This window comes from Flavobacterium sinopsychrotolerans (assembly GCF_900110375.1).
GTDB lineage: Bacteria > Bacteroidota > Bacteroidia > Flavobacteriales > Flavobacteriaceae > Flavobacterium > Flavobacterium sinopsychrotolerans.
Window position 1 is genome coordinate 230,686 of record NZ_FODN01000003.1, and the last position, 57,671, is coordinate 288,356.

The following is a 57,671-nucleotide window of genomic DNA, read 5'->3' on the forward strand; positions in this document are numbered from 1 at the left end:
TAATGTATTATCATTTTTCGTGTCTTTTTGTTTTAAATAGATACTTCATAAATAAGATTTTGAAGATTAAAAGTAAATTATAAAGTTATAATATTGCAATGTATTTAAATGAACTATAATTTATATTATGTAAAATAGATTTTATATTTAAATGAAAGTGATTACATATTCAATAAAATAAGAACAGCATCTACTATTGCAGATGCTGTTTATGAAATTATAAAAATCTATCTACTTACTTTACTGAAAATGGTATTGTCCAATTATCCCAATTCAACGAAACAGTATTTTTTTCGATAACATAAACTAATTTTTCTGTTTTCGCTTTAGCAACTTTTTGCTTAACCGTAACTCTTAATTGATCTTCTTTTTCTTTGTATTTATAAGCGCCCCATTGTTTCGCTTCTTTATTGAAAATGATTACACATTCTTTGTCATTTGGTATTATGAAGAAAGAATATTTCCCTGCAGGCAATTTTGATCCTTCAACAGTAAGTTCTTTGTCTGTTTCAAAAGTTGTTGCATCATTTGCACCAGCACGCCAAACTTGATTGAACGGAACTAATGCGCCCCAAATTTCTCTTCCGTTGACTGATGGACTACCATAATTGATTGTAATTGTAGCTCCATTAATTTTTCCGGTTGCTACTTCTTTACTGCTGGAAGGCTTTCCTTGTGCAGCCATAAAATTTACAATCAATAATGTAAAAAGCGAAAAATGTATTTTTCTAAGTAATTTCATGATTTAAAATGTTTTAATTTTTCAAATAAATGTAAAACAAGTTGATTTAGTTTATTAAAATCGATACTTATTTTATGAAAAAATTAAGTATTGTATAATTTAATTGTTTTGCTGCATTAATGGCTGTGTTATAATTTTTAAATTTGTTATTTTTACAACCATATAGATTATTTATTTACAAACTATGAATACAATTGCTGAGCACATTGCTGATTTTTTAAAAGAATACTCTCCATTTAATCATTTATCATTTGAAGAGTTATCTGAAATTGCCACAAATATTCGTGTTGTAAATTTGGAGAAAAACAAAATATTGTTTCAAGTAAATGATCTTTTGCACGATAGTTTTTATGTCGTGGCTTCAGGAACTATTAATCTGTCTGTTATTGCCGATGCCGAGGAAACCTTACTTAATAAGTGTTTTGCAGGAGACATCTTTGGATTACGTCCGTTTTTTGCCAAAAATAATTATATGATGACTGCCAAAGCAAGAGAAGAAAGTATCATTTATGCTATTCCAATAAGCACTTTTCGCCCTTTTGTAGCCAATAATTCTGAGGTTTTAAATTTTTTATTGGAAAGTTTTGCTGTAAACACTCGCAATCCAAAAGATAAAGAAAACTTAATCGGAAAATTAATATCTGACAATGTATTCTATTCGGATCAGCAATCGGAAATGCAATATTTTCAATCTTTAGCCTACAATACTGCTCCTTTAAAAACAACAGGGACAGCTATTGTAAAAGATGTCGCTCAATTAATGACCGAATCGTTAAAAAATAACATCGTAGTATGTGATAATAATATTCCTTTGGGCATTATTACCGATACAGATATGCGTTCGAAAATCGCCACTGGCAGGTATCCGGTAACCGTTTCAGTAGATAAAATTATGTCCTCTCCGGTTATTACTGTCGTGGAGAATGTTTCTCTTGCAGAAGCTCAATTACTAATGTTAAAACACAATGTGACGCATTTATGTGTAACTCAGGACGGAACTGATAAATCTGATGTAAAAGGAATCATATCCGAACACGATTTGATTGTGGCTCAAGCCAATAATCCAGGAGTCTTAATAAAAGAAATCAAACGTTGCCAATCTCCAAAAGAATTAAAACAAATACGAGAACGTTTAACAGATCTGATTCAGACTTCAATTTCCAAAAATATTCCGCTATCACACGTTTTTAATATTGCAAGCGAAATTAACTTGGCTATCATTAAACGCTCCGTAGAATTATCTATTTTAGATTTAGGTTCCCCTCCTGCCCGTTTTGCGTGGTTAAGCATTGGAAGTCAAGGAAGAAAAGAACAACTTTTATTAACTGATCAAGACAGTATTTTGATTTTTGAAGATGTGGCAGCAGATAAATATCGTGAGGTAAAAGACTATTTCCTTAAACTTGGAAAAAAAACTACTGCATCTCTTGAAAAAATCGGCTATGAATTGTGTCCAAATGGCCATATGGGCAGCAACATGCTTTGGTGTAAATCATTGACGGACTGGATCAAACAATACGACAGTTGGATGAATACTCCTGGTGAAAACAGTAATGATTTAAGTAGTATTTTCTTTGATTATGAAATCACTTTTGGGGAACAAAAAATTGAAGATGCTATTGGAAATGTAGTTTTTAAAAATGCCAAAAACAACACTTTATTCTTTGACTTCTTAGGAAATGATGCTTTGAGAAAAAACTCTCCATTGACTTTTTTCAAAAAATTTAATGTAGAAGAAGAAGGTCCGAATAAAGATAAATTTGATATCAAAACGCGTGCTTTAATGCCTTTGATTGATGGTGCTCGTTTATTTACTTTAAATTTTGACATAAGAGGAATTAATAACACGTTTCAACGATTCAAGCAGCTGTCTATTATTGACCCAAAACATGCTGAAATCTATCTTAATTGTGCCGAAGCTTTTTTGACTTTATCAAAATTCCGAACCTTAGAAGGTTTAAAAAATGATGATTCAGGCCAATTCATAAATTTAGAGGAATTGTCAAAAATTGACAGAGAAAAATTGAAAAATGCTTTGCTCCCTATGAAAGAATTGGAAGAATTAATAAAAAGTAAATTTCAACTTACTCAATTTTCATAATTATGTTAGACTGGTTAAAAAACATCAACAAAGAATATCCTGATTTTTGGAAAACGTATGTTTCTAAATTTGAGAAGAAATCATCTCGCTTTGTGGTTTTATCAACAGAAACTTCAGGCTTAAATCCAGATAAAGATGTTATTTTATCAATAGGCTCTTTTGCCGTAATCAACAATAGTATTGTTATTGGAGATAATTTTGAGGCTATTTTATTGCAGTATAAATTTTTCCATGATAATGGACTTTCTAACGAATTTTTAGTTGAAAGTAAAATGAAAAAATTAGGCGAACCAGAAGCTATAAAATTATTCATTGAATTCATTGGAAACTCAGTTTTAGTAGGACATCACATTGATTTTGACGTAGAAATGATCAACGCAGCTTTAGAACGACTAGATTGTGGAAGATTAAAAAATGAGGCGCTGGATATCGATGTAATGCATAGAAAACTACATGACATCAATGATAAACAATTCTCTCTGGAAGAACTTTGTGTTGCCTATAACATTCCTGTAAGTGACCGAAATTCAGCTGCTGAGGATGCCTATAAAACCGCTTTGTTATTTTTAAAATTAAAATCAAGACTGGGAATAAAATAATATTTACGCTCAAAAATTGCAATAATTTTTTAATCCAATACAGTTATTCCTTCCCAAAACCTTCCATGATGGCTTATAGAAACGGGTTTTTCGATCTTTGAATTGCAATCAATTGTAAAAGGGATTCTATTTTTTTTTAAAATTTCAACAGCAGGATTAATGCTTTTAATTTTTTTGAAATACTCTTTTTCGACAACAGCAATCGTGTAAATTGAATCGTTTTCGATTTTGCTTTGGGTAAAATATGTTTTTCCTTTAATGGAAACGGTTCCCAAAGTTGCATTTTCGTAAAAACATTCCAGTTGTAAAGGAAAAAAACCACGAATTCCTGTTTCCCTATTATAGATTTTATAAGCAGCTTCCTTTCTGCTCCATAAATTCCAAATCATGATTTCTGTATTTTCGGCATTGGCAATTAGTAATTGCTCTTTTACAGTAAAGATTTTATCTAAAAATCGGTCTCGTTTCCAATTGCTTTCTTTTCTGGCTAAAGCCAAATCTACTATGTCGTTTCCAATCATTTTTTAGTGACTTTTTACTGCTAATTCACGAATTTTTCTCTGACAATTTAGTCTCGATAATTTCCATTGCTGCTTTTACATTAACCATGCGTTCCATAGCCTCATTATCAATTACAATGTCATATTTCTCTTCGATATCTAAAATCACATCTACTAAATTAGCAGAATTGATTTTCAAATCATTTATAAAATCAGTATCTTCTGTAAGGCCATCAAAAGCTTCTTGATTTTGAATATACGGCTTTACTATGTTCTTTAATTCTTCAATTGTTTGTTCTTTATTCATAATTTTTTATTTTTTGTTAATGTTTTCAATTCGAGATTAGCTGTAATTTTTTGATTAAATGTATTTCTTAAAAATCACACATCCATTCACATCTCCAAAACCAAAACTGGCCTTTGCAATTATATTTAATTCCTTTTCAATCAGTTGTTGTGGTATTCTCGATTCATCAATAATTGCTGTAATTTCTGGATGTAAATCGGTACAATTGATATTCGGAAAAACAAATCCGTGATGCAATTGCAATACCGAAGCCACACTTTCTATACTTCCCGCACCGGACAAACAATGACCTACCATTGATTTCAAAGAGTTTATGTATGGGAAATCTTTTCCATTTCGTCCTAAAGCTTCACTCCAATTCTGAATTTCCAAACTATCTTTTGATGTGGCTGTCAAATGTCCGTTGATTGCGTCAATTTCATTGGCTGAAATTCCAGCATTTGCCAAAGCATTTTGAATACATTTCTGCACAGCAATAGGATTTGGAGCAGTCATCGTTCCTAAACCGCGTTGTCCGCCGGAATTTACGTTTCCACCTAAAACTTCAGCATAGATTGTAGCTCCTCGGGCAATCGCACTTTCTAAATCTTCCAAAACCAAAGCTCCTGCTCCACTTCCGGGAACAAATCCTGAAGCACTTGCTGACATTGGTCTTGAGCCTTGTTCCGGATTTTCATTATGTTTAAAAGTACAGACTTTCATCGCGTCAAAGCCACCCCAAATATATGGTCCGGAATCGCTTGTGCTTCCTGCTAAAATACGTTTGGCCTGACCGGATTTTATCCTTTCATACGCCATCAAAATACTTTCGGTTCCAGTTGTACAAGCCGACGAATTAGTGGAGACTTGGTTTCCCAATCCTAATTTTCCGCCCAGATAAGCACTCACGCCACTATTCATCGTTTGAGCTACGGCGGTACTTCCCAGTCTTCTCGTTTGAAAATCATCAATTTTGTAAATACTTTCGCGAAATTTATCAATTCCAGAAGTTCCTGTTCCAAAAATAGTTCCGCTATCCCAATCCGGTTCTTCATTATTTTCCAAATATAATCCTGCATCTTTCCAAGCGTCAATTCCGGCAATTACACCGTATAAAATCCCAGTAGAATTGAAGTTACGCAACTCTAGTTCCGAGAAATAGTGCAATGCCAGTTCAGTAGAAATACTGGGTTTTCCAGCTATTTGACAAGAAAACTGCAATCGTTCCAACTCAGCGTCGTGCTTTATTCCTGAAATTCCATTTTTGATGGCATGAGTAAAAGCATCAAGCCCTGCTCCATTTGGAGCAACAACACCAAGACCAGTAATTACGACACGTTTTTTCATTTATTTAGAAATTATCATTCCTGCAATTATTCCTGTACAAACCTCTTCTCCTTTTTCATTTTTCATAATGATTTTACATTTTAATTTTCCGAATCTAAAGTATATTTTTTTTGAAATTACGGTCACTTTTTCTTTAGGAAAAACAGGTTTTAAAAACTCTATTTCTGTTGATGTTAAGGCAATTGATGTATTTCTATTAAATGTATCATTTAGTAAAAAAATTCCTAAACAAACCAATCCAATTTGCGCCATAACTTCCGTTAAAATAACTCCTGGAGTTACTGGATAATCTTTAAAATGTCCTTTGTAAAAATCAAGACTTTCATCAAAAGTATAGTTTCCTTCTACTCCATTTTCATCAATTTGGACGATTTCATCCACAAACAAAAATGGCTTAGAATATGGTAATTTTGATATAATTTCTTGGTTAGTCATATTTTTGAACACTGATTTAAAACTGCAATAAAACGCGTTGGGCTGAAAAACCCGGACCAAAACTCAGCATTAATCCTTTTTCTCCTTTTTTAGGCTGATCATCCATTATTCGCTCTAAAACATATAAAACCGTTGCGCTTGACATATTTCCATACAAACGCAAAACTTCTTTAGTATCGACTATATTTTTACCTAAACTAGAAAACAAACTTTCAACAGTTTGGACAATTTTCTTTCCTCCTGGATGAAAAATCAAATGATCAATATCTTCTATTTTTAAATTGTTTTTTTCTAAAAATGGATGAATAATATCGGGAAAATGAGAAGCAATCGTTTCTGGAACTTCAATGTCCAATACCATTTGCAAACCAGAATTGGTGAGTTTAAAACCCATCATGTGGATATTATCATAGAAATGATACATCTCCTCTGATACAATTTCCGGTCCCTCATCATCTTCATGTGACGAAAGTAAAACGCAGGCTGCTCCATCTCCAAAAATCGCCGCACTTACGATATTTGCCATCGAAAAATCATCTAATTGAAAGGTTGCTGTTGGACTTTCAACTGCAATTACAGCAGCGCGTTTTCCCGGATTGGCCTGCAAAAAGTTTTTAGCATAAATAATCCCTGAAATACCGGCAGCACAACCCATTTCAGTAACGGGAAGCCTTACAATATCCTGACGCAATTTTAACTTGTTAATAAGATAAGCATCCAATGACGGAATCATAATTCCAGTGCAACTTACTGTGATGATATAATCTAAATCTTCAGGATTCCAACTGGCTTTTTCTAACGCTTTTTCCAATACTTTTTCGCCTAAATCAATCACTTCACGAACATAAATATCGTTTCTTTCCTCAAATGAAGTTTTGGTAAACACTTCAATTGGATCCATAATGGAATACCGTTTATCAACTGCTGCACCTTCAAAAATTTTCTTTACTTTTCTAATGAAACGCTCGTCTTGTCCAACGAGCCAAGCATCCAAAAAAGGAATAATTTCATCTGTATTTCTGGAATATTTAGGTAACTGTTTGGTTACGGTTTTGATTTTTACACTCATATTTTTGAAATTATCCATTGGTAACGAAAAGCCCATTTCCAATGAATTTTATAGTTTTTAAAATTTAATTTTTTAGAAAATTCGATTAACTCTTCTTTTTTAAAACCTCTTAAAATTGAAGTTAATCCGTCTTCTCGAGACATATCATTCAATTGAAATACGAAACATAAAGCTTGAAACAAACGATAAGCAACCGCACTTCGATGTAAATCATTGATTACAATTCCTATTGCTGCATTAGTATAAAAAACTTTTAATAATTGTACAATCTCATCATTTTTGAAATGATGTAATGTCAAAGTACATAAAACAATATCATACTTTAAATCATTAAATGATTCATTAAAAATATCTTCACAACGATAACTAATATTAGCGTATTTATCTGATAATTTTCGTGCATGCGAAATTGTAAAATTGTTGGCATCGATACCTATTAACTGAAATTTCAGATCGTTTTTAAGTCCAAAATCAGCTAAAGTCCTCAACATATCGCCATTGCCACAGCCAACGTCCACAATTACAATTTCCCTTTTTTTAGAATCCTGAATCAGTTCTTGTACTCCTTTTAAAGTTAACTGATTTCCTCCTAAAAGTTGGTTAATTTTGGCTATTTTATCCAAAGCATCACGCAAAATTTCGCCTTCCATGGCAAAATCATCCATGATTTCCGGTTTATCAGTTCTATATTTAGTGTTTAGTGTCATTTAGGAGTTTAGAATGATTGGTTTTCCGTGCGTTTTCTTAATAATAATTGGTAATAAAAATGGTAATATAATTAATATACGCATCAATATGGCTGAAAGTTTCGGTTTTTGCAAAATACTGGATAAAAAGCGGCCAGTTTTAAGTCTTTTTTTGAAATTTAAATTCCATTCGTAAATGTATTTTTCTTCCAGTTCATTTCTGGATTTGATTTCATTGGTATAATATTTCTGCACTAATTCTGAAACAATTTTGGCACTATGAATTGCCATTGCCATTCCATTACCGCACAAAGGATGAATTAATCCTGCGGTATCGCCAATCATTAAAATATGATTTTCAACTACTTGTTTTTTTTCGAAAGATATTTGGCTTATGGTTAAAGGTTTTTCAAAAAGCAAACTACTTTCTTCGAAAATTACTCTTAAATGAGGGTTTTCAGAAACGATACTGTTCTGATATTCTTCTATATTTTTGAACTGTTTAAAAGTTTTATAATCGGCTAAATAACAGATGTTAATCCTATTATTTTCTACTTTAGAAACACCACAATATCCTCCTTTGAAATTATGTAGTCCAACTACATCATTTGGAAAATCTCCAGAATAATGTGCTTTGACCGCTAACCAATATGATTTTTTATGAATAAAATCACGATTCATCTTTTGATCTACATTGGAACGTTTGCCAAAAGCGCCAATAACTATTTCTGATTTTAAAATGCTATTATTAGTAGTAACTATAAATTGATTGTCTTTAAATAGTATATTTTCAACATTGTCTTGAATAATTTTGCATCCGTTTTCAAGAGCTTTTTTATACAAATATTCGTCTAAAGCAAAACGACTGATGCCAAAACCTCCAAGTGGCAGGACACTTTTAATTGTTTTTCCGCTTGCTGTTGAAAATTCAAGTTTTGTAATGTGTGTAGGTTTTAAATCGCTTATTTTTAAATCCAACCAATTGAGATACGGTTCAACCTCATTAGATATATATTCGCCACAAACTTTATGTTTTGGATAACTATTTTTTTCGATAACTGTAACTTGAAGTCCTAATTTAGATAAATGTATAGCCGCAGTCAATCCTGCTAATCCACCACCAATAATTAAAACTTCATTGTTTTTCATATAGAAGTAAATTTATGGATTTGTTTGAGAAAGTAACTATATTATTTCATATAAAACTTACATAATTATTTGATATTGAATAAGTCCTAATTTCATATTTTATATTCAAAAAAAAAGCCGTTTTTAAAAATGGCTTTTAATTAATTTATAGTTTTCCTTCTTTTATTTCCTCTACAATTTCGGGATTTAGTAAGGTCGACGTATCTCCAAAATTAGAATAATCTCCTTCCGCAATCTTTCTTAGAATTCGTCTCATGATTTTTCCCGAACGGGTTTTTGGCAAACCAGAAACAAATTGGATTTTATCTAATTTTGCAATCGGTCCAATATGATCTGATATGTGTTGATTAATTTCTTTGGTAAGGTTTTCTTTATTTCTTGTTTCTCCAGTTTCTTTAAGAATAACAAAACCATATAAAGCATTTCCTTTAATATCGTGTGGGAAACCTACGATTGCTGATTCAGCAACGGCTGGATGCTCATTAATCGCGTCTTCTATTGGTGCTGTTCCCAGATTATGACCTGAAACAATTACCACATCATCTACACGACCCGTAATTCTATAATACCCTACTTCATCACGTAAAGCTCCGTCTCCTGTAAAATATTTACCTGGAAAAGCAGAGAAATACGTGTCTTTATAGCGCTGGTGATCACCCCAAATGGTTCTGGCAATTCCCGGCCAAGGAAATTTAATACACAAACTTCCAGTGACTTGGTTGCCTTCAATTTCGTTGCGCTTTTCGTCCATCAAAACGGGTTGGATTCCCGGTAACGGTAACGAAGCGTATGTTGGTTTTGTTGGGGTTACAAAAGCAATTGGCGAAATCATAATTCCTCCCGTTTCTGTTTGCCACCACGTATCTACAACAGGGCATCTTTTATCTCCCACGTGATCATTATACCAGTGCCAAGCTTCTTCATTGATTGGTTCACCTACTGATCCAATTACTTTAAGCGACTTCAATGGATATTTTTGTACAAATTTTATATTTTCTTTTGCCAAGGCACGAATAGCAGTTGGTGCCGTATAAAACTGTGTCACTTTATGTTTTTCGATTACTTCCCAAAAGCGACTAAAGTCAGGATACGAAGGAACTCCTTCAAAAATTACTGTAGTTGCACCGTTCAATAATGGTCCATAAAGAATATACGAATGTCCGGTAATCCAACCGATATCGGCAGTACACCAAAAAACATCATTTTCTTCATAATTGAAAACATTCTTAAAAGTATAAGCCGTGTACACCATATAACCAGCTGTAGTATGCACCATTCCCTTTGGTTTTCCAGTAGAACCGGAAGTGTACAGTATAAATAATGGATCCTCAGCATCCATGATTTCAGCAACATTATTATCTGAAGCTTGATCTAATAGCGGTTGTAACCATTGATCACGCCCTTCTATCATAATGATATCGGAATGAATTCTTTTGGCAACTAAAACTTTTTCTACACAAGGACATTTTTCTAATGCTTCATCAATTATTCCTTTTAAGTCAATCGTTTTGTTTCCACGAAAACCGCCATCTGAGGTGATAACCATTTTACACTCACTATCATTTATACGCGTAGCAACTGCCGATGCTGAAAATCCTGCAAAAACAACAGAATGTATGGCTCCAATTCTGGCACAAGCCAATACTGAAACGGCTAATTCAGGAATCATTGGTAAATAAATACAAACTCTATCTCCTTTTTTTATGCCTTGTTCACGCAATACATTTGCCATTTTGCAAACACGTTGATGCAATTCATTATAAGTTATATGCAATGCTGCTTCTGAAGGGTCATTTGGTTCGAAAATAATTGCTGTTTTTTCTCCTCTTTTAGCAAGATGTCTGTCAATACAATTTTTTACAATATTGACTTTTGCTTCCGTAAACCATTTGATATCGGCATCAGCCATATTAAACTCAACCACTTTGTCCCATTGTTGGTACCAAGTGAAATTTTCTTCTGCTATTTTACCCCAAAATTTTCTAGGTTCACGAACTGATTTATTGTAATGTTTAAAATATTGTTCTAGATTTTCAATTTTGTAGTAGCTCATGTTATAATTTTTTATAAAAGTATTAAATCTCTCGCTATTCTTAAAATTATTTAAATTATAAATAGTTATAAAAAAAAACAGATTTATAAATAAAAAAGTACTTTTAATACTAATTTGTTTGATTTTTATTGTTTTTAACGAAATTTATAAAATACAAAAAGGCGAGACAGATTTAAATCTATCCCACCTTTGTATCAACAAAATTTAACAACAATTATTTTAATACCATAAACGATGATTTTTTGAACAATAATCACCCAAAACAATTTCGTTTCAATCAAGGAATACTATTACTAATTTTTTAGCATATTTATTTAGAAAATAAACAGGTCTATTTCTACTACTTCCCAATGTGTTTCATAGGGATTACTTCACTTAACCTTAAACTTGTTTAAAGTTAAGCGAATGTAAAAGCATCCATATCTATTTATCTTTTTTAATATTTTTAACTAATCCAAGATATTATGAAATCTAATGATATAGTGCTAATCCCAACACACCCTCTTGTGTGGTAATTTCTGTATATTATCCTATTTTTTTCATAGCAGTCATTGATTCTCTCAACCATTCCCCTACTTCCTCAATTGGATGCTGACGAATGCTTTTATTTACGGCGATAAGAACCGCATTATCTACTCCATTTGATGTTGAAAAAGGTTTTCCTATTACATTAGTATCTACCGTTTTCATGAAATCAGTTAATAACGGTTTACAAGCATGGTCAAATAAATAACAACCATATTCTGCCGTGTCAGAAATGATTCGGTTCATTTCATATAATTTTTTTCTGGCTACTGTATTGGCAATCAAAGGCAATTCGTGTAAAGACTCATAATAGGCTGATTCTTCAATGATTCCTGTTTGCGTCATGGTTTCAAAAGCCAATTCTACACCTGCTTTTACCATTGCAATCATCAAAACTCCATTGTCAAAATACTCTTGTTCTGAAATATGTGCTGTTGTAGGAGCTGTTTTTTCGAAGTTAGTTTCTGCAGTTGCAGCTCTCCAAGTCAATAAGTTGATATCATCATTCGCCCAATCAATCATCATATTTCTTGAAAATTCACCAGAAATAATATCATCCATGTGTTTTTGAAACAACGGACGCATGATGTCTTTTAATTCATCTGCTAATTCATACGCTTCAATTTTTGCAGGATTTGATAAACGATCTATCATATTTGTAATTCCACCATGTTTCAAGGCTTCAGTTACTGTTTCCCAACCGTATTGAATTAGTTTTGAAGCATAAGCCGGCTCGATTCCTTTTTCAACCATTTTATCGAAACATAAAATAGAACCTGTTTGTAACATTCCACAAAGAATGGTTTGCTCTCCCATTAAATCCGATTTTACTTCGGCTACAAATGAAGAGTTCAATACTCCTGCTTTGTGACCACCAGTAGCAACTGCATACGCTTTTGCTTGTTCGAAACCTTCTCCGTTTGGATTATTTTCTGGGTGAACCGCTATTAAAGTTGGTACACCAAAACCTCTTTTATATTCTTCACGTACTTCAGATCCTGGACATTTTGGCGCACACATAATTACAGTGATGTCTTTACGAATTTGCATTCCTTCCTCAACAATATTAAAACCGTGAGAATAAGCCAAAGTTGATCCGTTTTTCATCAAAGGCATAATCGCTTTAACTACAGCGGTATGTTGCTTGTCTGGCGTAAGGTTACAAACCAAATCAGCTGTTGGGATTAATTCTTCATACGTTCCTACTTTGAATCCATTATCAGAAGCATTTTTGAAAGAAGCTCTTTGCTCTGAAATTGCATCTGCGCGCAATGCATAAGAAATATCCAATCCAGAATCTCTCATGTTCAATCCTTGGTTCAAACCTTGTGCTCCACATCCTACAATAACTACTTTTTTTCCTTCTAAAGCTTTTATTCCATTTACAAATTCAGATTGGTCCATGAATTCGCAAACGCCTAATTGTTCTAATTGTAATCTAAGTGGTAATGAATTGAAATAATTTGCCATTTTTTATTATTTAATGATTGTAAAATTTTATAATTGATAAGTTTAGCAATTTAAAACTAAACAGGTTCTTGTTTAAGCTCTTCTAATAATGTTGAAATTTCCATTTTTGCTTTGGAAACTGATATTCTACCGGAGCGCACAAATTGCATGATTCCAAAAGGTTTCAATTTTTCATATAACGATTCTATTTCAGCACGTTGACCAGATTTTGAAATCACAAAAAAGTCTCTGGCAACCGTAACTATTTGAGAATGACTTTCCTTAATTATATTCTGAATTTGTTTTTCATCAAAAAGCAAGCTCGACTCAATTTTGAATAATGCATTTTCCAAGAAAATAGTTTCTTCATCAATATGATAAAATGCTTTGATGACTTCAATTTGTTTTTCGATTTGTCCTACTATATTTTGCACCCATTTTTCGGTGGTGTTGACTACAATGATAAATCTGGAAACATTTTCAATTTCAGATTCGGATACATTTAAACTCAAAATATTGATATGGCGTTTCAAGAATATTCCAGATATTCTGTTTAATAAGCCAACGTTGTTTTCTGAATAAACAGAAATGGTGAATGTTTTATTTTCCATTTTTTTATGTTTAAAGTTTTATCGTTTAAATTTGCGCAACATTATTTTCGGGTTCCAACAACTTTAAACTTTAAACTATTTTAGGACAAACGAATGTCCGAAACCGATGCTCCAGTTGGAATCATTGGGAATACGTTATTTTCTTTTTCTACCATAACTTCGAGGAAATACGATTCTTTTGAGGCCATCATTTCAGCAACGGCAGCATCTAAATCTTCTCTTTTGGTTACTTTTTTCGCTTTGATATAATAGCCTTCAGCAATGGCTATAAAATTAGGATTGATCATTTCCGTAGAAGCGTATCTTTTGTCAAAAAACAATTGTTGCCACTGACGAACCATTCCTAAAAATTCGTTGTTTAATACCACAATTTTCACAGGAACTTTGGTCTGGAAAATAGTTCCTAATTCCTGAATAGTCATTTGAAAACCTCCATCACCAATTATAGCTACCACTTCACGATTTGGCATTCCCATTTTGGCCCCAATTGCAGCCGGTAAAGCAAATCCCATAGTTCCTAAACCACCTGATGTTACATTACTTTTTGTCGAATTGAATTTGGCATAACGACAAGCAAACATTTGGTGTTGTCCCACATCCGAAACCATAATGGCATCTCCTTTAGAATGTTTATTAATCATTTCAATCGTTTCTCCCATAGAAATTCCTTCTCTCTTTGGTTTTAACTCGTCATTGATTACCGCTTCTAATTCTATTTCATATTTCTCTTTGAATTCATTGTGCCAAGCTTCATGAGAGTTACTTTCAATTATAGGAAGTAAAGCTGTTAAAGACTCTTTTAAGTCAGCCAAAACAGCTACCGTAGTTTTTACATTTTTATCTATTTCTGCCGGATCAATTTCAAAATGAATTACTTTGGCTTGTTTTGCATAAGTGGCTAAATTTCCAGTAACACGATCGTCAAAACGCATTCCTAGTGCTATTAAAACATCACATTCATTCGTCAAAACATTAGGGCCATAATTTCCGTGCATTCCCACCATTCCAACATTTAATGGATGATCTGTTGGCATTGCCGAAAGTCCTAAAATAGTCCAAGCAGCCGGAATTCCTGATTTTTCAACCAAAGCTTTTAACTCGGCTTCCGCTTCACTAAGAATTACTCCTTGACCAAATATGATAAATGGCTTTTTAGCAGTATTAATTATTTCAGCTGCTTCCTTAACCTTATCAATATTTAAAACTGGTTTCGGATTGTAGCTTCTAATACTGGTGCATTTTTTATAGCTGAACTCAATTTCGTCAAACTGAGCATTTTTTGTAATATCAATTAATACTGGACCCGGACGACCCGATTTAGCGATGTAAAATGCTTTTGCCATTATTTCAGGAATTTCTGAAGCTTCGGTAATTTGATAATTCCATTTGGTTACCGGAGTCGAAATTCCAATGATATCTGTTTCTTGAAAAGCATCAGACCCTAGTAAATGCTTTCCTACTTGTCCTGTAATACAGACCATAGGAGTCGAATCGATTTGCGCATCAGCAATACCTGTGACTAAATTTGTTGCTCCCGGCCCCGAAGTTGCAATCGCCACTCCCACTTTTCCTGTTGCTCTTGCAAAACCTTGCGCAGCATGTGTAGCTCCTTGTTCATGACGCACTAAAACATGGTGTAATTGATCTTTAAATTTATATAACTCGTCGTAAACTGGCATTATAGCGCCACCTGGATAGCCATAAACCAAATCTACTCCTTCTTCTAATAAGCATCTAATAACGGCTTCGGCGCCGGATATTTTATTTGTTCCCATGGGTACGTTTATTATTTTTTAGAATTAGAAACATCTATTTAAAATATCTTATTTCTATCTCTTCTTTATTGAAAATTATTTATCAGTTACACATCCTTCAGAGGCACTTGTGACCGAACGAATATATTTAAGTAACACTCCTTGTTTAATTGGTGATTCTGGTTTTTTCCAATTGGCTTTACGTTTTGCGAATTCTTCGTCAGATATTTTCATATTGATAGTATTTTTCACAGCATCAATTGAAATCACATCTCCGTTTTCTATTAAAGCAATTCCTCCGCCTTCATAGGCTTCTGGTGTAACGTGTCCTACTACGAAACCGTGAGAACCTCCCGAAAAACGTCCATCAGTAATTAAAGCGACAGTACTTCCTAAGCCAGCTCCCATAATTGCGGATGTTGGTTTAAGCATTTCAGGCATTCCCGGACCTCCTTTTGGGCCACAATATCTAATAACAACCACATTTCCTGGTTTTACTTCGCCACCTCTAATTCCTTTAATCACATCATGCTCGTTTTCAAAAACTACTGCTGTACCTTCAAAAAACTCACCTTCTTTGCCGCTAATTTTAGCCACACAACCTTCCGAAGCAATGTTTCCGTATAAAATTTGAATATTTCCAGTAGCTTTTAATGCTTTTTGGATTTCATGAATCACTTGTTGTCCATCATTCAAATCAGGAACAGAAGCTAAGTTTTCAGCAATTGTTTTTCCGGTTACCGTTAAACAATCTCCATGTAAGAAACCTTCTTTCAATAAATATTTCATTACTCCTGGAACTCCACCTACATTATGTAAGTCTTCCATTAAGTATTTACCGCTTGGCTTCAAGTCAGCAAGTAATGGAGTTTTATCACTAATATCTTGGAAATCTTTTAAGGTAAGATCAACGCCTACTGAGTGTGCCATTGCAATTAAGTGCATAACCGCATTAGTAGAACCTCCTAAAACAGCCACAATTGTAATCGCATTTTCGAATGCTTTACGAGTCATAATGTCTCTAGGCTTAATATCTTTTTCCAATAATATTCTGATGGCTTTACCAGCATCAGCACATTCTTGTTTCTTTTCTGGACTCAAAGCAGGATTAGAAGAACTATAAGGCAAACTCATTCCTAAAGCTTCAATCGCAGATGACATGGTATTAGCAGTATACATTCCACCACAAGCACCTGCACCTGGACAAGCATTTTGAATCACACCTTTAAAATCTTCAGGTGTAATAGTGTTATTGAATTTTTTTCCTAATGCTTCAAAAGCAGAAACAATATTCAAATCTTCACCTTTCCATTTACCTGGGTGAATAGAACCTCCATAAACCATAATAGAAGGACGATTGACTCTACCCATAGCCATTAAGGCTCCTGGCATATTTTTATCACAACCCGGAACAGCTATCATTCCGTCATACCATTGTGCTCCCATAACTGTTTCAATAGAATCTGCAATTACATCACGAGAAACCAAAGAAAAACGCATTCCATCATTTCCATTTGAAATACCGTCACTGACACCAATAGTATTAAAAATCAAACCAACTAAATCTACTGCCCAGACGCCAGTCTTAATATCTTTAGCCAAATCATTTAAATGCATATTACAAGGGTTTCCATCATAACCCATACTCACAATTCCTATCTGCGCTTTTTTAAGATCTTCTTCAGTTAATCCAATTCCGTACAACATGGCCTGAGAGGCTGGTTGTGTTTCATCTTGAGTAATAGTCTTGCTGTATTTATTTAATTCCATTATGTGTTAGTTTGTAGGTAATATGTTTTTCTGAAAAATTATAGGTAACATCAATTATTTATTTTTAAACTATGGTCGATTGGCCTATATAGACATTGTCACTTTTAAAATATAAGTCGTCTTTACTTAAAATGTAATTTGAGATAAAGTCTCCCACTTCATTGGTACCAAATTTTGAATACGGATTCAAATCGGCTGTGACAACATTTAATTCGATTGCTTTATGTACCGCCTCGTATACTTTTTGAGATTCGATATGAAGACCGAAATGTTCCAAAAGCATCGCTGCACAAACTATCGAAGCAATAGGATTTGCAATATTCTTTCTTTTGGCTTCCGGATAAGAGCCGTGAATAGGCTCAAAAAGTGCGCTTGAGTTTCCTAGTGATGCGGATGGCAATAATCCAATTGAACCTGTAATAACACTCGCTTCATCCGATAGAATATCACCAAATAAATTTTCGGTCAAAATGACGTCAAATTGTTTTGGATTAATTATGATTTGCATTGCAGCATTATCGACCAAAAGATATTCTAGCGAAACATCAGGATATCCTTCCGCAATTTCTGTTACTACTTTTCTCCACAATCTTGACGTTTCAAGGATACTGGCTTTATCAACCAAAGTCACCTTTTTCTTTCTTTTTTGAGCTGTTCTGAAAGCCAAATGACTGATTCTAATTATTTCTTCTTCTGAATATTCACATAAATCAGAGGCTAAAGTTCCTTGTTCATTGGTCTTTTTTTCGCTGAAATAAGATCCTCCAGAAATTTCTCTAAAAATTATAAAATCAGCACCTTCGATTATTTTTCTTTTCAAAGGCGACAAATCTAATAAGTCGTTGTATGGTTTAATAGGTCTTATATTGGCATACAATCCCAACTCTTGTCTCAATTTTAATAATCCTTGTATAGGACGCAATTTCGAATCTGAAACAGCATCATATTTTGAGTCATCAACAGCTCCAAATAATATGGCATCTGTATTCAAACAAAGATTTAATGTTTGCTCTGGTAATGGTGTTCCGGTCTTTTCAACAGCAATGGCGCCAATTAAAGCATCTTCAAAAACAAACTCATGATCAAACACCACACCTACTGCATACAATGCTTTTTTTGCTTGTAAGATTACCTCTGGACCTATTCCGTCTCCTGAAAGTACTGCTATTTTTAAGTTCATAATAGTAGGATTTAGATTTTATTAGAAATCAAAATATTTTAGTTAAGGATTAATTCCTTATTCATTTTACAGGCTTCAATTATTTGATGAATATCGTCATCCAGCACTTCTTTTTTAATGTCGGCGAACTTTAAAAATTCAACATAAACAATATCTAATTGCACTTTTGTAAGTTCGTATCCAACTTTTTTGGATCTGTAAGCTAATGCTGCTCTACCACTTCTGGCGGTCAAAACAATTAAGGATTCATTGACACCTACATCTAAAGGATCCATGATTTCATAAGTAGCTCTGTTTTTTATCACACCATCTTGATGAATTCCGGAGCTGTGGGCAAAGGCATTCGCTCCAACAATGGCTTTATTGGGTTGTACCATCATTCCCATACTTTCAGAAACCAAACGACTCATTTCGTTTAACTGTTTTGTATCAATATCAGTATATAAATTCAAATAAGGATGTTGTTTGAAAATCATTACGACTTCTTCAAGAGCAGTATTTCCGGCTCTTTCGCCTATTCCATTTATCGTACATTCTATTTGTCTGGCTCCATTCACGGCTCCTGCAATTGAATTAGCTGTCGCCATTCCTAAATCATTATGACAATGACAAGACAAGATTACGTTTTCAATTCCTTTTACGTTTTCTTTTAAATACTTGATTTTTGCACCATATTCTTCTGGCAAACAATAACCCGTTGTATCTGGAATATTAAGTACAGTTGCACCTGATTTAATGACTTCTTCACAGACTATAGCCAAGAATTCATTGTCCGTTCTGCCTGCATCTTCGGCATAAAATTCAACATCTTCAACATATGATTTAGCATGTGAAACAGCAAATTTTGCTCGGGCAATAATATCTTCTCTGGTTGTATTTAATTTGTGTACAATATGTGATTCCGAAGTTCCTATTCCAGTATGTATACGAGGTCTTTTTGCATATTTTAATGCCTGAGCCGCAACATCAATATCATTTTTCACTGCTCTTGTTAATCCGCAAACAATAGCATTTTTAACAACCTTACTTATTTCTGAAACAGATAAAAAATCACCTGGACTTGACACAGGAAAACCAGCTTCGATGATGTCAACACCCATTTCATCCAGTCGATTTGCTATAACGAGTTTTTGATTGGTATCTAACTTACATCCTGGGACCTGTTCGCCATCTCTCAAAGTGGTATCAAAAATTTGAACTTTCTCTCTATTCATTTTCATTTATTTAATGTAATTTCACAACTTGATAACAAAAATATCTTTCATTACTTTATTATAAAACTCAATTTAATGAAATATACTGCTTATAAAGCAAACAATAACTTTACAACTATTTGATTAACAGTAAATTAAGTTACTATATTCTACAATGGCTAACCATCAAAAAGATTTCTTATTTGTATTAATAAAATCACTTTCAAAATCTGAAAAAAGACAATTCAAGATTTTTGCAAGCCGATTGGAAACCAGTTCCAATACAAAATTCATCGAATTATTCAATATTTTAGACAAATCTGAAATCTATGATGAGAAACTTATTCTGAAAAGCGGTATCATTAAAAAAGTACAATTATCGAATCTAAAATCGTACTTGTATAAACAAATTTTAGTGAGCATCCGACTGAATATTCCCAGCCAGAACATTCGGTATCAGCTGAGAGAACAAATTGATTTTGCTGCCATATTGTACAATAAAGGGTTATACAAGCAGAGTTTAAAAATTTTGGATAAAACAAAAATTTTAGCTTTAGAGAATGACGAAAAACTGATGGCTTATGAAATTGTAGAATTCGAAAAACTTATCGAATCACAATACATCACCCGAAGTATTCAAGGACGCGCAGATGAATTAGTCGTTCAAGCTAAAGAATTAAATTATCGCAATACCATTTCCAGTAAATTATCTAACTTATCCCTGCAATTGTATGGTATAATGCTTAAAACGGGTTATGTAAAAAGTGACGAAGAATATAAATATATAGACGATTATTTCCATAAGCATATTTCTAAATTTGATGAGAAAAAATTCGGATTTAGGGAAAAATACTGGTTTTATAACGCCAATCTTTGGAGAAGTTTTCTGGTGCAGGATTTTCTTTCCTGCTATAAATATTCTTTAAAATGGGTGACGCTGTTTTATGATAATCCAAGTATGATTCATTTAAATCCTGTGTTTTTCCTTAAAGGAAACCATTATTTATTAGAATCTTTATATATGTTAAAGTACAAATCTAAATTTAAAAAATATTTAGCGCTGCTGGAAAATACCATCAAAGATTCCCATTTTCCCGTGAATGATAACATTGCGTCTTTATCATTTTTATATGTCTATAATAATAAATTGAATTACCATATTCTGGAAGGTACTTTTGCCGAAAGCGAATACTTAATTCCTGAAGTATTAAATAAATTAAAAATTCACTCTGACCACCTTGATGAACATCACGAAATGTTGTTCTATTATAAATTTGCGTCAATTTATTTTGGGAACGAAAAATATGCGGAGTGTATCTTTTATTTAGAGAAAATCATAAACAACAAAAATCTTTCGATGCGAGAAGATTTGATGTGTTTCGCCAGAATACTTTGTTTGATTGCGCATTATGAATTAGGGAAAGATTATTATCTGGAAAATCAATTGAAGAACACCTATAAATTCCTAATCAAAATGAATGATTTACATGAAGTGCAAAAAGAAATCATTAAGTTTTTGAAGAATTTAAACTCCATTTATCCAACAGATATCAAAAAGGAATTTGTAAAAATGAGAGCGCGTTTTATTGAATTGGAAAAAAATACTTACGAAAAAAGAGCTTTCCTTTATCTCGATATTATTTCTTGGCTGGAAAGCAAAATTGAAAACCGAAAAATCAGTACTATTATTAAGGAAAAAGCAAAATTGATTAGTCGATAAGACTTTATATGACTAAAGGAGGTTCAAAACCTCCTTTTTGTTAAATGATATTTTTTCACAATTGAAATATCGAATAAAAATATCTCAATTATTACGCTAATTTGTCCGTTCGGTAAACTATAGGCGCTTCTTGTAACAATGGTTTCACTTTTTCAAAAAAAGAAATAAGGTACGATTGCTCATTATGAATCTTCAATCCCGCCTCATTTTCCCATACTTCATGAAAAATAAAAATAGTTGATTCTTCCATACTTTGATGTAAATCGTACTGCAAACAAGCAGCTTCTTTAGTCGATTTTTGAACCAAATCCAGTAAAAGTGATTTCAATGTATCCACACTTTCCGGCTTGCTTTTTAGGATGACGGTTAGATTGATTGCCATAATTAATTTAAAAATAGTTGTGTTAAATGGTTTTGATACACTTTAAGATCATTTTCAACATTTGCATTTTTTTCAATATCATGAAAATGAATGCTTTGTAACGGTTTCATGCCTGTAAAAGCGTTCATTCGGTGAAAACCAAATAATGGTCCTTCATCCACACTGTGCTGATTGAAAAATTCTCCCGGTAAAGTAAAAGCTTCTTTTGGAGCATTCCAAGAGGTGGTTAACATATATTTTTTGCCATAAAGCATTCCTCCTGTTCCGTAATTGATTGTCGGATTTTCCGCTGAACGACCGTCACTTTTGTAAATCCCTTTGGCATGACCTTCAGTGAAAACAACATCAATGTATTTTTTAAATCCATGTGGCAACTGGAACCACCATATTGGCGTATGATAAATAATTACATCAGCCCAAACAAATTTCTCCACTTCTGCAGCAGGAATATAATCATCATTGATGTTCGTTGTTTTTACTTCAAAATTACTATTGCTTTTGAAAAAATTCAAAGTTTCATTCGAAATGGTTTCATTAAATCGTCCTCCAGAATGGCCAAATTTTTGTCCGCCATTAATTATAAATATTTTTGTCATGATTTGCATTTTTAATTTGATGGTGCAAAGTTAGAACGAGAATTTCTATTATTAAAATAACATAATTCATACCTTTGTATCATAATTATAATAGTTATGGTAAATTTAGAATGGTATCGAACGTTTAAAGCAGTTTACAAAACAGGAACTTTAACAAGTGCTGCGGAAGAATTATTTATTTCACAGCCTGGTGTGAGTCTGCATTTGAGTTCCTTGGAAACTTATGTAGGCTATAAATTATTTGACAGAACAGGTCGGAAAATGGTTCCCACCGAAAAAGGAAAAGTGCTCTACAATTTTATCATTGAAGCATTAACCAAACTGGAAGAGGCCGAGAAAAATTTTCAAAGAAGCACCGAGAAAAATACGCCAACCATAAGTGTGGGAATGTGTTTTGAAACATTCCAAATCACACTGGAACAGTATATTTCGACGTTACCATTTAATGTTATTATTCAGTTTGGAGAATATCCTGAAATGGTAGAAAATTTAGAAAAAGGAATTCTCGATTTGATTATCACGCCACAAATGGTCGTTAAAAACGCAATTGAATATCAGGCATTTTCATCTGAAACTATTGTACTTGTTGGTGGAAGCGAAATTGACGATTTAGAATTCAATTCAATAGAAAAAAATGAAAATTTAGAAGAAATTGAACTTTGGCTAAAGCAACAAAAATGGTACGGAACTACCGGAGATATGGAACATTTACGTCGTTTTTGGCAATTAAATTTCAATAAACATCCTGATTTCAGACCTAATTATATTGTGCCAAATCTAAACTCTATAGTACGTTGTTTGAGCAGTGGCAAAGGCTTGGCTGTTGTTCCTGATTTTTTATGCCGTAAAGAAATCGATAATGCAACTATAAAACTGATTTGGGAAGGGAAAACACCATTAAAAAACACGCTCTATTTTGCAACCAGAAAAAAAACAATGTATGAGGAAGAAATCGCTTTGATTAAGAAAATTTTCATCGATTTGAACTAAAATTTGTTATTCTGGAAATATAGTTTAATTTTATAAATCATTAAATTTTAAACTTATGAATGGATTTTTCAAAACAATACTAGCAGGTTACGGAGCCAAAAAATTAGGCGGTGGCTGTTTTGGCACAATTCTAATCTTTATTATTATCTATTGGATATTAGGTTATTTTTAGAATTAAAACCCTAAAAATAACCCAATTATAAACTTATAAATTAATATGCCAAAAGTTCTTTCAGGTTATTTTCGAAACGACCTTTTGGCAAATATTGATCTTCCAAGGCTTTTATAAATGGAATCGGCGTGTCTAAACTTGCCACTCTTTTTACTGGCGCATCAAGGTATTTGAAACAATTTTCCATTATCATTGCCGAAATATCGCTTGCAATTCCTCCAAACATGCTGTCTTCTTGATAAATAATTACTCTTCCCGTTTTCTTTACCGATGCAAAAATAGCTTCAGTATCCAAAGGTTGTAAAGTTCTTAAATCCAACAAATCAGCAGAAATTTCAGGATTTTTTGATAAAGTATCCAAAGCCCAATGCACCGCTGCTCCAAACGATATAATCGTAACCTGATTTCCTTCTTTCAACAAAGCCGCTTTTCCTAAAGGAATCGTATAATAATCTGTAGGAACATCTTGGTAAACACTTCTGTACAATTGTTTGTGCTCAAAAAATAATACCGGATTTGGGTCGTTTATAGAAGTATTCAATAGTCCTTTCGCATCATATGGAAATGCTGGGTAAACCACTTTTAAACCCGGAGTTTTGGTAAACCAAGCTTCATTGGTTTGCGAATGAAAAGGCCCTGCTTGTGTTCCGCCGCCACAAGGCATTCGGACTACAACATCTGCTTTTTCCAACCAACGGTAATGAGATTTGGCTAATAAATTGACAATTGGATTAAATCCTGTGGAAACAAAATCGGCAAACTGCATTTCCACAATCGCTTTGTATCCATTAATTGATAATCCCATTCCAGCCGAAACCACGGCACTTTCACAAATTGGCGTATTGATAACCCGCTCTTTGCCAAACTGCGCCACAAAACCATCAGTGATTTTGAAAGCACCACCATATTCAGCAATATCCTGCCCCATGATTACGGAGTTTTCATGGCGTTCCATTGATTGCCTCAAACTGGCAGAAATCGCATCTATAAAACGAATATTTTCTTTTTCTTCAGATGGTTTAACGTATTTAAATGCATACGGTTTGTAAACATCATTTAACTCTTCACTTAATGATGCTTCTATCTCCGGTTCAGCATTGGCAATAGCCAGACTTTCATCAATATCCTTCTTTATTTCAGTATGTAAAGCCGTGTCAAAATCTTCAGTAAGAACTCCGTTTTCTACTAAATATTTTCTGTAATTTTCTACGGGATCTTTAATCGCCCACATGTCCATTAACTCTTGCGGAACATATTTGGTCCCACTCGCCTCTTCATGCCCGCGCATTCTGAAGGTTTTGAATTCCAATAACACAGGACGTGGATTTTCTTTCATCGAAGCCTTCAATTCGGATAACAAATTAAATACTTCCAGAATATTATTTCCATCAACAATATGGCTTTCCATTCCGTAGCCTTTCCCTTTATCGGCAAGGTTTTCGCAGCGGTATTGCTCGTTTGTAGGAGTTGACAATCCATAACCATTATTTTCGATGACAAACATCACGGGCAATTCCCAAACCGAAGCAATATTCAACGCTTCGTGAAAATCGCCTTCGCTTGTTGCTCCTTCACCAGTAAAAACTGCGGTAACTTTTCCGTTTTTCTTAAGTTTATTGGCCAGTGCGATTCCGTCAGCAACGCCTAATTGCGGACCTAAATGCGAAATCATTCCAATAATCTTGTATTGTTGGGTTCCAAAGTGAAAACTGCGATCACGACCTTTAGTAAAACCATTTGCTTTGCCTTGCCATTGTGAAAAAAGACGGTACAACGGAATATCTCTTCCAGTGAAAACTCCCAGATTTCTATGCATTGGCAAAATGTACTCATCTGAATCTAAAACTGCTGTGACTCCAACAGAAATAGCCTCTTGACCAATTCCAGAAAACCATTTGGATACCTTTCCCTGACGAATAAGAATCAACATTTTCTCTTCTATCAGCCTTGGTTTCAGTATTCTTTTATATAAATCTAATAATTGATTGTCAGTAAGATTTTTTCTATCGAAGATCATTTTTTCGGTTTTATAGTATGGTTCAAAGATAAAAAAATATAACAGTTTAGTATTATTTTGTTATATTTTTTTATATTGTTTATAAGTTTTAAAATTCAGATATAAAATTATTCTTTACATTTGTATCTGCAAGGTTTTTAACCTTCAAGTTATTAAAAAATATTTAAAAGTATGCAAAACATTCCTAGTGTTGACTTGCGTGATTTCCTTTCGGACGACCCGAAACGTAAACAAAAATTTGTAAATGAAATCGGAAGTGCATTTGAAGATATTGGCTTCGTAGCACTCAAAGGGCATTTTTTAAACGACCAGTTGGTTGATGAATTGTATGGTGAAATTAGAAATTTTTTCGCTTTACCTTTAGAAACAAAACACAGTTATGAAATCCCTGGAATTGGCGGACAAAGAGGTTATGTTTCTTTTGGAACAGAGCATGCCAAAGGCAGAAAAGAGGGTGATTTGAAGGAGTTTTGGCATTTTGGACAATACGTGTCTGAAGATTCAAAATACGCATCTGAGTATCCTGAAAACGTTGAAGTGAAGGAACTTCCCCGTTTTAATGTTGTAGGTAAAGAAGCGTACCAAATGCTTGAAAAAACAGGAGTTTATGTTTTGAGAGCTTTGGCTTTACACCTTGGTTTGGATGAGTTTTATTTTGACCAGTATACTAAAGACGGAAATTCAATTTTAAGACCTATTCATTACCCACCAATCACATCTGAACCAGCAAATGCAATTCGTGCTGCTGCTCACGGTGATATCAATTTGATTACTTTGTTGATGGGTGCTCAAGGAAAAGGATTGCAAGTACAAAATCACAACGGAGAATGGATTGATGCCATTGCTGAACAGGATGAATTAGTAATTAATGTGGGTGATATGTTATCGCGTCATACTAATAACAAATTGAAATCTACGATTCATCAAGTGGTAAACCCACCAAGAGAATTATGGGGAACTTCGCGTTATTCTATTCCGTTTTTTATGCATCCGGTGAGTGATATGAAATTGGATTGTTTGGAAAACTGTATTGATGCCGAAAATCCAAAAAAATTCGAAGATATTACTGCGGGAGCTTATTTATACGAGCGTTTAGTAGATTTAGGTCTTATTAAAAAGTAAACTTAATTTACGTCAAATACTAAAAGACATTAAGTTTATGCTTAATGTCTTTTGTTTTTTACCAATTTAAAATAGCATTATTCGCTTTCAAAATATATAAAGTTATGGACTTACAAGACCAATTAAAAAACCTTTTTCCAGATCACGAACCATCGCCTGAAGAGCAAATTGAAGAAGTGGCTCACGAATTATACGTTCAAAAAGAACCTATGATTTGTAAATTCGAAAAGCGTAAAGGAAAAGCAACTACCATAATTGAAGGTTACGAAGGTACTGAAGAGGATTTTAAAATTCTTGCTAAAGAAATTAAAACTAAATTGAGTGTTGGCGGAACTTTTAAAGATGATTCCATTATCATTCAAGGAGATTATCGCGATAAAATAATGACTATTTTAAAAGAAAAAGGATTTAAAGTAAAACGAGTTGGAGGCTAGAAAAAATATTCAGTGTTCATCAATTAGTGTTCAGTTGAGCAATTTTAAACATTAAACAAAAAAAGCAATGATAAAATCATCAGAATTAATATTAAATCCAGATGGTAGCGTTTACCATTTGAATTTAAAACCAGAACATATTGCACACGATATCATCTTTGTAGGGGATCAAAATCGCGTGGAAAAAATCACACAGTTTTTTGACAGCATCGAATTTTCGACTCAAAAAAGAGAATTCAAAACCCAAACCGGGATTTTCAAAGGCAAACGAATTACGGTAATGTCTACAGGAATTGGTCCTGACAATATTGATATCGTCATCAACGAATTGGATGCTTTGGTCAATATTGATTTGAAAACCCGTCAGCCAAAAGAAAATCTTACTTCACTGAACATCATCCGAATTGGAACTTCGGGTTCTTTGCAAGCGGATATTCCTGTGGACAGTTTTGTACTATCAAAATTCGGATTAGGATTGGACAACATGCTCCGCTCCTATTTGATTGACGAAGTTTCAAATCTGGAAATGGAAGATGCTTTTGTGAAACATACCAACTGGGATTTAAGAAAAGGAAAACCATACGTGATTGCATGTTCCGAAAAACTGGAAAAAATAATTGAAAGCGACAAAATGCACAAAGGAATTACCGCAACTGCAGGTGGTTTTTACGGTCCACAAGGTCGAGTGTTGCGTTTGAATATTCAAGATGAAGAATTGAATGCTAAAATGGATAATTTTGAATTTGGTGACAACCAAATCACAAACTTAGAGATGGAAACCGCAGCAATTTATGGACTTTCGGCACTTTTAGGACACAATGCATTATCACTTAACGCTATCATTGCCAATCGTGCTTCGGGAACTTTTAGTGAAGATCCATACAAAGCCGTTGATGAATTGATTGCGTATACATTGGATAAATTGGCGAATCAATAGTAAAAAATTCATTTTGTTTTGGAGCTATTTCCTGCTATCCGTTACAATCTTTTCCTTTTTAAAGAAAATAAGAAAAGGATTTTCACTCCTATCAGGGCTAAATCATTAAAGAACTAATTTATTGGAAATATCATGAATCTTATTTTAGAAACCGACCGATTAATTTTAAGAGAAATGCTCGCTTCAGATGCAGAAGCATTATTTGAAATGGACAGCAATCCTAAGGTACATCAATATCTTTGGAACAAACCATTGACGGATATTAGCGAAGTACATTTGTATATCGAATCTGTAAGAACGCAATATATTCAAAATAATATTGGGCGATTTGTAGTTATTTTGAAAGAAACTAATGAATTAATTGGTTGGGCCGGATTAAAATACAACACCGAAATGGTAAATAACAAAATTCATTTCTATGATATTGGCTATCGGTTAAACGAAAAATTCTGGGGAAAAGGATATGCTAGTGAAGCCAGTTTTGCATGGCTGGATTATGGTTTTAATGTAATGAAAATCAAAATCATGGAAGCCGCAGCGCATACGGATAATATCGCTTCAAATAGAATATTGCAAAAAATTGGACTGAAAATGACCGAACAATACATGGAAGATGGCGTTTCTTGGAATTGGTACGAATTAAAAAATCCTAACTTATAATGAATATAATAAAAATAGCCGGTGTTCCGGAACATTTCAATCTTCCTTGGCATTTAGCCATAGAAAACGGAGATTTCGAAAAAGAAAATATCAATTTACAATGGACTGATGTTCCCGAAGGAACCGGAAAAATGTGCCAAATGCTTCGTGATGGCGAAACGGATATTGCCGTAATCCTGACCGAAGGAATCGTGAAAGATATCGTTGCCGGAAACCCGAGTAAAATTGTTCAAGTTTATGTAGAAAGTCCATTAATTTGGGGAATTCACGTTGCGGCAAACTCCAATTATAAGACGTTAGCTGATTTAGAAAACAAAAAAGTTGCTATTTCCAGATTGGGTTCCGGTTCGCAATTAATGGCGTATGTCAATGCGGATAATCAGGGATGGAAAACAGATAATCTTCCGTTCGAAATCGTAAATACTATCGATGGCGCTGTTGAAGCTTTGACAAACGGAACCGCAGATTATTTCATGTGGGAACGTTTTATGACCAAACCATTAGTCGATAAAGGAATTTTCAGAAGAATTGCTGATTGCCCTACACCTTGGCCTTGTTTTGTAATAGCAGTTCGAGAAGAAGTTTTGGAAAACAATCCAGTTCTTATTTCAAAAATTCTTGCAATCATTAATCAAACTACAGAAGATTTTAAAGATATTCCAAGTATTGATAAAACCTTAGCTTCAAATTACCATCAAAAAATAGAGGATATTCAAGAATGGCTTTCTTTAACACAATGGTCACAAAAGCCATTATCAACTGAAATGTTAAACAAAGTTCAAAATCAACTTTTTCAACTTAAAATTATCGATAAAAAAGGTACTTTTGAGGATATTGTAAAAACAGTCTAGATTACTGTTTTTATTTTTACTATGATAAAAATAAAAGAAATTAATTTTCAGGGTATTAAACAGCGATTCCAGGTCAAAAAACCTTGGGATGACGTTATTATTTTTATTCTGAACATATTAATCGCAATTCCATTATTTATCATTGTTCATCAAAATTTAATTAACCCGAACTGGTTTCTTAATATTGACAGAGTAGTGCTTTTTTTGGTGATGATTGTAATAATTCAAATCATCCTTCGATTCTTAAGAACTATTATCCTCTTTTGTATTATTTTGTATTTATTGGTTTTAGTGTACGGTTCTACAATTGGAAATTATGGATTTAACAGCGTTTTTGAAGATTACAATTCAATTATGTACACGATGTCTGACAATCCCTATCCACAAGATATTATCATTGCTAAGTTGCTTCCGTTTCCCAATAAATCAAAAATTATCAATGCCATAGAATATCAAAATCCTAAAATCAGGAATTTTGCAGTTATGGCTACTACAAAACATTTTAAAGACATAAAAGGATATTCTGATTACAGAACCATCATACAATGCTTTGCCGTTTTCAAAGAAATAAATAGCCGATGGAACTACGTAAGCGATCCAAAAGCACGAGATTATATCGCAACGGCTACGGAATCACTGCTTTATTTTTCTGGAGATTGTGATGATCATTCGATACTAATGGCTGCCGCAATTAAGTCTATTGGTGGAACTCCCCGATTAATTCATACTACAGGCCACATTTACCCGGAAATATTGATAGGATCTCTGACTGATTTAGAAAAAGTCAATTTTCTAATCAAAAATGTACTATTTGTAAATGAAAGTAATGAAAATAAACTTCATTATCACGTTGATGAACGTGGTCAAATCTGGATGAATCTGGATTATACGGCCAAATATCCTGGTGGACCTTTCATGTCAGAAGAAATTCTCGGTGCTTTGACATTGGATTAATTTTTATGCCATTTTCGTTTAAAAAAGCTAATCCAATTTCCTTGCAAATTTTCAAGTATACCAATAATCCTCACTTTTAGTCAATAAATTTTCCTATCTTAACCAAACTGAAATTATTATTTTAATTAAGTTTTACTATGGAAAATTCAAAATTAAAGGCATTTATCCCATTTTTTTATCTCGTTTGGTCGGATGACCTTTTGTCTCAAAAAGAATTCGTTACGTTACAAGAATTTATAGGCTCACAGCGCTGGATTTCCGAAAAAGAACAAGAATTTCTTCTTTCAAAAGTAGCGATTTCTGTTCCGCCATCCCGAGCACAACTTGCTGAATGGAAAGGTGAAATTGATACTGTTATTCACAACCATCCTTTGTTAAAATCTATATTTGAAGTTTCGATGGCGCTTGCTGAAAACGATTCTTTTATCAAAGATCACACAGCTGATTTTCTTCAACTGGAAAACGATTTGGGAATTTTAGGCGAAGAAGCAATTGGAAATTTTAAAAATAGGTCAAAAACCTTCACTTCAAATTACCAATCTGCCCCTACATTCGAAATTGAAAAACTGACCCAAATTCTTGATGGAAAACAGTCGGTCATTATTAAAAAAGTAAAAACGGTCATCAGCAGACCAGAATTTGCCTATGAAAATTCGACTGATACTGCCGTATATCGTGAAAAAGTTTACGGCTGGTGTAAAATCCTTGCAGACGAAAACTTAGGAAACATGGCGTATCCAAAAAAATACGGCGGTGGCGAAAACATAGCCGATTATTTTGCGATTATGGAAACATTAAGCTATCACGATTTAAGTTTGGTAATTAAATTTGGTGTACAATTCGGGCTATGGGGAATGAGTATACAATCGCTTGGAACCGAAAAACACTATAGTAAATATTTAAAGGATATTGGCTCACTCCAGTTACCCGGCTGTTTTGCCATGACTGAAACCAATCATGGTTCGAATGTAAAAGGATTAGAAACAACGGCAAAGTACAACCATAATGACCAAACTTTTACCATTCATACACCGCATGAAAAGGCGCAGAAAGAATACATTGGTAACGCAGCAGTTCATGGTCAGATGGCTACGGTTTTTGCCAAATTAGTTATTGATGGAATAGATTACGGTGTGAATGCTTTTATTGTTCCAATACGGGATAAAAACAGCAAAATCCTGGAAGGAATCACAATTGGTGATTGCGGACTTAAAATGGGACTTAATGGCGTTGATAACGGGACCATTCGTTTTGAAAATGTGGTTATTCCAAAAGAAAACATGTTGGATCGATTTGCCTCGGTAAACGAAGAAGGAAAATTTGAAAGTCCGATTCCAAGTGACAATCGACGGTTTTTTACAATGTTAGGTACTTTGGTCGGTGGCCGAATTGGGATTCCGAGATCAGCTTTGGCTGCAGCCAAATCAGGATTGACAATAGCGATACAATATAGCGACAAACGTAGGCAATTTGGACCCGAAGGAGGCTCAGAAGTTCCAATCTTGAATTATCGAATGCATCAACGAAGATTGATTCCATTACTGGCAAAAACGTATGCGATACATTTTGCTTTGCAATACGTGACGAATCGTTATATTGCTAGAACAGAATCGGAAATGCCAGAAATTGAAGCCTTGGCAGCCGGAATGAAAGCCTACTCAACCTGGAGTACCACAGGTGTTTTACAAGAATGTCGCGAAGCATGCGGTGGTAAAGGATATTTATCAGAAAACAGAATCGATGCGTTGAAAAATGATACCGAAATCTATACTACTTTTGAAGGTGACAATACCGTCTTAATGCAATTAGTTGCTAAAAATCGCTTGTCAGAATTTCGCAAGGCATTTGGTGAAATGGATGCTATGGGAATAATTAATTACGTTTTTGAAAATGCCAAAACAGCTATTTCTGAAAAAAATCCAATTGTAACGCGCAAAACTGAGGAAACCCATTTATTAGATTATGAATTTCACCTGAGCGCTTTCCAATATCGAGAAAAAACAATATTGGCATCAGCAGCAAAGCGATTGAAAAAACTAATTGATGGCGGACTTGAACCTTATGATGCTTTTAATGTGGTGCAACATCAAATGATTGATGTAGCTGAGGCTTATCTCGAACGAATTGTTCTAGAGCAGTTTCAAAAAGCCATAGAAGCTATCGAGGATAAGAAAAGTAAGGAAATAATGACTCAGTTATGTAAATTGTATGCACTTTCACAAATGGAAAAAAATAAAGGATGGTATCTTGAAGATGGTTATATGGAAGCTGCAAAAACGAAAGCCATTCGTAAGATGGTGAATCAGCTTTGCTGGGAAATCAGGCCGGATGCCGTTTCATTAGTAAAAGCATTTGACATTCCGGATAGTTGTCTTGCAGCTCCAATTGCTTTAGATTGATATATGCTTTATTTTAAAAAAGGATTGCATAGTTTAAAAAAAACTAGTTTCTAATTATTCTATTCAGTATTTAAGGAAAACTTGAATAATTAGCGCTGAAAAATCCTTTCTGTTTTAAATTGAATAAAGTAATTTTGCAAGGCTATTCTTTTGTCTTAAAGTTACAAAACTGCCACAAGATGTAATTTTTTAAAAAATGTAAAACTATCATTTTAAACTATATAGAAGCAATGAGATATTAGTAACTGTATCATTATTAAATCCAGTTGCAATTGTGTCAGTTTCATTTTTTTTTAGAGAAAACGAATAAAAAGTTTAAATAAAACAGCAAATAAAAAAATTGGAAAATAAAGAATCAAGCTGGACTATGTGCCTAGAATGTCAAGGACGAGGCAAGAAAAGTCGGGGACTAACCAAAAAAGCGCGACTTCAGTACCAGCTGGCGGTAGACCAATTTAAAATTACGAATGGCGAAGATACCACTCCAGTTCCTCCTAAAGGACACCTTCACACCTGCTTGAAATGTTCCGGATCCGGGCTGCTTCGTTCTTCCACTCCTCCTATAGCAGATCAAGAAAACTATCCACACCTTGCCATTATTGGTGGAGGTATTGGAGGCGTAGCTCTTGCTGTTGCCTGTTTGCACCGAGGAATTCCTTTTACCCTTTATGAGCGCGATGATAATTTTGAAGCCAGGTCTCAGGGCTATGGACTTACATTGCAACAAGCCACTAAAGCAATTGAAGGATTGGGCATTTTTTCATTGGAAGAAGGGGTAATTTCAACAAGACATTTGGTTCATACGACAGAAGGAAAAGTTATTGGTGAATGGGGAATCAGAAAGTGGATACAGTCAGATGCGAAAACTTTTCAGAAACGTACCAATATCCATATCGCACGACAATCTTTACGCTTAGCGTTACTTCAACAACTCGGTGGACAGGATTCGGTGCAGTGGGGACATCAGTTAGTAGATTTTAAGGAATGTGAGGACAATGGTGTTGATCTAAACTTTCAAGTGGATGGAAAAATCAAGAATGCCAAAGCGGATCTAGTAGTTGGAGCTGATGGTATTCGCAGTTCAGTTCGCAGGTTGCTGATTGGTGATAATATTAGCCCATTACGTTATCTAGGTTGTATCGTGATATTAGGTATCTGTCCTTTAAAAGCACTTGAAGGTCTTAATAGTCATTTACTGGATTCGGCCACTGTATTTCAAACTGCTAATGGGAATGAGCGAATCTACATCATGCCTTATGATTCAGACTCGGTAATGTGGCAATTGAGTTTTCCAATGCTAGAAGAAGATGCTAAGGCGTTAAGTGCTAAAGGACCTCAAGCACTAAAGGAAGAAGCACTGCGTAGAACTCTGTGGCACAATCCTATTCCTCAGATTTTAGAGACGACTCTGGAAGCTCAGATTTCTGGCTATCCTGTATATGATCGGGAATTACTAGAACCAGAATTATTGGCAAAAGCACAGAAAGTAACTCTTATAGGAGATGCAGCTCACCCTATGAGTCCATTCAAAGGACAGGGTGCAAATCAAGCATTATTGGATGCACTTAATTTGGCTCGCTTAATAACAAGAGGATGCAGACCTTTATCGCAATGGAGAAAAGTTGGAATAAGGAAAAGTGTATTAACAGAGTTTGAATCAGAAATGTTAGAACGCAGTGCTACAAAAGTGAATGATTCAGCGGCCGCCGCACAGTTCCTGCATTCCGAAATTGTGCTTCATGAGGGTGATGAGCCGAGAGGACGATGTCTAAAGAAAAAAGACGCATAGCATAATCCTATGAATTTACCATTTTATCGCTCAGAGGTTTTAAAAAAGTCAAGACATAAAAAACTCCATTATTTCTAATGGAGTTTTTTGTGGTCCTTAAGAACCTGTTTACGAACCATTTTCTGCATGATCTAAAGAAAATTTCAATGAAAGCATAATGAACAATCATTTTTTTTATTATCTTAAAAAAGTCAATAAATTGTACTAAAAATATTTTTTTTAACAGCCAAAAAAATCGTATTGTCGCCATTTAATCGCTAGAATAATTAAGTTAGGTGCAATTGAACCTACACGAGAAACTTTTTATTTACAAGACAATTCTTTTATTTTAAGATATTTTGGAAAAGTGTTTATTTAACTAATATCATAATTAGTGAAGAGTTATATATCCAGTAATTTCAGTTTCCACATTGTTGCCCTTGTAAACCTTAGGTATTTTTTCTAAAATAATGTTAGAAAGTTTTGCTAAATAAACCACTATATATTGAATACCATTTTTGCGGTACACCCCAATCCCTATAACCTCGTCATAAATACGAAGTTTAGAATAAAGTTCTTGAGATGCTAATTCAATATCCATTTTTGATAAATTTACTTTAAAGAAACTCGAAGATTGTGAAGTAATGGCTCTATGTTGTTTGCAAAGCTGTAAAAGCCTCCATTGCCAGAAAATAATAATCCAACTATTTTATTAGTATTGTAATCTAAAATTACTGATCCTGAATCACCTGGTAATGAAAAATTTTGAGGAGTTGTAAAATCTTCTTGCGTACCATTAATTGTAAGTTGATTTTGGTAATCAAGTGTATCTCCATTAGAGTTATTAACTTTCAAAGCACTTGTAAGACTTGTTATGATGCCGAAAGTCTTTCCTGTTCTAATTCCAATCTTATATACTTTCATATCAATCGTGGCATTAGTAAATTCGTCAGCTGTAATATTAAATCCAGGAATTATTTGACTGTATTCCTCCGAAAGTGGTCCAGCTATTGCAGCATCAAAATCATTTACAGTGCTTTTGTCAGGAGCAAGTGAACGTCGATATAATCCTATTGCATCTTCATTTTTACCACCGTCAAAAGTTGCTGGTTGAACTATAAAATTATCTTTATATCCCGTTTCACTATATAAAACATGATGATTACTTAATATATAGACTCCTCCCTTATCAATATCCTTTACAAAACAACCTAATGTGCCTCTCCACCCTTCATAAAGTGGTCCAATTGAACAACCCATTACAAGTGGTCTTTTCTTAACTTGTTCAATAATCGGTTCTTCAGATAACGAAGATATAATTTCTCCTTTCTTTAGATGAAAGTACTCAAGGATTGGTGTTAAATACAAATCATTATTTCTACTTAGTAATTCGATTGCAAAATCTACATTTGAAAGTTTAATAACATTTACAGCTATGACTTCACTAAAAATTTCTAAAATTAATTCAGCTGGTTCAATATCGTCGTCAAAGTCACCTGCAGAAACTGGAACGTTCTGTCTGTTGAAAAAAAAATTATCACAAATTATTTTTTGAATTTTTATTGCCTTTCTGTAATCCATGAATATTTATATTTTTATTAAAACTAATCAAAGTTAACAAAAATTATGATAGTTGATCCTAATTAAAATATAGTTACAACTGCAGCTAACCGCCGTTAATCGCCATTGCTGGTTCTTAGTAAGTTTGATGTTGATTTTTCACAAAGTGTATCCCCGGCAGAGAATACTTTAGTCCGCTTTTTAGCAACGACGGTTAGCGAACTAACGATATCGGTAATATGCATAAAAATGGCATTAATATGGCAAAGTAATTAACACTTAACATAACAGCTTCATTGTTCGTTCTACGCACGCAACGAAGCTGTTGTACTTAACTTTTTTTACCTCAATTCATCTTTAATTTTTTCAGAATTTCTGCAAGCTTCTAATACTCCGTCATACCAAATTGATAATGGATATTCTGGATTATAAGATTTTTCTAAAGTCTTGTTTCTTTTAAAATAACTAATTGGTTGAGGCGAACGACTTTTTCCGTTACCCATTTCGTATGAATTAAATGGGATGGTTTCAGATATCCCAAAAGTCCAACCATCGTGCCTAAAATTTAGTCCATCTTCGTCATCTGATGCCCAATCAATAACTACCACTTTTCTTTTCTTATTTTGGTCGTAACGTATAAATGGAAAAATTTTGTTTAAATGCAAGTCATTAAATCCATACCCCATAAAAAGTATTGAGTCTGCTTCAAATATAAGTTTGTCTAATTGCATATAATATGGTCCAAAAGGCTCTCTAAGTAGTTGGTTTGTTTTGTCTAAACCTGCTATAATATTTGAGTTTAAATGAGCTAAACCCTCACTTGTATAATTTCCATTTCGGCCTGATGAATTTTGAGAAAATTGAGATTTTAAATCATTGTTCCATAAAATTTTGTGCATTTCAGTGTTTTTCCCTCCCTTCATATCAAAATAAACAGAGCCGTGTAAATGATAGCAAAAATTCCAATTAGAGTCATACAATTCCTCTCTGCTAAATTCCCCACTAACTTTGTTAAAACTTGTTGACAAATCAGGCAATGCACTTAAGATAACATTGTCATAGTTGAGATTTATAAATCCGATTTCAAATTCTTCTTTTAAAGAATTAAAAAAAGATTGCAATAATTCAATTTCTCCTTTTTTATCAACTAAAAGACTCTGGCATTTTATTCTAAAATGTTCTAATAATTTGTCTATTAAATACGTGTGTAGGAAATGAAAGTCTGAAGAGTCAGCTTTTTTTTCTTTTCTAAAACTTATTACTTCTGGAAAATCAAGAAGTTCAATAAATGGCTTTAAACGATTATTAAAATGTTTCCAATGTTCATCTTTAGAAATGGAATAGAGATTTTGGATTGTATAAAGTAAATTCTCAAAATTAATTATATTTTCAAGTCTATTATTGGGATTTTGGGAAACATAATTAGTCAATTCTTCTTTTACCCACGAATACAAGCTTTTTTGATTATCACTTTTTAATGGTAAAATTGATAATGCCCATTCTTCCAAAAGATCATCAATCATTTTTACTGATGGCATTCCAAATTCTAATGATGCTCCTGCACCTGTAATAATTAATAATTTTTTCATTATAGGGTATTTCTGTGAAGTTAAGTACAACTCATATATTGGTCTAACAATGTGTATTTCTTTACTAATATAGAAACAATTCTTTATAAATTATTAAAGAGATTTTTAATTTATTGGATAATCTTGGTACTTAGGTGAGCATAAATGTTTGATGGTTGTAGTACTTTTATGATCCTTAAGAACTACGAATCATTTATTTTAGTATAAATGGGCTTCACAGCGGCTTATGAAAAAACATTTGTTTTTTCGAACCAAAAAAACCTCCAAAAATCAAGTGATTTTGGAGGTTGGTGAATTATGGTGGGCGATGAGGGGTTCGAACCCCCGACCCCCTCGGTGTAAACGAGGTGCTCTGAACCAGCTGAGCTAATCGCCCTAAACAATTTGGTCGCTTTCGTTTCCGTATTGCGAGTGCAAATATACAGCTAGAAATCGTATCTGCAAGCAAAAAAGTAAAAAAAATGAATAAATTATTGACGCTATTTGCTTTTACACTCTATCATAGCACTTTATGTTAATCATGAAACGCTGTTATTTTTTTGTATTGATTCGTTATAATCTTACATTTGCGATATAAACAATAGATAATGGCCAGGTTCAAAGAAAACGATTTACCAAAATCAAAAATTACTGCAAGCTCACTCCAAAAAGCAACTGTAATATTTCAATATGCAGGAAATCACCGTTGGAAATTTTATGTAGGTTTAATTTTTTTATTATTCACTGGAGCGACTGCTCTCGCCTTTCCTAAATTAATGGGAATGCTTATCGATTGTGTGAAAAATAAAGATAACTCTCAGGCTAACATGATTGCGGGAAGTTTAATTATAATCTTATTTCTACAATCTATATTTTCGTTTTTTAGATTGTATTTATTTGTCAATTTCACTGAAAATACCTTAGCTAATTTGAGAGTATCGCTTTACAGTAATTTGGTAAAACTACCCATGTCTTTCTTCTCCCAAAAACGTGTTGGGGAATTAAACAGCCGAATCAGTTCTGACATAACCCAAATACAAGACACTTTAACATCTACAATTGCCGAATTTTTAAGACAATTTATTCTAATTATTGGTGGCGTCCTTTTATTGGCAAACGAAAGTATCAAATTAACGTTGTTGATGTTATCCGTAGTGCCGCTTGTCGCTGTTGCTGCTGTTATTTTTGGGCGATTCATCAGGAAATATTCAAAAAATGTTCAAGATAAAGTTGCCGAAAGTCAAGTGGTTGTTGAAGAAACTATGCAAGGCATCAGTATTGTAAAGGCTTTCGCCAATGAGTGGTACGAAATTGCCCGTTACAACGGAAAAATAAAGGAAGTTGTTAAGATTGCTATCAAAGGTGGAAAGTACCGAGGTTACTTTGCTTCATTCATTATCTTTTGTCTTTTCGGAGCTATTGTAGCCGTAGTTTGGTACGGAGTTCGATTGAGCATCAGTGGTGAAATGAGTGTGGGACAATTGATTTCTTTTGTATTGTATTCTACATTTGTTGGGGCTTCTTTTGGAGGAATTGCAGAGCTTTATGCCCAAATTCAAAAAGCGATTGGGGCAACTGAACGTGTTTTTGAATTATTGGATGAAACACCTGAAAAAATTAATTCAGTTCAAGACGTTTCGGAAACACAAAAGATAAAAGGAAATGTCACTTTCAAAAATGTAGCGTTCAGTTATCATTCTAGAAAAGAAATTAAAGTATTAAAAGACGTCAGTTTTACGGCCAATTTTGGTCAAAAAATAGCTATCGTAGGTCCTAGTGGAACTGGAAAATCAACTATTGCTTCACTTCTATTGCGTTTTTATAATATTGATGAAGGAGAAATATTGGTTGACGGAAAAAATATTTATGATTTTGATTTAGAAAATCTACGTGGAAACATGAGTATTGTACCGCAAGATGTGATATTATTTGGAGGAACCATAAGAGAAAATATTGCTTATGGAAAACCAAATGCAACCGAAGAAGAAATTCTTACCGCTTCAAAACAAGCCAATGCTTATAATTTTATCGAAAGCTTTCCTGAAAAATTTGAAACAATTGTGGGAGAAAGAGGAATTAAACTTTCCGGAGGACAACGACAACGTATTGCAATTGCAAGAGCATTACTGAAAAACCCAAGTATTTTGATTCTGGATGAGGCCACTTCATCATTAGATAGTGAAAGTGAAAAACTAGTTCAGGAAGCGTTAGAAATTTTGATGCAAGGAAGAACAAGTATCATAATTGCGCACCGTCTTTCAACCATTCGTAGTGCAGATCAAATTTTAGTTTTGGATAAAGGAAAAATTACAGAACAAGGAACACATCAAGAATTAATAGCTTTAGAAAATGGTATTTATAAAAATTTAAGTAATTTACAATTCAGCAATTCTTAAATCTTATTGTTCATTTTGACATAAAAAAACTCCATTCAGCTTATTGAATGGAGTTTTTTTATGGACTTAAATGTTACGAATACTAAAAACTGAACACTGAGGACTTTATTTCCCTTTTCTTCTATTACGTTCTGCTTTTATCATCTCTAATTCACGGCTGGTTTGTCCCGCTACCGAAGTATTTTCTTCTGCACGACGAATCAAGTACGGCATCACATCTTTAACTGGACCAAAAGGCAAATATTTTGCTACATTATACCCATTAGCAGCCAGATTATAACTGATATTATCACTCATTCCGTACAATTGACCAAACCAAATTCTGTCATCGTTTGTTTTGATTCCTTTTTGTTGCATCAATTCCATTAAAGTATACGTACTTAACTCATTGTGGGTTCCTGCAAAAATTGACATTAAATCTAAATGCTCAATCATATAAAGAACTGCAGCATCGTAATTTTCATCCGTTGCTTCTTTTGAAGCGCATATTGGCGAAGGATACCCTTTTTCTTCCGCACGAACAATTTCTTTTTCCATGTAAGCGCCACGAACTAATTTCATTCCAATGAAGAATCCTTCATTTTTTGCCTGTTCATGTAATTTTTTCAAGTAATCCAAACGATCCCAACGATACATTTGCAACGTATTGAAAACAATTGCTTTTTCTTTATTGTATTTACGCATCATTTCGGTAACTAAATCATCCGCTGCATCTTGCATCCAACTTTCTTCACCATCAATCAAAAGGGCAACATTTTTAGAATGAGCATCTTTACAAACCAAATCAAAACGCTCCACTACTCTATTCCATTCCGCTTGTTCTTCAGCGGTTAATGTTTGTTTTTCTCCCAATTTCTCATACAATTCAAAACGACCAAAACCAGTTGGTTTAAAAACAGCAAAAGGAATAGCCAAACGTTCTTTGGCAAATTCGATGGTTTTTAACGTCATTTCAAGCGCAGCATCAAACTGATCTTCCTCTTCTTTTCCTTCTACAGAATAATCCAAAACTGAAGAAACTCCTTTGGTGTACATTTTATCCACAACCGAAAGACAGTCCACTTCATTTACACCTCCGCAAAAATGGTCAAAAACAGTAGCGCGAATCAAACCTTCCACAGGAAGGTTGGCTTTAAGGGCAAAATTAGTAACCGCAGTTCCAATGCGAACTAGTGGCTGATTAGCAATCATTTTGAAAAGAAAATAAGCTCTATCCAATTCGGTATCACTTTTTAATGAAAAGGCAACTTGCGTATTATTGAATATTTTTTCCATTATTTGTTAAATTTTTGTACAAATATAGACAGAGTTTTGAATATTATTCCCCAAAAATTACCTTATTTTGCGGTTCCAATTAATCCATAAAGATGCAATCAATTCAAGCCAACAGTTATCCAATTCATTTCAACGAAAAAGGATACGAAGCCTTAAACCTTCATTTGACAGAAAATAAGTATTCCAAACTTTTTATTATTGTAGACAGTAATACTAACGAGTTTTGCTTGCCTAATTTTCTTCCGTATCTGGAAACTGATCTTACCATTGAAATCATTGAATTTGATGCAGGAGAAGAAAATAAAAATATTGAAACTTGTGTTCAAATTTGGAATGTATTGACTGAACTTGGTGCAGACCGAAAAAGTCTTGTAATTAATCTGGGCGGTGGTGTTGTTACTGATTTAGGTGGTTTTGTTGCTTCAACATTCAAGCGTGGAATTGATTTTATTCATATTCCTACTACGCTACTATCAATGGTTGATGCTTCTGTTGGAGGGAAAAACGGGGTCGATTTAGGGAATTTAAAAAACCAAATTGGTGTTATAAATGTTCCAATAATGGTTCTTATTGACACCCAATATCTTGAAACGGTGCCTCAAAATGAAATGCGTTCCGGTCTTGCCGAAATGCTGAAACACGGTTTGATTTATGATAAGGAATACTGGGAACAATTTTTAGACTTAAAAGCTATAGATTTTGCTGATTTTGATGCATTAATTTACCGTTCGGTTGAAATAAAAAATGAAATTGTCCTTCAAGATCCTACGGAGAAAAATATCCGAAAAGCATTAAATTTTGGTCATACCTTGGGCCACGCCATTGAAAGCTACTTTTTGGAAAATGAAAATAAAACTACTTTACTGCACGGAGAAGCTATTGCCGTTGGAATGATATTAGAAAGTTTCATTTCATTGGATAAAAAACTAATCAATAAAGAAGAATATTCTGAGATAAAAACCTGCATCAAATCTATTTATGACAACATCATTTTTGATGAAAAGGACATAGAACCAATCTTGGAATTACTAATTCACGACAAAAAAAATGAGTATGGCAACATTCAGTTTGCATTAATTGAAGGTATCGGAAAAATAAAAATCAATCAATCAGTTGAAAATGAATTAATTCTTAGGGCTTTTGAAGATTATAAATCTTAATTATTTTTTACAAAAAGGATTGCATTGCGTATATAATATTTTTTACATTTGCACCAATGAAAAAAAGTCAAAACAAGCGAAATTATAGTTCTAATAAAACCCGAAACAATATGTCTTTTCTGAGGATATTGAAGCGGTTTTATTCTATTAAAGGAAACTTTAGTTTTGATGTTTTCCAATACTTGAAAGCAGACCACGAGAAGCTTCAGATCGTTTATGCAAATATTCGGGTTTGAATTATAGGTTACTTTATTTTTACAATATTCTAATCTATAATTATGACATCTAATGAATACAAAATATTCTGATTTAATCAATCAAACCTACTATTTTCCCCAAGAAGAATTTACATTAAACAAAGATAATCTTCAATTTCACAATATCGATTTGATGAAATTGGTGGAGCAATATGGTACGCCATTAAAATTTACGTATTTACCTCAAATTTCAAACAACATCAACAAAGCCAAAAGCTGGTTTCGTAAATCGATGGAAAAAAATAAATATGAGGCAAAATATTACTACTGTTACTGTACCAAAAGCTCTCATTTTGAATACATTATGAACGAAGCGTTCAAAAACAATATTCATATTGAAACTTCATCTGCTTTTGACATTAATATTGTAGAAAATCTTTTGGCAAACGGAAAAATCAATAAAAGTACGTATGTAATTTGTAATGGTTTCAAAAGAGATCAATACATCGATAATATTGCGCGACTAATCAATAATGGTCATAAAAACACCATTCCAATTATTGATAATTACGAAGAACTTGACTTGCTTCAGGGACAAATAAAAAGTAAATTTAAAATTGGAATTCGTATTGCCGCCGAAGAAGAACCTAAATTTGAGTTTTATACTTCCCGTTTAGGAATTGGTTACAAAAATATTGTTCCGTTTTACAAAAAGGAAATCAAGGAAAATAAAAAATTGGAACTGAAAATGTTGCACTTTTTTATCAATACTGGAATTAATGACAACGCTTATTACTGGAATGAATTAGTAAAATGTATTAAGGTTTACGTGGCATTAAAAAAAGAATGTCCTTCTCTTGACGGATTAAATATTGGTGGTGGTTTTCCAATAAAAAACTCACTGGCATTTGAATACGATTATCAATACATGATTGACGAAATCATCAATCAGATAAAAATAGCTTGTGACGAAGCCGAAGTTGACGTTCCTAATATTTTTACCGAATTTGGTTCTTATACAGTAGGAGAAAGTGGTGGAGCGATTTATCAGATTTTGTATCAAAAACAACAAAATGACAGAGAAAAGTGGAATATGATTGACTCTTCTTTCATCACTACTTTACCAGATACTTGGGCAATCAACAAACGTTTTATCATGTTGGCGGTCAATCGCTGGAACGATACATACGAGCGGGTTTTGTTAGGCGGAATGACGTGCGACAGCGATGATTATTACAATTCCGAACAAAACATGAATGCTATTTATTTGCCAAAATACAACAAAGAGAAACCATTGTACATCGGATTTTTCAACACGGGTGCTTATCAGGAAACCATTGGTGGATACGGTGGTTTACACCACTGTTTGATTCCGCAACCTAAACATATATTGATAGATAGAGACGAAAACGGTATATTAGCCACTGAGGTTTTCTCCGAACAACAAACCTCTGAAGACGTTTTAAAAATATTAGGTTACGACAAAAAATAAATTACCAACTATTCAATTATTCAATATAAAAATTCGTTAAATTTGAAATTATATTTTTAACGTTTTGATTTATAAGTATTTAAATTTTAAAAAATGAGCAAAGGACCAATCAGTCAGTTTATAGAAAAGCATTATTTGCATTTCAATTCTGCATCTTTAGTTGACGCAGCTAAGGCATACGAAGAACAATTAGCCAATGGTGCAAAAATGATGGTGAGCATGGCTGGCGCTATGAGTACTGCCGAGATTGGAAAAATATTTTCTGAGATTATTCGTCAGGATAAAGTACATATTATTTCATGTACTGGAGCAAATCTAGAAGAAGATATCATGAATTTAGTTGCTCATTCTCATTATGAAAGAGTTCCAAATTATCGTGATTTGACTCCGCAAGACGAATGGGATTTATTAGAAAGAGGTCTAAACCGTGTAACTGATACTTGTATTCCGGAACATGAAGCTTTCCGTCGTTTGCAAAAGCATATTTACAAAATATGGAAAGATGCAGATGACAAAGGCGAAAGATATTTTCCACATGAGTTTATGTACAAAATGTTACTTTCAGGTGTTCTTGAAGAATATTATGAAATTGATTTAAAAGACAGTTGGATGTATGCAGCTGCTGAGAAAAATTTACCTATTATTGTACCGGGATGGGAAGATAGTACGATGGGAAATATATTTGCATCGTATGTAATTAAAGGAGATTTGAAAGCTTCTACAATGAAATCCGGTATTGAATATATGGTTTTCTTATCAGATTGGTATCCAAAAAACAGTACCAATGGTGTAGGTTTCTTCCAAATTGGTGGTGGTATTGCTGGAGATTTTCCAATATGCGTTGTACCAATGTTGTACCAAGATATGGAAATGCATGACATTCCTTTCTGGAGTTATTTCTGCCAGATTTCAGATTCAACAACCAGTTATGGTTCGTATTCTGGAGCGGTGCCAAATGAAAAAATTACTTGGGGGAAATTAGACATTAAAACTCCTAAGTTTATTATTGAGTCGGATGCTACCATTGTGGCACCTTTAATTTTCGCTTATTTATTAGATTTATAGAATATTTTATGAAAAGAGTAATTGTTGATTACGCAAAACTTACCAATGAAATTTTAAACCTATTGGTGGATAAATTTCCAGATGGTTATGATGATTCAAACATTATTAGTTTTAGAAACGCTAAAAATGAATTAGTTGAAGCAGTTGAAGTAAGAACTGAAGATACTATTTATTTAGTAAAAGTGAGCACTAAGCTTGCTGATAGAATTGAAAATTATGATGAAGATGATGAAATCCTTATCGATGAAGTTGTTGAACCGATCAAAGGTCTGGATTTAGACGATGATATTGATGACGACGATGAAGACGACGCTGTCGACAAACTGGATTCTGATTCAGGAGATGATGAGGATGACGAAGATGCTGATGAAAAAGATTTTTCAGATGAAGATGATGACGAAGATGAGGATTAATTAATCCTGTTTTAAATATACTTATAAAAAGGAACTCATTCACGAGTTCCTTTTTTTATAACTTTAGACTTCTAAATATACGCCAAAATGACTCAGCAAATTTTATATGCCAAACTCAAAGAAAACTTTGGTTTTGAAAAATTCAGACCCAACCAAGAGGAAATAATAAACTGTGTTCTCTCTGGGCAAGATACATTGGCTATTATGCCTACAGGTGGTGGGAAATCAATTTGTTTTCAGTTACCAGCATTACTTTTTCCCGGAATTACAATCGTAATTTCCCCGCTTATCGCTTTGATGAAAGATCAAGTTGATGGCTTGAAAGCAAATGGAATTGAAGCCTGTTTTATCAACAGCAGTCAAACCGAAGACGAACGTCAATTTTATATTGAAAGTTTAAAATCCAATGCGATTAAGCTCGTTTACATTGCTCCGGAAAGCTTGTCTTTTCTTGACAATATTTTCAATAGTTTGACCATAAGTCTTATCGCTATTGACGAAGCGCATTGCATTTCATCTTGGGGACATGATTTCCGACCAGCTTATACAAATCTTGGATATCTAAAAAACCGCTTCCCTTCTACCCCAATCTTAGCTTTAACTGCAACTGCTGATAAAGCTACACGTAAGGATATTAGTGAACAATTAAACCTTAAAAATCCAAAACTATTTGTTGCTTCTTTTGATCGAAAAAATTTAAGTTTAGAAGTTCGTCCCGCTTTGGACAGAGTCAAACAAATAATAGATTTCATACAAGAAAAACCAAATGAATCTGGGATTGTATATTGCTTGAGCAGAAAAACAACCGAAGAACTGGCCGAAAAATTGCAAAAAATAGGAATTAGTGCTAAGGCCTATCATGCCGGTTTAGACAATAAAATTCGCTCGAAAACACAAGATGAATTCATCAATGATGACTGTAAAGTGGTTTGCGCAACCATTGCCTTTGGGATGGGAATTGATAAATCAAATGTGCGCTGGGTGATTCATTACAATTTACCTAAAAATATAGAAGGCTATTATCAGGAAATTGGTCGTGCCGGTCGCGATGGTTTACCATCAGAAACCGTATTGTTCGAAAGTTATGGTGATGTGATTCAATTGCAAAAATTTGCTTCTCAAGGTTTAAACGCCGAAGTACAACTTGCCAAACTGGAGCGAATGAAACAATATGCAGATGCGTTGAGTTGTCGCAGAAAGATATTGCTCTCCTATTTTGGCGAACTCGTTACGGAAAATTGTGGAAATTGTGATATCTGTAAAAATCCGCCGCTTTTTTTCGATGGAACCATAATTGCTCAAAAAGCATTATCGGCAATTATTAGGTTACAGGAAACCGAACCATTACCTGTAATTATTGACTTTTTGCGCGGGTCCAAAAATGCGTATATCTATGAAAAAGAATACCAAAACCTGAAAACATATGGTGTTGGTGTTGATCTTTCATGGTTTGACTGGAATCAATATTTAATACAATTGATAAATCTTGGGTACTGTGAGATTGCTTTTCATAAACAAAATAAAATTCGACTTACTTCTTTAGCGAAAAAAGTACTGTTTGAAGGCGAGAAAGTACAACTAACCACGGTCCAGAAAATAAATATTGAGAAACAAGAAACCAAAGAAACAAAAACTAAATCAGTAGCAAATTCGCTTTTTGAAACCTTGAGAAAATTGCGTTACGAAATTTCTAAAGAAGAATCCGTTCCAGCTTATGTAATCTTTAGTGATGCGGCTTTGCGCCAAATGGAAACCGAAAGACCGATGAGCGTTACCGAATTACTGGCAATCGACGGTGTTGGAAAAGCAAAACTGGAAAAATATGGAGATGCTTTTATCAAAGCGATTATTGATTTTCAAAAATCTAAAGTTGTCAGAAAAAAGAAAGAAGCCACTACTTATAAAGAAACATTGGAACTTTATAAAAATGGATTATTAGTGGAGGAAATTGCCCAAAAAAGAAAATTAGGATTAAGTACAATTATGTCACATTTAGCGAAATTGTACATTGATGGCGCCGAAATAGATTTGGATTCGTTTATCTCAAAAGAAGAAGTTTCTCAAATTGCCGAAGCGCAAGTAAAACTAGAATCACCAAATGCCTTAAAACCCTATTTTGATTATTTTGAAGAAAAAATAGATTATGGAAAAATCCGATTGGCATTGGCAATATTAGAAAAAGAAAATGCTGTACTTTAATTCATTTATATGATAAAATCCTTTCCTCCTTTTGTAAATTCTCAAACCAAAATTTTGATTTTGGGAACCATGCCTGGCATTGCTTCATTGGAAAAACAGGAATATTATGCGCACAAAAGAAATCATTTTTGGAAAATAATGTACACGTTGCTGGATAATTTACCAATAGCTGAAATCTTTGAAGAAAAGATACAATTACTCCAAGCTAATAATATTGGGCTTTGGGATGTTTTAGAAAATTGCGAAAGAAAAGGAAGCTTGGACATCCATATCAAAAATCAAAAAGAAAATGATTTTGAAAGCTTGTTTAGAGAATTTCCAGAAATTACTACAATCATTTTTAACGGAAAAGAAAGTCATAAATACTTTCTGAAAAAATTTGGACAAATAAAAGGCATCACGTATTATGTGATGCCTTCCACTAGTCCTGCAAATACTATGTCATTTGACAACAAGCTAAAAATCTGGTCAACCGGTTTTCAATAAATTACAAATACCTTTCCTGAAAAACCTTTTGATGGTGTTTTTGATGCCCGATCATAATAAAACCGATCGCACGAACCGATACAGCTGCATTCGAAGCCATTCCAACTCTCTTTAATTGTTCGTCTGATAAACTTTTGAAAAGAAACAAATTCGAATGTCGCACAGCTGAAAATTCAGTTAGCAAATCTTGAATACTTCTATTGGTAGCTTGAGTATTGTTTACATAATCATTTTCATCAAAACCTGGTAAAGGCGTTTGGTCATTTCGGGAAATACGTAAGGCGCGATACGCAAAAATACGCTCGGTATCTATGACATGCTGAATAATTTCTTTGATATCCCACTTCCCTTCTGCATATTTATAATCAAATTTATCCATTGGGATATTTTGAACAAAACGGATAAAATCATACAATGAAATTTCTAATTCTTCGATCAAATTTACGTCTCCCAAAGCGTTTACATAAGGAGCATAAAAAGGAGCATATTCATTTGTTGGCAATTGTGTTGACATCATTTTTTTTATCGTTTAAGCAGAGTTTCTACTAGCATTTGTATTTCCAAAAAGAGAACGAGTCACTATTTTTTCGTACACTTTTATTAACGCTTCATCTGGTTGAGCCTCTTTGTTTAATTCATTTATTCGCAATAAAGCATATTGCTGTATTGTCAACAATGGCAATACAATACGCTCTCTTATTTGTATTGATGCTTTACCATCAGGATAATTTTCCATCAGTTCCTTATGACCAGCAATTTTCAAAAGCAATCGTTTTGTTTCTAAAAATTCGTCATAAATAATTTGCCAAAAAGCACCAAATTGTGGGTCTTTTTTCATGTAAGCTGTCAGTGGGAAAAATGATTTTGCTAATGACATCATACTATTTTCTAACAAGGTTTTAAAGAACATAGAATTATCATATAAATCCTGAACTTTATTCCATTGATTTGTATCTTCAAAATGTTTAAGCGCCGTACCAACACCAAAAAATCCAGGTACATTTTGCTTCAACTGACTCCAGGAACCCACAAAAGGAATCGCTCGCAAATCAGCGAAATCTAAATGCTCCGATTTACTTCTTTTGGATGGTCGGCTTCCAATATTCGTTTTAGCGTAATATTTCAACGTGCTCATTTGTTCCAAATAAGGAATAAATTTAGGATGATTTTTGAAACTCAAATACTTTTCATAACCAAAGCCTGCCAATTGATCCAATATATTTTTTTCGTTCAAAGTCAATTCATTCTCTCCTTTACTAAAAACTTGATTCGTTACACCAGCACTTAATAAATTTTCTAAGTTATATCGGCATGAATCTAGCGTTCCAAAATTCGAGCTAATAGTCTGTCCTTGCACTGTAACCTGAATTTCATTGTTTTCAATATTTGGACCCAAAGAAGCATAGAATTTATGTGTTTTTCCACCTCCACGAGCAGGCGGACCTCCACGACCATCAAAGAAAATTGCTTTTACGCCATATTTCCTGGAGATTGCAGTAAGTTCTTCTTTGGCTTTATAAATACTCCAATTCGCCATTAAATATCCTCCGTCTTTTGTACCGTCAGAAAAACCAAGCATGATGGTTTGTTTGTTATTTCTATTCTTCAAATGTGTTGCATAAGCGGGATTCGTATATAATTTTTCCATGATTTCATGCGCATTCTGCAAATCATCAACCGATTCAAAAAGCGGAATAATATCAACAGATGGATCTTCCCAATTACTCAAACGGAATAATGCGAAAGTTTCCATCACATTAAGTGCACTTTCATTATTACTTATTATGTATCGGTTTGCACCAAATTCACCATTATTTTCCTGAATTGTTTTAATCGCCTGAATGGATTCTATTGTCAAACGAGTCATTTCATTTGAAAATACTGCAGCATCCAGATTTCCGTTTGTATTTGACAATACTGCAAATTTGTCTTCCTCTGATAATTCAAAATAGTTTTCAGGAAAAACAGAGGTATCCGTTTTTAAATAAAAATCCACTATATCTTTAAAAACTGAATCATGAATTTTACTGTTCTGACGAATATCTAAGGAAGCAAAATGAAATCCAAATAAATTGACTTTTATCAATAGCGCATCCAATTCATCTAAATACAACGATTGATGCTGGTCGATAATTATCTGTTTTATTTTATTTAATTGTGATTTGAATTCATCTAAAGTGATGAAAATTTCTCCTTTAGAATAAAAAACAGACCTATACAGTTTTTGTTCCAGTTCAGTAACCAAAGTATCAACTCCTGAGAAGGTTAGCTTTCTTTTTAAATTTCGCATTTCGATATAATAACATTTCAAAATCGAAGTTCGCAAACGTTCTGCTACTTTCAAAGTTATTTCAGTAGTCACAAATGGATTTCCATCACGGTCACCTCCAGGCCAAAATCCAAGTTTAATCAATGGATTCTTTATGGAATTACCGTTAAAAATATTCTTTTGTAGGTACTGCACCATCTCACCGGAAGTTTGGTAAAAAACGTTTTCCAGATACCAAATCAAACTTACCGCTTCATCAAAAGGATTTGGTTTTTCATTTTGAATAAAAGGAGTCTTACCCAATTGAGCCAGTAATTGCTTAATGTCAAGTAGATTATTTTTTCGAATCGCTTCTGTCAAATCATTGATTATTCCAAGCACAGCGCCTGGATAAAACTGTGTAGGATGTGCAGTCAAAACCGTTCTTACATTGAAATCTTCCAGAAAATCAACCAATTCGTCTTCTTTGTCTTTTGCATCTGACTTTTCCTTTATATCTCTCAACGACCCTCTTCCTTCCATGTTATTAACAACCGGAAACGCAGCATCTTCAATAGCATCAAACAGAACAATCTGGCGTTCGATATATTGGATAAAACGAAACATGATATCAATTTTCTCTGATTCCGAAGCATTGTGCAAATACCTTCCAGCAAAAAAATTCACAATCTCTTTTGGAGTTTCTTGTTTTTTAAATCCTGTATCGCAAATATCTGTAAATAAAGGCAGTAAAGCTCCAGTGTTATCTATGGATTGAAATGGCAATGTAATAAATACACTATTGTAAATGTTGTATTTAGAAAGAACATCCTGATTAAAACGTTCAATTTTAGGTAGTGTGTACATAGTTTAGTTGTAGTTGGTTTAGTTAATTTCTCATAAAAAAACCCCAAGAATTAACTTGAGGTTATATTTATATATAGCGCATTCAAGATTAATTACATATTTTTAAAAATAGTATGCATCAACCGCTTCTTATCATTTATACTTTCCTCAAGCGAGATCATCGTTTCAGTTCTGTAAACTCCATCAATATCATCAATCATAAAGATAACATCTTTAGCATGTTTAGTATCCTTTGCTCTAATTTTACAAAAGATATTAAATTTCCCAGTAGTAACAGAAGCTACGGTTACAAAAGGAATTTCATTTATTCGTTCCAAAACAAATTTTGTTTGAGACGTATTGTTTAGAAAAACACCAACATAAGCGATAAAAGAATATCCCAATTTGTCATAATCAAGCACTAATGAAGATCCCATTATGATACCGGCATCCTCCATTTTTTTAACTCTGACATGGACAGTTCCTGCAGAAATCAATAATTTTTTTGCAATATCCGTAAATGGAACTCTTGTATTGTCTATCAACATATCTAAAATCTGGTGATCTACTTCATCTAAACGAAATTTACTCATAACTCTTTAATTAATATTATTAATTGCTTTAACAAAGTATAAAAATATACATAAAAACAATAAAAAGACAAAAATATTATATTTTTATCATTCCGTTAACAATTTTTATGTTATTATCTAAATAAAAATCAGCTTTTTGGTTTAATTTAGGAATTGAATCAAAATCATCTTTATAAAGTGCTCCTTCAGCATCGTATTCAAAATGACCAAAACAATTTTCTAAATCGCCTATCTGTGAAACATAAGCATTAAAACAAATCTGATTTTCAATTAACTCTTCTTTGTATTGTGCTGCAAAATTGGTGATTATTTCGATACCATCATAATTTATTTTGGTGTTTTTATACATAAAATCATAAAAAACGACTTTATTTTGAGGAATATTCAAATATTTGTCAATTCCGTTGCTAACTATAACGTTTTCGCTAAGTGTGATAAAACTAGACACTAACGCCATAAAAACATATTTGCGCGTCTCCTCTCTTTCATAATCGTTTGCAAAATGACCAGCTTCGAATAATAATGTTGGAACTCCCAAATATTGAAACGTGTCACCAATACAGTTTATATTGAAAGAATCATCAAAACGGCCAATTTGGTTTGGTAAATACTTCTGAAGCTCTTCATTTATACTCGCAATCAAATTAATAGCTTTTAATCTCGATTCGTTTACTTCTCTTTCTTCATTATAAGAAGGCGCCAAAAATGATAATGTAGCCGGACTACCCGTATCGCTTACGCCAAAAATAGTGCGCTGATCATGAAGATTAAAGCAATAATCTGGTTTAAAAGATTCAAAAACTTCTCTTAAAATCTTACTTTCTGGCTGTGTGAGCGCTTGCGAATCGCGATTTAAATCAACTTTATTAGCATTTTCTCTGGTATATAATGTGGCACCGTCAGGATTCAACATTGGAATACTGCAAAAAGTAAAAGTATTTAATAATTGTTGTGCTAATTGTGAACCGCTTTGCAACACATTCAAAAAATCAAATAGTGCCTTTGTAGTCGTACTTTCATTACCATGCATTTGTGACCAAAGGAAAATTTTAGTTTTACCTTCTCCAATTTCATACGAATAAATCGACTTTCCTAAAACTGATTTTCCAATAATTTGAAGTTGATTATTGGTATTTAATTTTTGTAATAACGGTTCAATAGAATCTAAAGTAATGTAACGACCGTGAATAGTTTCTTCTTTATATTGACTGAATAATTGTTCTAAATCCATGCTGTTTTATTTGATTTACAAAAGTAAACATCTTTATATTTACATTTGTAAACAAATAAGATTTCAACTATTTCAATCCTGTAAACACATCTTTGCCTTTTAAGTGAGTCCTTTTACTACTTGCGGTTAACAAATGTTATCTAATAATTAATTAGTATCTAATTAACATACTATCAATCACTTATAATTAATCACATTATCTTATACTTTATGTTAATTAGTATAATAAATGCTATTTACACTTGTAATATTGGTTATTTGATAACTTTTGATTACATTTGTAAATAGTTAATTCATATCAATAATTTACAATGGTAAACATCGAGGATTTTATAAAAAGATTAGAAATCATACTGGATTACTACAGCTTGAATGCTTCTTCTTTTGCGGATAAAATTGGTGTACAGCGCTCCAGTTTGTCTCACCTACTCTCAGGAAGAAACAAACCTAGCTTGGATTTTATTCTTAAAATATTAGAGGTTTTTCCTGATGTAGATTTGTATTGGATATTGAACGGAAAAGGAACTTTTCCTAAAAACTCGGAGCAGTTTGATAAAACAGTAAACAATGTTGAGCAAGTTGTAAAACAAAATATTCCTGCTCCACCTTCTGCTGATATAATTCCTGAGAATCTATTTTCCGAAATAAAAATTCCAAATCCGATTCCTGCATTGGAAACAAAAAAAATAGAAAATCAAAATAGCGCTAAAGAATCCGATTCTACTGAAATAGATAAAATCGTTATTTTTTATAAAAATGGAACTTTTAAAAGTTATGTTCCCGATTAAAAAAAGAACCCCAATTCGGAATTTCGAATTGGGGTTCTTATACATTATTTTGCTGTAACAATTATTTTTACGATAAACTGAATTTATTGTTTACACTGTTATTTATTCAAATGAATATCCGTTTTCCGGAATTTTACCTTTGACACCATTATAGTGTTTCTTCAAAACTGCCATATCACTTTCGATATCTCCAGTTGGTGAAACTGAATTTCCTAAGTTCACTTCTTTTCTTCCAAAATCAAATGTGACAGGAATTATAGGAACATTTGCTTTTAAAGCGATATAATAAAATCCTGTTTTTAGTTCGGTAACTTTTTCACGGGTTCCTTCTGGAGCAACAGCCAAACGAAAAATTTCTTTCCTTTGAAAAATAGCAGCGATAGAATCCACTTTATTCAAACCGCCAGAACGGTCCAGTGGTTCGCCGCCCATATATCTAAAATAAAATCCGAAAGGAAAACGAAACAATTCCTTTTTACCCACCCAATTCATTTCTAATCCGGTAATGCCTCTGGTGAAAATACCCAAATAAAAATCATGCGCACTTGTATGCGGCATCACCATCATGACGCATTTTTTTATATTAGCATCTATTCCTCCAACTATTTTCCATCCCATGAGCCTGAAAAATATCCATTTGTAAAATTGTTTCTTCATTCTTTCTTATTTCACACAAAATAAATAATTTAAATCTTATTTTTGAGTAAAACTGCCAATAATGATTAAAAAAATATTCAGTTATCTCATTCCAATAAAAATTTATGAAACAAAATCTTCATTGAGCAAATCGATTGAAGTCACTTGGGCAAATGGTGAATTAGTTTTAGACTCGGAAAATGCCAATTATTCGTATGGCAGTTTACAACGTATTTTAAGATTGGGGTTAAAAAATATTGGCTTCGAAAAGATAGTTCCCATGAAACATATTCTTGTTTTGGGAGTTGCAGGCGGAAGCGTTATCAAAACGTTGGTGGATGAAATAAAATACAAAGGAAAAATTACCGGAGTTGAGATCGACCCCGAAATAATTAAAATAGCCAACACCTATTTTAAATTGGATGAAGTGAAAAATCTCGAAATTGTGATTGATGATGCTTTCGAATTTGTTTTGAAAACCAAAGCTAAATACGATTTAATTATTATTGATGTTTTCCAAGATACCACAATGCCTAATTTTCTATTTGAAACTTTTTTCATCAATAGAATTTGTTTTCTTTTAAAAAGTCATGGTTTTATTCTTTTTAATACCATGTTACTGAATGAAAGCCAAAATCTACGAAATAAAAAATACGTCTCCGAGTTTTTCAAAAGTGAATTTCAAATAAAAACTATTCCTAGAGTTGAAATTCATAATGAATTGATTGTAATCGAAAAAATGAATTAAATAATGATGCGAAAATGTTATTTCTAAAAATTTGCAATCCAATAGTCTTAAAGCGACATAATTATTTTGTACTCTTACACACCATTATTTAACACATTGTTGGAATGAAAAAAGTTTTAAAAAAATTACTTCTGGGGAAAACATCAAAAGGTTTTCAGCCCAAATTTAATCCTATTCAAAAACGGATACAAAATATTCAATCCATTTGGAATAACGATCATCAGGAAGATAATGGAATTGAAAAAATCGTGCGCTTAATGTTGGCTTCTTCCCAATTACTTTTCCCTGGAATTTACATTAAATATTGGGCCAGCAAAAAAGGAGTTGAATACCAAGATTTAGCGTTAGACTTTTATGTTTTATTAAAAGTGATTTTTCCAATAGTGATATTAGTAAATCACTGGCAAAACCAAGAATGGCTTATTTGGATTCTTGTATATGTGTTTTTGGAAACTGTTTTTTACATTCCAACACTGATATTTGCATCTGATTTATTTTCAAAACCACGCTCATACAAGAGATCCATGTTGCTGCTTTTCTTTAACTATTTAGAGATTGCATTTGCGTACGCCGTCTTTTATTCTGTTGGAAATTACATGAACAGACCGTTTTTCCATTGGTTTGATTCGATTTATTTCAGCATTGTAACTTCCTCTTCCATAGGCTATGGCGACTACCATCCCATTACACCAATAGGGAAATTTCTAGTTACTACACAAGCCTTACTGTTTCTGTTTTTCATTGTGCTTTTCTTGAATTTCTTTTCCACCAAAGTAAAAACGAAAGGCTATTTCGATCATGAAAATCTGGAATAATTACAGCATTTTTCTGGCTTTTTCTAAATCCTCCGGAGTATCAATTCCGATTCCGACATGTGTCGTTTCGACCATTTTAATTCGTTTTCCAAATTCCAGATAGCGCAATTGCTCCAGTTTTTCGGATGCTTCCAAAGATTGCATTGGTAACCTGTAAAAATCCAATAATGCTTGTTTTCTAAAAGCATAAATCCCGATGTGTTGCATGTAGCGAACGCCCACATTTTTCTCTCTAGGATACGGAATTACCGAACGTGAAAAGTACAATGCAAATCCGTTTTGATCCACCACTACTTTTACATTATTCGGATTATTGATGTCGTCTTCATTAGTAATTTCGCGCATCAACGAAGCCAAATCTACTTTTTTATCCGAATCGTTTCTAAAAACTTCAATGACTTTTGCCAACGGTTCCGCATCGATAAATGGTTCGTCTCCTTGTACATTGATTACAATATCAACGTCTAAATTTTCGACTGCTTCCGCAATTCGATCACTTCCTGATTCGTGTTCCTTGATGCTCTTGATGGCTTTTCCACCGTGAGAAACGATTTCGTCATAAATTAAATCGGAATCTGTTACCACAAAAACATCATCAAACAATTGCGTGTTTATGGCTGCTTCATAAGTTCTTAAAATGACCGTTTTACCTCCCAAATCCTGCATTAGTTTTGCGGGAAATCGTGTCGAAGCATAACGTGCGGGAATGACTGCTATTATTTTCATTTTTATCTATTTATTTTAATTTGCCATAAAGGCACTAAGTCGAAAAGGATTATTTTTCAAGCTTTACTTTTAAGTAATTAATAAATGCTGAGCAGGAAACTAACATAAATTTAGCATCTTCCATACTAACTTCTATATCGTCAGTCAATAATGAATGTCTAATTCCCCCAGCATCACTAGTATAGCCATATAAGGCTGTGAAAGCACTTCTCAAAGCACCATGAACTTTATATTTTTCCTCAATTATTTTTAATGCAGGAGCAAGTGTTGTACTATTATTCCCTACGATGATTTTACACAAAGATTCTACTGCTGAAATTGATTCCTTAATAGAATTTCTATAATCTGGATTTTTTCTATTAGAAAAATATTCAATTGCCGTACTCAAGTGAGTGTTTACAGGCTCCCATTTAGATGAATTTACAAGTGCATCTTCTATTTCGACTATTTCTTCCTCGGAAGTAATTTGTACAATATGACCATCTACTAGACGATAAGCTGACATTTCTTTTTTTAGAGAATTATTACACCTTACATCAAATTCTATCTTTAAATAATTAATATCTATTTTAGAGAGGAATTCTAAAAAATCATATTTTTCAAACCAATTAGATTTAAAAAACCAATCTTTTATATAACCAACAAATTCTCGAGCAGATATATCTCTTTGCTGATTTTTAGGAATTTCATCTGCTCTGTTTTCGAAAAATTCTTGCCAAATAGAATTAAATACAAGTCCTATATCAGAATCGTTATCAATTTTATGATGAAAATTAAC

The 57,671-nt window shown here is 33.3% G+C and carries 51 protein-coding genes and 1 tRNA gene (1 of these 52 running past the window's edge); 22 read left to right on the plus strand and 30 right to left on the minus strand.

Translation table 11 applies throughout. The features are described from left to right. Positions 1 to 235: 235 nt before the first annotated feature. Positions 236 to 742 carry a DUF2911 domain-containing protein gene (locus BMX64_RS07955; protein ID WP_091169779.1) on the minus strand — a complete coding sequence of 169 codons (507 nt, stop codon included), beginning with the start codon at positions 740 to 742 and terminating at the stop codon, positions 236 to 238. Between the two features lie 184 nt (positions 743 to 926). On the opposite strand from BMX64_RS07955, the gene BMX64_RS07960 reads away from it, so the two are divergent. Both BMX64_RS07960 and BMX64_RS07965 read left to right on the plus strand, forming a co-directional pair. Next, complete coding sequence (locus tag BMX64_RS07960) at positions 927 to 2,843, plus strand: DUF294 nucleotidyltransferase-like domain-containing protein (protein ID WP_091169783.1); 1,917 nt, start codon at positions 927 to 929, stop codon at positions 2,841 to 2,843. A gap of 2 nt (positions 2,844 to 2,845) precedes the next feature. Beyond that, positions 2,846 to 3,442: a 3'-5' exonuclease gene (locus BMX64_RS07965; RefSeq protein WP_091169786.1), complete on the plus strand. Its 597-nt coding sequence runs from the start codon at positions 2,846 to 2,848 to the stop codon at positions 3,440 to 3,442. Positions 3,443 to 3,471: 29 nt separating this feature from the next. On the opposite strand, the gene BMX64_RS07970 is transcribed toward BMX64_RS07965, so the two are convergent. From BMX64_RS07970 to BMX64_RS08035, 14 genes are all read right to left on the minus strand, one after another. Next, positions 3,472 to 3,963: a 4'-phosphopantetheinyl transferase family protein gene (locus BMX64_RS07970; RefSeq protein WP_091169789.1), complete on the minus strand. Its 492-nt coding sequence runs from the start codon at positions 3,961 to 3,963 to the stop codon at positions 3,472 to 3,474. 25 nt (positions 3,964 to 3,988) lie between these two features. Further along, positions 3,989 to 4,249 carry an acyl carrier protein gene (locus BMX64_RS07975; RefSeq protein WP_091169793.1) on the minus strand — a complete coding sequence of 87 codons (261 nt, stop codon included), beginning with the start codon at positions 4,247 to 4,249 and terminating at the stop codon, positions 3,989 to 3,991. A 54-nt stretch (positions 4,250 to 4,303) separates the two neighbouring features. Next, positions 4,304 to 5,575: a beta-ketoacyl-[acyl-carrier-protein] synthase family protein gene (locus BMX64_RS07980; RefSeq protein WP_091169796.1), complete on the minus strand. Its 1,272-nt coding sequence runs from the start codon at positions 5,573 to 5,575 to the stop codon at positions 4,304 to 4,306. Beyond that, positions 5,576 to 6,010 carry a 3-hydroxyacyl-ACP dehydratase FabZ family protein gene (locus BMX64_RS07985; protein ID WP_091169800.1) on the minus strand — a complete coding sequence of 145 codons (435 nt, stop codon included), beginning with the start codon at positions 6,008 to 6,010 and terminating at the stop codon, positions 5,576 to 5,578. Positions 6,011 to 6,026: 16 nt separating this feature from the next. Further along, positions 6,027 to 7,079: a type III polyketide synthase gene (locus BMX64_RS07990; RefSeq protein WP_091170175.1), complete on the minus strand. Its 1,053-nt coding sequence runs from the start codon at positions 7,077 to 7,079 to the stop codon at positions 6,027 to 6,029. After that, positions 7,076 to 7,786 (minus strand): methyltransferase domain-containing protein, encoded by a 711-nt coding sequence (locus BMX64_RS07995; RefSeq protein WP_091169803.1) that lies wholly within the window; start codon positions 7,784 to 7,786, stop codon positions 7,076 to 7,078. The genes BMX64_RS07990 and BMX64_RS07995 overlap by 4 nt, the downstream gene beginning before the upstream one ends. Next, the gene (locus tag BMX64_RS08000; protein ID WP_091169807.1) at positions 7,787 to 8,914 is read right to left on the minus strand and encodes an NAD(P)/FAD-dependent oxidoreductase; all 1,128 of its coding nucleotides are present in this window, start codon (positions 8,912 to 8,914) and stop codon (positions 7,787 to 7,789) included. A gap of 145 nt (positions 8,915 to 9,059) precedes the next feature. Next, positions 9,060 to 10,967, minus strand: a complete 1,908-nt coding sequence (acs, locus tag BMX64_RS08005) for an acetate--CoA ligase (protein ID WP_091169811.1) — start codon at positions 10,965 to 10,967, stop codon at positions 9,060 to 9,062. A gap of 525 nt (positions 10,968 to 11,492) precedes the next feature. Continuing rightward, the gene (gene ilvC, locus BMX64_RS08010) at positions 11,493 to 12,962 is read right to left on the minus strand and encodes a ketol-acid reductoisomerase (protein WP_091169815.1); all 1,470 of its coding nucleotides are present in this window, start codon (positions 12,960 to 12,962) and stop codon (positions 11,493 to 11,495) included. 56 nt (positions 12,963 to 13,018) lie between these two features. Continuing rightward, positions 13,019 to 13,552 carry an acetolactate synthase small subunit gene (ilvN, locus tag BMX64_RS08015; protein WP_091169819.1) on the minus strand — a complete coding sequence of 178 codons (534 nt, stop codon included), beginning with the start codon at positions 13,550 to 13,552 and terminating at the stop codon, positions 13,019 to 13,021. An 80-nt stretch (positions 13,553 to 13,632) separates the two neighbouring features. Beyond that, on the minus strand, positions 13,633 to 15,327 hold the full coding sequence (gene ilvB, locus BMX64_RS08020) for a biosynthetic-type acetolactate synthase large subunit (RefSeq protein WP_091169821.1): 1,695 nt from the start codon (positions 15,325 to 15,327) through the stop codon (positions 13,633 to 13,635). 75 nt (positions 15,328 to 15,402) lie between these two features. Next, positions 15,403 to 17,076 (minus strand): dihydroxy-acid dehydratase, encoded by a 1,674-nt coding sequence (ilvD, locus tag BMX64_RS08025; RefSeq protein WP_091169826.1) that lies wholly within the window; start codon positions 17,074 to 17,076, stop codon positions 15,403 to 15,405. Between the two features lie 64 nt (positions 17,077 to 17,140). Continuing rightward, positions 17,141 to 18,256: a 3-isopropylmalate dehydrogenase gene (gene leuB / locus BMX64_RS08030; protein WP_091169829.1), complete on the minus strand. Its 1,116-nt coding sequence runs from the start codon at positions 18,254 to 18,256 to the stop codon at positions 17,141 to 17,143. Between the two features lie 38 nt (positions 18,257 to 18,294). Further along, positions 18,295 to 19,470: a 2-isopropylmalate synthase gene (locus BMX64_RS08035; RefSeq protein ID WP_091170178.1), complete on the minus strand. Its 1,176-nt coding sequence runs from the start codon at positions 19,468 to 19,470 to the stop codon at positions 18,295 to 18,297. Between the two features lie 154 nt (positions 19,471 to 19,624). Between BMX64_RS08035 and BMX64_RS08040 the strand changes: the two genes are divergently transcribed. Then, a complete protein-coding gene (locus BMX64_RS08040; protein ID WP_091169833.1) occupies positions 19,625 to 21,169 on the plus strand; it encodes a hypothetical protein in 1,545 nt (514 codons plus the stop codon). A gap of 91 nt (positions 21,170 to 21,260) precedes the next feature. Here BMX64_RS08040 and BMX64_RS08045 read toward each other — a convergent pair whose 3' ends face one another. Both BMX64_RS08045 and BMX64_RS08050 read right to left on the minus strand, forming a co-directional pair. Next, a complete protein-coding gene (locus BMX64_RS08045; protein WP_091169838.1) occupies positions 21,261 to 21,551 on the minus strand; it encodes a putative quinol monooxygenase in 291 nt (96 codons plus the stop codon). A 2-nt stretch (positions 21,552 to 21,553) separates the two neighbouring features. Then, positions 21,554 to 22,147, minus strand: coding sequence for an NAD(P)H-dependent oxidoreductase (locus tag BMX64_RS08050; RefSeq protein ID WP_091170182.1), 594 nt, complete (start codon positions 22,145 to 22,147; stop codon positions 21,554 to 21,556). A gap of 96 nt (positions 22,148 to 22,243) precedes the next feature. Here BMX64_RS08050 and BMX64_RS08055 point away from each other — a divergent pair, with 96 nt between their 5' ends. After that, entirely contained in the window at positions 22,244 to 23,137 is an 894-nt protein-coding gene (locus BMX64_RS08055) for a LysR family transcriptional regulator (protein ID WP_091169840.1), read from the plus strand. Positions 23,138 to 23,349: 212 nt separating this feature from the next. On the opposite strand, the gene BMX64_RS08060 is transcribed toward BMX64_RS08055, so the two are convergent. After that, positions 23,350 to 25,326: an alpha-ketoacid dehydrogenase subunit alpha/beta gene (locus BMX64_RS08060; RefSeq protein WP_091169843.1), complete on the minus strand. Its 1,977-nt coding sequence runs from the start codon at positions 25,324 to 25,326 to the stop codon at positions 23,350 to 23,352. 171 nt (positions 25,327 to 25,497) lie between these two features. On the opposite strand from BMX64_RS08060, the gene BMX64_RS08065 reads away from it, so the two are divergent. The 8 genes from BMX64_RS08065 (at position 25,498) to BMX64_RS08100 (ending at position 34,472) form a co-directional block, all read left to right on the plus strand. Continuing rightward, positions 25,498 to 26,448 (plus strand): isopenicillin N synthase family dioxygenase, encoded by a 951-nt coding sequence (locus BMX64_RS08065; RefSeq protein WP_091169846.1) that lies wholly within the window; start codon positions 25,498 to 25,500, stop codon positions 26,446 to 26,448. A 104-nt stretch (positions 26,449 to 26,552) separates the two neighbouring features. Beyond that, positions 26,553 to 26,882 carry a translation initiation factor gene (locus BMX64_RS08070; protein ID WP_091170187.1) on the plus strand — a complete coding sequence of 110 codons (330 nt, stop codon included), beginning with the start codon at positions 26,553 to 26,555 and terminating at the stop codon, positions 26,880 to 26,882. 67 nt (positions 26,883 to 26,949) lie between these two features. After that, complete coding sequence (locus tag BMX64_RS08075) at positions 26,950 to 27,819, plus strand: nucleoside phosphorylase (protein WP_091169849.1); 870 nt, start codon at positions 26,950 to 26,952, stop codon at positions 27,817 to 27,819. A gap of 132 nt (positions 27,820 to 27,951) precedes the next feature. Next, entirely contained in the window at positions 27,952 to 28,479 is a 528-nt protein-coding gene (locus BMX64_RS08080; RefSeq protein ID WP_091169853.1) for a GNAT family N-acetyltransferase, read from the plus strand. Continuing rightward, positions 28,479 to 29,330, plus strand: a complete 852-nt coding sequence (locus tag BMX64_RS08085; RefSeq protein WP_091169856.1) for a substrate-binding domain-containing protein — start codon at positions 28,479 to 28,481, stop codon at positions 29,328 to 29,330. The genes BMX64_RS08080 and BMX64_RS08085 overlap by 1 nt, the downstream gene beginning before the upstream one ends. 21 nt (positions 29,331 to 29,351) lie before the next feature. Continuing rightward, positions 29,352 to 30,284, plus strand: a complete 933-nt coding sequence (locus BMX64_RS08090) for a transglutaminase (protein ID WP_091169861.1) — start codon at positions 29,352 to 29,354, stop codon at positions 30,282 to 30,284. A 137-nt stretch (positions 30,285 to 30,421) separates the two neighbouring features. Continuing rightward, a complete protein-coding gene (locus BMX64_RS08095) occupies positions 30,422 to 32,683 on the plus strand; it encodes an acyl-CoA dehydrogenase family protein (RefSeq protein ID WP_091169866.1) in 2,262 nt (753 codons plus the stop codon). Positions 32,684 to 33,050: 367 nt separating this feature from the next. Next, a complete protein-coding gene (locus tag BMX64_RS08100) occupies positions 33,051 to 34,472 on the plus strand; it encodes an FAD-dependent oxidoreductase (RefSeq protein WP_091170190.1) in 1,422 nt (473 codons plus the stop codon). A gap of 370 nt (positions 34,473 to 34,842) precedes the next feature. On the opposite strand, the gene BMX64_RS08105 is transcribed toward BMX64_RS08100, so the two are convergent. The 4 genes from BMX64_RS08105 to BMX64_RS08120 all read right to left on the minus strand — a co-directional run bounded on the left by BMX64_RS08105 (position 34,843) and on the right by BMX64_RS08120 (position 37,976). After that, entirely contained in the window at positions 34,843 to 35,052 is a 210-nt protein-coding gene (locus BMX64_RS08105; protein ID WP_091169871.1) for a hypothetical protein, read from the minus strand. Between the two features lie 11 nt (positions 35,053 to 35,063). After that, the gene (locus BMX64_RS08110; protein WP_091169872.1) at positions 35,064 to 36,032 is read right to left on the minus strand and encodes a chymotrypsin family serine protease; all 969 of its coding nucleotides are present in this window, start codon (positions 36,030 to 36,032) and stop codon (positions 35,064 to 35,066) included. Between the two features lie 320 nt (positions 36,033 to 36,352). After that, complete coding sequence (locus BMX64_RS08115; RefSeq protein ID WP_091169876.1) at positions 36,353 to 37,600, minus strand: SIR2 family protein; 1,248 nt, start codon at positions 37,598 to 37,600, stop codon at positions 36,353 to 36,355. 298 nt (positions 37,601 to 37,898) lie between these two features. Continuing rightward, positions 37,899 to 37,976: transfer RNA gene (locus tag BMX64_RS08120), tRNA-Val, on the minus strand. Positions 37,977 to 38,187: 211 nt separating this feature from the next. On the opposite strand from BMX64_RS08120, the gene BMX64_RS08125 reads away from it, so the two are divergent. After that, the gene (locus tag BMX64_RS08125) at positions 38,188 to 39,975 is read left to right on the plus strand and encodes an ABC transporter ATP-binding protein (RefSeq protein ID WP_091169882.1); all 1,788 of its coding nucleotides are present in this window, start codon (positions 38,188 to 38,190) and stop codon (positions 39,973 to 39,975) included. Between the two features lie 105 nt (positions 39,976 to 40,080). Here BMX64_RS08125 and BMX64_RS08130 read toward each other — a convergent pair whose 3' ends face one another. Further along, complete coding sequence (locus BMX64_RS08130) at positions 40,081 to 41,250, minus strand: proline dehydrogenase family protein (RefSeq protein WP_091169886.1); 1,170 nt, start codon at positions 41,248 to 41,250, stop codon at positions 40,081 to 40,083. A 92-nt stretch (positions 41,251 to 41,342) separates the two neighbouring features. On the opposite strand from BMX64_RS08130, the gene aroB reads away from it, so the two are divergent. From aroB to BMX64_RS08160, 6 genes are all read left to right on the plus strand, one after another. After that, positions 41,343 to 42,410 carry a 3-dehydroquinate synthase gene (gene aroB / locus BMX64_RS08135; RefSeq protein WP_091169889.1) on the plus strand — a complete coding sequence of 356 codons (1,068 nt, stop codon included), beginning with the start codon at positions 41,343 to 41,345 and terminating at the stop codon, positions 42,408 to 42,410. Positions 42,411 to 42,698: 288 nt separating this feature from the next. After that, positions 42,699 to 44,099, plus strand: a complete 1,401-nt coding sequence (locus BMX64_RS08140) for a type III PLP-dependent enzyme domain-containing protein (RefSeq protein WP_091169894.1) — start codon at positions 42,699 to 42,701, stop codon at positions 44,097 to 44,099. Between the two features lie 93 nt (positions 44,100 to 44,192). After that, positions 44,193 to 45,164, plus strand: coding sequence for a deoxyhypusine synthase family protein (locus BMX64_RS08145; protein ID WP_073353127.1), 972 nt, complete (start codon positions 44,193 to 44,195; stop codon positions 45,162 to 45,164). An 8-nt stretch (positions 45,165 to 45,172) separates the two neighbouring features. Next, positions 45,173 to 45,577 (plus strand): DNA primase, encoded by a 405-nt coding sequence (locus BMX64_RS08150; protein ID WP_091169898.1) that lies wholly within the window; start codon positions 45,173 to 45,175, stop codon positions 45,575 to 45,577. An 87-nt stretch (positions 45,578 to 45,664) separates the two neighbouring features. Continuing rightward, complete coding sequence (gene recQ, locus BMX64_RS08155; protein WP_091169902.1) at positions 45,665 to 47,776, plus strand: DNA helicase RecQ; 2,112 nt, start codon at positions 45,665 to 45,667, stop codon at positions 47,774 to 47,776. Positions 47,777 to 47,785: 9 nt separating this feature from the next. Next, positions 47,786 to 48,262 (plus strand): DNA-deoxyinosine glycosylase, encoded by a 477-nt coding sequence (locus BMX64_RS08160; protein ID WP_091169906.1) that lies wholly within the window; start codon positions 47,786 to 47,788, stop codon positions 48,260 to 48,262. Position 48,263: 1 nt separating this feature from the next. Here BMX64_RS08160 and BMX64_RS08165 read toward each other — a convergent pair whose 3' ends face one another. The 4 genes from BMX64_RS08165 to BMX64_RS08180 form a co-directional block, all read right to left on the minus strand. Beyond that, positions 48,264 to 48,779, minus strand: coding sequence for a DinB family protein (locus BMX64_RS08165; RefSeq protein WP_091169908.1), 516 nt, complete (start codon positions 48,777 to 48,779; stop codon positions 48,264 to 48,266). Between the two features lie 12 nt (positions 48,780 to 48,791). Beyond that, a complete protein-coding gene (locus tag BMX64_RS08170; RefSeq protein WP_091169913.1) occupies positions 48,792 to 51,377 on the minus strand; it encodes a phosphoenolpyruvate carboxylase in 2,586 nt (861 codons plus the stop codon). Between the two features lie 92 nt (positions 51,378 to 51,469). After that, complete coding sequence (locus tag BMX64_RS08175; protein ID WP_072943262.1) at positions 51,470 to 51,949, minus strand: Lrp/AsnC family transcriptional regulator; 480 nt, start codon at positions 51,947 to 51,949, stop codon at positions 51,470 to 51,472. Positions 51,950 to 52,025: 76 nt separating this feature from the next. Beyond that, positions 52,026 to 53,180, minus strand: coding sequence for a M14 family metallopeptidase (locus tag BMX64_RS08180; RefSeq protein ID WP_091169916.1), 1,155 nt, complete (start codon positions 53,178 to 53,180; stop codon positions 52,026 to 52,028). Positions 53,181 to 53,491: 311 nt separating this feature from the next. On the opposite strand from BMX64_RS08180, the gene BMX64_RS08185 reads away from it, so the two are divergent. Next, positions 53,492 to 53,968: a helix-turn-helix domain-containing protein gene (locus tag BMX64_RS08185; protein WP_091169921.1), complete on the plus strand. Its 477-nt coding sequence runs from the start codon at positions 53,492 to 53,494 to the stop codon at positions 53,966 to 53,968. Between the two features lie 102 nt (positions 53,969 to 54,070). On the opposite strand, the gene BMX64_RS08190 is transcribed toward BMX64_RS08185, so the two are convergent. Next, positions 54,071 to 54,625, minus strand: coding sequence for a 1-acyl-sn-glycerol-3-phosphate acyltransferase (locus BMX64_RS08190; protein WP_091169927.1), 555 nt, complete (start codon positions 54,623 to 54,625; stop codon positions 54,071 to 54,073). A 61-nt stretch (positions 54,626 to 54,686) separates the two neighbouring features. Here BMX64_RS08190 and BMX64_RS08195 point away from each other — a divergent pair, with 61 nt between their 5' ends. After that, positions 54,687 to 55,352, plus strand: coding sequence for a spermidine synthase (locus tag BMX64_RS08195; protein ID WP_091169930.1), 666 nt, complete (start codon positions 54,687 to 54,689; stop codon positions 55,350 to 55,352). Positions 55,353 to 55,456: 104 nt separating this feature from the next. Continuing rightward, positions 55,457 to 56,167 carry a potassium channel family protein gene (locus BMX64_RS08200; protein WP_091169934.1) on the plus strand — a complete coding sequence of 237 codons (711 nt, stop codon included), beginning with the start codon at positions 55,457 to 55,459 and terminating at the stop codon, positions 56,165 to 56,167. Here the strand turns inward: BMX64_RS08200 and kdsB are convergent, their stop codons facing one another. Continuing rightward, positions 56,168 to 56,893, minus strand: a complete 726-nt coding sequence (gene kdsB, locus BMX64_RS08205) for a 3-deoxy-manno-octulosonate cytidylyltransferase (protein WP_091169937.1) — start codon at positions 56,891 to 56,893, stop codon at positions 56,168 to 56,170. Positions 56,894 to 56,942: 49 nt separating this feature from the next. Then, positions 56,943 to 57,671 carry the 3' portion of an AbiJ-NTD4 domain-containing protein gene (locus tag BMX64_RS08210; protein ID WP_167543042.1) on the minus strand. 126 nt of this gene lie beyond the right edge of the window, so only the last 729 of its 855 coding nucleotides appear in the window; the start codon falls outside the window, past its right edge; its stop codon occupies positions 56,943 to 56,945.

What these genes read in the sequence shown, in the direction of transcription:
- BMX64_RS07955 (WP_091169779.1), bottom strand. Translation starts at nt 742, where the DNA reads ATGAAATTACTTAGAAAAATACATTTTTCGCTTTTTACATTATTGATT.
- BMX64_RS07960 (WP_091169783.1), top strand. Translation starts at nt 927, where the DNA reads ATGAATACAATTGCTGAGCACATTGCTGATTTTTTAAAAGAATACTCT.
- BMX64_RS07965 (WP_091169786.1), top strand. Translation starts at nt 2,846, where the DNA reads ATGTTAGACTGGTTAAAAAACATCAACAAAGAATATCCTGATTTTTGG.
- BMX64_RS07970 (WP_091169789.1), bottom strand. Translation starts at nt 3,963, where the DNA reads ATGATTGGAAACGACATAGTAGATTTGGCTTTAGCCAGAAAAGAAAGC.
- BMX64_RS07975 (WP_091169793.1), bottom strand. Translation starts at nt 4,249, where the DNA reads ATGAATAAAGAACAAACAATTGAAGAATTAAAGAACATAGTAAAGCCG.
- BMX64_RS07980 (WP_091169796.1), bottom strand. Translation starts at nt 5,575, where the DNA reads ATGAAAAAACGTGTCGTAATTACTGGTCTTGGTGTTGTTGCTCCAAAT.
- BMX64_RS07985 (WP_091169800.1), bottom strand. Translation starts at nt 6,010, where the DNA reads ATGACTAACCAAGAAATTATATCAAAATTACCATATTCTAAGCCATTT.
- BMX64_RS07990 (WP_091170175.1), bottom strand. Translation starts at nt 7,079, where the DNA reads ATGAGTGTAAAAATCAAAACCGTAACCAAACAGTTACCTAAATATTCC.
- BMX64_RS07995 (WP_091169803.1), bottom strand. Translation starts at nt 7,786, where the DNA reads ATGACACTAAACACTAAATATAGAACTGATAAACCGGAAATCATGGAT.
- BMX64_RS08000 (WP_091169807.1), bottom strand. Translation starts at nt 8,914, where the DNA reads ATGAAAAACAATGAAGTTTTAATTATTGGTGGTGGATTAGCAGGATTG.
- acs (WP_091169811.1), bottom strand. Translation starts at nt 10,967, where the DNA reads ATGAGCTACTACAAAATTGAAAATCTAGAACAATATTTTAAACATTAC.
- ilvC (WP_091169815.1), bottom strand. Translation starts at nt 12,962, where the DNA reads ATGGCAAATTATTTCAATTCATTACCACTTAGATTACAATTAGAACAA.
- ilvN (WP_091169819.1), bottom strand. Translation starts at nt 13,552, where the DNA reads ATGGAAAATAAAACATTCACCATTTCTGTTTATTCAGAAAACAACGTT.
- ilvB (WP_091169821.1), bottom strand. Translation starts at nt 15,327, where the DNA reads ATGGGAACAAATAAAATATCCGGCGCCGAAGCCGTTATTAGATGCTTA.
- ilvD (WP_091169826.1), bottom strand. Translation starts at nt 17,076, where the DNA reads ATGGAATTAAATAAATACAGCAAGACTATTACTCAAGATGAAACACAA.
- leuB (WP_091169829.1), bottom strand. Translation starts at nt 18,256, where the DNA reads ATGAACTTAAAAATAGCAGTACTTTCAGGAGACGGAATAGGTCCAGAG.
- BMX64_RS08035 (WP_091170178.1), bottom strand. Translation starts at nt 19,470, where the DNA reads ATGAATAGAGAGAAAGTTCAAATTTTTGATACCACTTTGAGAGATGGC.
- BMX64_RS08040 (WP_091169833.1), top strand. Translation starts at nt 19,625, where the DNA reads ATGGCTAACCATCAAAAAGATTTCTTATTTGTATTAATAAAATCACTT.
- BMX64_RS08045 (WP_091169838.1), bottom strand. Translation starts at nt 21,551, where the DNA reads ATGGCAATCAATCTAACCGTCATCCTAAAAAGCAAGCCGGAAAGTGTG.
- BMX64_RS08050 (WP_091170182.1), bottom strand. Translation starts at nt 22,147, where the DNA reads ATGACAAAAATATTTATAATTAATGGCGGACAAAAATTTGGCCATTCT.
- BMX64_RS08055 (WP_091169840.1), top strand. Translation starts at nt 22,244, where the DNA reads ATGGTAAATTTAGAATGGTATCGAACGTTTAAAGCAGTTTACAAAACA.
- BMX64_RS08060 (WP_091169843.1), bottom strand. Translation starts at nt 25,326, where the DNA reads ATGATCTTCGATAGAAAAAATCTTACTGACAATCAATTATTAGATTTA.
- BMX64_RS08065 (WP_091169846.1), top strand. Translation starts at nt 25,498, where the DNA reads ATGCAAAACATTCCTAGTGTTGACTTGCGTGATTTCCTTTCGGACGAC.
- BMX64_RS08070 (WP_091170187.1), top strand. Translation starts at nt 26,553, where the DNA reads ATGGACTTACAAGACCAATTAAAAAACCTTTTTCCAGATCACGAACCA.
- BMX64_RS08075 (WP_091169849.1), top strand. Translation starts at nt 26,950, where the DNA reads ATGATAAAATCATCAGAATTAATATTAAATCCAGATGGTAGCGTTTAC.
- BMX64_RS08080 (WP_091169853.1), top strand. Translation starts at nt 27,952, where the DNA reads ATGAATCTTATTTTAGAAACCGACCGATTAATTTTAAGAGAAATGCTC.
- BMX64_RS08085 (WP_091169856.1), top strand. Translation starts at nt 28,479, where the DNA reads ATGAATATAATAAAAATAGCCGGTGTTCCGGAACATTTCAATCTTCCT.
- BMX64_RS08090 (WP_091169861.1), top strand. Translation starts at nt 29,352, where the DNA reads ATGATAAAAATAAAAGAAATTAATTTTCAGGGTATTAAACAGCGATTC.
- BMX64_RS08095 (WP_091169866.1), top strand. Translation starts at nt 30,422, where the DNA reads ATGGAAAATTCAAAATTAAAGGCATTTATCCCATTTTTTTATCTCGTT.
- BMX64_RS08100 (WP_091170190.1), top strand. Translation starts at nt 33,051, where the DNA reads ATGTGCCTAGAATGTCAAGGACGAGGCAAGAAAAGTCGGGGACTAACC.
- BMX64_RS08105 (WP_091169871.1), bottom strand. Translation starts at nt 35,052, where the DNA reads ATGGATATTGAATTAGCATCTCAAGAACTTTATTCTAAACTTCGTATT.
- BMX64_RS08110 (WP_091169872.1), bottom strand. Translation starts at nt 36,032, where the DNA reads ATGGATTACAGAAAGGCAATAAAAATTCAAAAAATAATTTGTGATAAT.
- BMX64_RS08115 (WP_091169876.1), bottom strand. Translation starts at nt 37,600, where the DNA reads ATGAAAAAATTATTAATTATTACAGGTGCAGGAGCATCATTAGAATTT.
- BMX64_RS08125 (WP_091169882.1), top strand. Translation starts at nt 38,188, where the DNA reads ATGGCCAGGTTCAAAGAAAACGATTTACCAAAATCAAAAATTACTGCA.
- BMX64_RS08130 (WP_091169886.1), bottom strand. Translation starts at nt 41,250, where the DNA reads ATGGAAAAAATATTCAATAATACGCAAGTTGCCTTTTCATTAAAAAGT.
- aroB (WP_091169889.1), top strand. Translation starts at nt 41,343, where the DNA reads ATGCAATCAATTCAAGCCAACAGTTATCCAATTCATTTCAACGAAAAA.
- BMX64_RS08140 (WP_091169894.1), top strand. Translation starts at nt 42,699, where the DNA reads ATGAATACAAAATATTCTGATTTAATCAATCAAACCTACTATTTTCCC.
- BMX64_RS08145 (WP_073353127.1), top strand. Translation starts at nt 44,193, where the DNA reads ATGAGCAAAGGACCAATCAGTCAGTTTATAGAAAAGCATTATTTGCAT.
- BMX64_RS08150 (WP_091169898.1), top strand. Translation starts at nt 45,173, where the DNA reads ATGAAAAGAGTAATTGTTGATTACGCAAAACTTACCAATGAAATTTTA.
- recQ (WP_091169902.1), top strand. Translation starts at nt 45,665, where the DNA reads ATGACTCAGCAAATTTTATATGCCAAACTCAAAGAAAACTTTGGTTTT.
- BMX64_RS08160 (WP_091169906.1), top strand. Translation starts at nt 47,786, where the DNA reads ATGATAAAATCCTTTCCTCCTTTTGTAAATTCTCAAACCAAAATTTTG.
- BMX64_RS08165 (WP_091169908.1), bottom strand. Translation starts at nt 48,779, where the DNA reads ATGATGTCAACACAATTGCCAACAAATGAATATGCTCCTTTTTATGCT.
- BMX64_RS08170 (WP_091169913.1), bottom strand. Translation starts at nt 51,377, where the DNA reads ATGTACACACTACCTAAAATTGAACGTTTTAATCAGGATGTTCTTTCT.
- BMX64_RS08175 (WP_072943262.1), bottom strand. Translation starts at nt 51,949, where the DNA reads ATGAGTAAATTTCGTTTAGATGAAGTAGATCACCAGATTTTAGATATG.
- BMX64_RS08180 (WP_091169916.1), bottom strand. Translation starts at nt 53,180, where the DNA reads ATGGATTTAGAACAATTATTCAGTCAATATAAAGAAGAAACTATTCAC.
- BMX64_RS08185 (WP_091169921.1), top strand. Translation starts at nt 53,492, where the DNA reads ATGGTAAACATCGAGGATTTTATAAAAAGATTAGAAATCATACTGGAT.
- BMX64_RS08190 (WP_091169927.1), bottom strand. Translation starts at nt 54,625, where the DNA reads ATGAAGAAACAATTTTACAAATGGATATTTTTCAGGCTCATGGGATGG.
- BMX64_RS08195 (WP_091169930.1), top strand. Translation starts at nt 54,687, where the DNA reads ATGATTAAAAAAATATTCAGTTATCTCATTCCAATAAAAATTTATGAA.
- BMX64_RS08200 (WP_091169934.1), top strand. Translation starts at nt 55,457, where the DNA reads ATGAAAAAAGTTTTAAAAAAATTACTTCTGGGGAAAACATCAAAAGGT.
- kdsB (WP_091169937.1), bottom strand. Translation starts at nt 56,893, where the DNA reads ATGAAAATAATAGCAGTCATTCCCGCACGTTATGCTTCGACACGATTT.